At 72.3% G+C, this 57,031-nt stretch carries 54 protein-coding genes (1 of these 54 cut by a window edge); 37 read left to right on the top strand and 17 right to left on the bottom strand.

The genetic code is table 11. The features are described from left to right. A protein-coding gene (locus tag ABT129_RS12100) for a response regulator (protein WP_351899889.1) crosses the window boundary here: on the bottom strand, positions 1-97 show its start. Its footprint begins 581 nt before the window's first position; 97 of the gene's 678 nt are visible here — the first part of the coding sequence; the start codon lies at positions 95-97; the stop codon falls past the left edge of the window. Positions 98-138: 41 nt separating this feature from the next. Further along, a complete protein-coding gene (locus ABT129_RS12095) occupies positions 139-1,041 on the bottom strand; it encodes a RecB family exonuclease (RefSeq protein ID WP_351899887.1) in 903 nt (300 codons plus the stop codon). Positions 1,042-1,221: 180 nt separating this feature from the next. Here ABT129_RS12095 and ABT129_RS12090 point away from each other — a divergent pair, with 180 nt between their 5' ends. From ABT129_RS12090 to ABT129_RS12080, 3 genes are all read left to right on the top strand, one after another. Further along, on the top strand, positions 1,222-2,355 hold the full coding sequence (locus ABT129_RS12090; RefSeq protein ID WP_351900130.1) for a site-2 protease family protein: 1,134 nt from the start codon (positions 1,222-1,224) through the stop codon (positions 2,353-2,355). A gap of 80 nt (positions 2,356-2,435) precedes the next feature. Beyond that, complete coding sequence (locus ABT129_RS12085) at positions 2,436-3,323, top strand: tRNA (adenine-N1)-methyltransferase (protein WP_015032448.1); 888 nt, start codon at positions 2,436-2,438, stop codon at positions 3,321-3,323. A gap of 188 nt (positions 3,324-3,511) precedes the next feature. Beyond that, entirely contained in the window at positions 3,512-4,090 is a 579-nt protein-coding gene (locus ABT129_RS12080; protein WP_351899884.1) for a hypothetical protein, read from the top strand. Between the two features lie 4 nt (positions 4,091-4,094). On the opposite strand, the gene ABT129_RS12075 is transcribed toward ABT129_RS12080, so the two are convergent. Beyond that, positions 4,095-4,406, bottom strand: coding sequence for a ferredoxin (locus ABT129_RS12075; protein WP_351899882.1), 312 nt, complete (start codon positions 4,404-4,406; stop codon positions 4,095-4,097). A gap of 253 nt (positions 4,407-4,659) precedes the next feature. On the opposite strand from ABT129_RS12075, the gene arc reads away from it, so the two are divergent. From arc to prcA, 5 genes are all read left to right on the top strand, one after another. Beyond that, positions 4,660-6,426, top strand: a complete 1,767-nt coding sequence (gene arc, locus ABT129_RS12070; RefSeq protein ID WP_351899880.1) for a proteasome ATPase — start codon at positions 4,660-4,662, stop codon at positions 6,424-6,426. 180 nt (positions 6,427-6,606) lie between these two features. Then, positions 6,607-8,118 (top strand): depupylase/deamidase Dop, encoded by a 1,512-nt coding sequence (gene dop, locus ABT129_RS12065; RefSeq protein ID WP_351899878.1) that lies wholly within the window; start codon positions 6,607-6,609, stop codon positions 8,116-8,118. A gap of 160 nt (positions 8,119-8,278) precedes the next feature. Further along, on the top strand, positions 8,279-8,491 hold the full coding sequence (locus ABT129_RS12060) for a ubiquitin-like protein Pup (RefSeq protein WP_030213091.1): 213 nt from the start codon (positions 8,279-8,281) through the stop codon (positions 8,489-8,491). 161 nt (positions 8,492-8,652) lie between these two features. Beyond that, positions 8,653-9,492, top strand: coding sequence for a proteasome subunit beta (prcB, locus tag ABT129_RS12055; protein ID WP_351899874.1), 840 nt, complete (start codon positions 8,653-8,655; stop codon positions 9,490-9,492). Between the two features lie 46 nt (positions 9,493-9,538). After that, positions 9,539-10,291, top strand: coding sequence for a proteasome subunit alpha (gene prcA / locus ABT129_RS12050; protein WP_351899873.1), 753 nt, complete (start codon positions 9,539-9,541; stop codon positions 10,289-10,291). A 97-nt stretch (positions 10,292-10,388) separates the two neighbouring features. Here prcA and ABT129_RS12045 read toward each other — a convergent pair whose 3' ends face one another. After that, positions 10,389-11,414 (bottom strand): LacI family DNA-binding transcriptional regulator, encoded by a 1,026-nt coding sequence (locus ABT129_RS12045; RefSeq protein WP_351899870.1) that lies wholly within the window; start codon positions 11,412-11,414, stop codon positions 10,389-10,391. Positions 11,415-11,559: 145 nt separating this feature from the next. On the opposite strand from ABT129_RS12045, the gene ABT129_RS12040 reads away from it, so the two are divergent. From ABT129_RS12040 to ABT129_RS11985, 12 genes are all read left to right on the top strand, one after another. Beyond that, positions 11,560-12,840, top strand: coding sequence for an MFS transporter (locus ABT129_RS12040; protein WP_351899868.1), 1,281 nt, complete (start codon positions 11,560-11,562; stop codon positions 12,838-12,840). Between the two features lie 69 nt (positions 12,841-12,909). After that, positions 12,910-14,271, top strand: a complete 1,362-nt coding sequence (pafA, locus tag ABT129_RS12035) for a Pup--protein ligase (protein WP_351899865.1) — start codon at positions 12,910-12,912, stop codon at positions 14,269-14,271. 119 nt (positions 14,272-14,390) lie between these two features. Beyond that, on the top strand, positions 14,391-15,329 hold the full coding sequence (locus ABT129_RS12030) for an FKBP-type peptidyl-prolyl cis-trans isomerase (protein ID WP_351899863.1): 939 nt from the start codon (positions 14,391-14,393) through the stop codon (positions 15,327-15,329). Positions 15,330-15,372: 43 nt separating this feature from the next. Continuing rightward, the gene (locus ABT129_RS12025; protein WP_351899861.1) at positions 15,373-15,753 is read left to right on the top strand and encodes an FKBP-type peptidyl-prolyl cis-trans isomerase; all 381 of its coding nucleotides are present in this window, start codon (positions 15,373-15,375) and stop codon (positions 15,751-15,753) included. Between the two features lie 153 nt (positions 15,754-15,906). Continuing rightward, the gene (locus ABT129_RS12020; RefSeq protein WP_351899858.1) at positions 15,907-16,863 is read left to right on the top strand and encodes a helix-turn-helix transcriptional regulator; all 957 of its coding nucleotides are present in this window, start codon (positions 15,907-15,909) and stop codon (positions 16,861-16,863) included. Positions 16,864-16,879: 16 nt separating this feature from the next. Further along, the gene (locus ABT129_RS12015; protein ID WP_351899856.1) at positions 16,880-17,833 is read left to right on the top strand and encodes a helix-turn-helix transcriptional regulator; all 954 of its coding nucleotides are present in this window, start codon (positions 16,880-16,882) and stop codon (positions 17,831-17,833) included. Between the two features lie 199 nt (positions 17,834-18,032). After that, the gene (locus ABT129_RS12010) at positions 18,033-18,296 is read left to right on the top strand and encodes a CpXC domain-containing protein (protein ID WP_351899853.1); all 264 of its coding nucleotides are present in this window, start codon (positions 18,033-18,035) and stop codon (positions 18,294-18,296) included. 35 nt (positions 18,297-18,331) lie between these two features. Further along, positions 18,332-18,529: a hypothetical protein gene (locus ABT129_RS12005; protein ID WP_351899851.1), complete on the top strand. Its 198-nt coding sequence runs from the start codon at positions 18,332-18,334 to the stop codon at positions 18,527-18,529. Positions 18,530-18,714: 185 nt separating this feature from the next. Further along, entirely contained in the window at positions 18,715-19,017 is a 303-nt protein-coding gene (tatA, locus tag ABT129_RS12000; protein WP_351899849.1) for a Sec-independent protein translocase subunit TatA, read from the top strand. Positions 19,018-19,122: 105 nt separating this feature from the next. Then, positions 19,123-20,025, top strand: coding sequence for a twin-arginine translocase subunit TatC (gene tatC, locus ABT129_RS11995; protein WP_351900129.1), 903 nt, complete (start codon positions 19,123-19,125; stop codon positions 20,023-20,025). A gap of 251 nt (positions 20,026-20,276) precedes the next feature. Then, positions 20,277-23,105, top strand: coding sequence for a DEAD/DEAH box helicase (locus ABT129_RS11990; protein ID WP_351899846.1), 2,829 nt, complete (start codon positions 20,277-20,279; stop codon positions 23,103-23,105). Between the two features lie 298 nt (positions 23,106-23,403). Next, a complete protein-coding gene (locus ABT129_RS11985) occupies positions 23,404-24,822 on the top strand; it encodes a cytochrome P450 (RefSeq protein WP_351899845.1) in 1,419 nt (472 codons plus the stop codon). A 58-nt stretch (positions 24,823-24,880) separates the two neighbouring features. On the opposite strand, the gene ABT129_RS11980 is transcribed toward ABT129_RS11985, so the two are convergent. From ABT129_RS11980 to ABT129_RS11970, 3 genes are read right to left on the bottom strand one after another with little or no spacing between them, the layout of a single operon-like run. Beyond that, positions 24,881-25,840 (bottom strand): ADP-ribosylglycohydrolase family protein, encoded by a 960-nt coding sequence (locus ABT129_RS11980; RefSeq protein WP_351899842.1) that lies wholly within the window; start codon positions 25,838-25,840, stop codon positions 24,881-24,883. A 4-nt stretch (positions 25,841-25,844) separates the two neighbouring features. Beyond that, positions 25,845-26,297 (bottom strand): ABA4-like family protein, encoded by a 453-nt coding sequence (locus ABT129_RS11975; RefSeq protein ID WP_351899840.1) that lies wholly within the window; start codon positions 26,295-26,297, stop codon positions 25,845-25,847. Further along, positions 26,294-27,298 carry a hypothetical protein gene (locus tag ABT129_RS11970; protein WP_351899839.1) on the bottom strand — a complete coding sequence of 335 codons (1,005 nt, stop codon included), beginning with the start codon at positions 27,296-27,298 and terminating at the stop codon, positions 26,294-26,296. The genes ABT129_RS11975 and ABT129_RS11970 overlap by 4 nt, the downstream gene beginning before the upstream one ends. A gap of 118 nt (positions 27,299-27,416) precedes the next feature. On the opposite strand from ABT129_RS11970, the gene ABT129_RS11965 reads away from it, so the two are divergent. Continuing rightward, positions 27,417-28,046 (top strand): MerR family transcriptional regulator, encoded by a 630-nt coding sequence (locus tag ABT129_RS11965; RefSeq protein WP_351899837.1) that lies wholly within the window; start codon positions 27,417-27,419, stop codon positions 28,044-28,046. A 366-nt stretch (positions 28,047-28,412) separates the two neighbouring features. Here the strand turns inward: ABT129_RS11965 and ABT129_RS11960 are convergent, their stop codons facing one another. Both ABT129_RS11960 and ABT129_RS11955 read right to left on the bottom strand, forming a co-directional pair. Then, positions 28,413-29,246: a siderophore-interacting protein gene (locus ABT129_RS11960; RefSeq protein WP_351899834.1), complete on the bottom strand. Its 834-nt coding sequence runs from the start codon at positions 29,244-29,246 to the stop codon at positions 28,413-28,415. Between the two features lie 83 nt (positions 29,247-29,329). Continuing rightward, positions 29,330-30,235, bottom strand: coding sequence for a 5'-3' exonuclease (locus ABT129_RS11955; RefSeq protein ID WP_351900127.1), 906 nt, complete (start codon positions 30,233-30,235; stop codon positions 29,330-29,332). Positions 30,236-30,586: 351 nt separating this feature from the next. On the opposite strand from ABT129_RS11955, the gene ABT129_RS11950 reads away from it, so the two are divergent. The 4 genes from ABT129_RS11950 to ABT129_RS11935 all read left to right on the top strand — a co-directional run bounded on the left by ABT129_RS11950 (position 30,587) and on the right by ABT129_RS11935 (position 35,174). Beyond that, the gene (locus ABT129_RS11950; protein ID WP_351899831.1) at positions 30,587-31,756 is read left to right on the top strand and encodes a quaternary amine ABC transporter ATP-binding protein; all 1,170 of its coding nucleotides are present in this window, start codon (positions 30,587-30,589) and stop codon (positions 31,754-31,756) included. Next, a complete protein-coding gene (locus ABT129_RS11945; protein WP_351899828.1) occupies positions 31,749-33,545 on the top strand; it encodes an ABC transporter permease/substrate binding protein in 1,797 nt (598 codons plus the stop codon). Before ABT129_RS11950 ends, ABT129_RS11945 begins: the two co-directional genes overlap by 8 nt. Positions 33,546-33,720: 175 nt before the next feature. Further along, entirely contained in the window at positions 33,721-34,272 is a 552-nt protein-coding gene (locus tag ABT129_RS11940; RefSeq protein ID WP_351899825.1) for a helix-turn-helix domain-containing protein, read from the top strand. Between the two features lie 140 nt (positions 34,273-34,412). Next, positions 34,413-35,174 carry a helical backbone metal receptor gene (locus tag ABT129_RS11935; RefSeq protein ID WP_351900126.1) on the top strand — a complete coding sequence of 254 codons (762 nt, stop codon included), beginning with the start codon at positions 34,413-34,415 and terminating at the stop codon, positions 35,172-35,174. Here the strand turns inward: ABT129_RS11935 and ABT129_RS11930 are convergent. Then, positions 35,101-36,273, bottom strand: coding sequence for a TDT family transporter (locus ABT129_RS11930; RefSeq protein WP_351899822.1), 1,173 nt, complete (start codon positions 36,271-36,273; stop codon positions 35,101-35,103). The genes ABT129_RS11935 and ABT129_RS11930 overlap by 74 nt on opposite strands. A 70-nt stretch (positions 36,274-36,343) precedes the next feature. Here ABT129_RS11930 and ABT129_RS11925 point away from each other — a divergent pair, with 70 nt between their 5' ends. Further along, a complete protein-coding gene (locus tag ABT129_RS11925) occupies positions 36,344-37,396 on the top strand; it encodes a LysR family transcriptional regulator (RefSeq protein ID WP_351899820.1) in 1,053 nt (350 codons plus the stop codon). Between the two features lie 165 nt (positions 37,397-37,561). Here the strand turns inward: ABT129_RS11925 and ABT129_RS11920 are convergent, their stop codons facing one another. Together ABT129_RS11920 and ABT129_RS11915 are read right to left on the bottom strand one after the other, a co-directional pair. After that, positions 37,562-39,193: an amidohydrolase gene (locus tag ABT129_RS11920; protein ID WP_351899817.1), complete on the bottom strand. Its 1,632-nt coding sequence runs from the start codon at positions 39,191-39,193 to the stop codon at positions 37,562-37,564. A gap of 68 nt (positions 39,194-39,261) precedes the next feature. Further along, on the bottom strand, positions 39,262-40,068 hold the full coding sequence (locus ABT129_RS11915; RefSeq protein WP_351899814.1) for a TetR/AcrR family transcriptional regulator: 807 nt from the start codon (positions 40,066-40,068) through the stop codon (positions 39,262-39,264). A gap of 69 nt (positions 40,069-40,137) precedes the next feature. Here ABT129_RS11915 and ABT129_RS11910 point away from each other — a divergent pair, with 69 nt between their 5' ends. Then, complete coding sequence (locus ABT129_RS11910; protein WP_351899811.1) at positions 40,138-41,592, top strand: purine-cytosine permease family protein; 1,455 nt, start codon at positions 40,138-40,140, stop codon at positions 41,590-41,592. Positions 41,593-41,610: 18 nt separating this feature from the next. On the opposite strand, the gene ABT129_RS11905 is transcribed toward ABT129_RS11910, so the two are convergent. From ABT129_RS11905 to ABT129_RS11895, 3 genes are all read right to left on the bottom strand, one after another. Further along, entirely contained in the window at positions 41,611-42,297 is a 687-nt protein-coding gene (locus tag ABT129_RS11905) for a gamma-glutamyl-gamma-aminobutyrate hydrolase family protein (RefSeq protein ID WP_351899808.1), read from the bottom strand. Positions 42,298-42,335: 38 nt separating this feature from the next. Continuing rightward, complete coding sequence (gene eat, locus ABT129_RS11900) at positions 42,336-43,793, bottom strand: ethanolamine permease (protein WP_351899806.1); 1,458 nt, start codon at positions 43,791-43,793, stop codon at positions 42,336-42,338. 258 nt (positions 43,794-44,051) lie between these two features. After that, positions 44,052-44,780 (bottom strand): FadR/GntR family transcriptional regulator, encoded by a 729-nt coding sequence (locus tag ABT129_RS11895; protein ID WP_351899804.1) that lies wholly within the window; start codon positions 44,778-44,780, stop codon positions 44,052-44,054. Between the two features lie 89 nt (positions 44,781-44,869). Between ABT129_RS11895 and ABT129_RS11890 the strand changes: the two genes are divergently transcribed. From ABT129_RS11890 to ABT129_RS11875, 4 genes are all read left to right on the top strand, one after another. Further along, positions 44,870-46,234, top strand: coding sequence for a glutamine synthetase family protein (locus ABT129_RS11890; protein WP_351899801.1), 1,365 nt, complete (start codon positions 44,870-44,872; stop codon positions 46,232-46,234). A 120-nt stretch (positions 46,235-46,354) separates the two neighbouring features. Next, positions 46,355-47,719 (top strand): aldehyde dehydrogenase family protein, encoded by a 1,365-nt coding sequence (locus ABT129_RS11885; RefSeq protein WP_351899799.1) that lies wholly within the window; start codon positions 46,355-46,357, stop codon positions 47,717-47,719. A 5-nt stretch (positions 47,720-47,724) separates the two neighbouring features. Beyond that, entirely contained in the window at positions 47,725-48,516 is a 792-nt protein-coding gene (locus ABT129_RS11880) for a 3-oxoacyl-ACP reductase (RefSeq protein ID WP_351899796.1), read from the top strand. Between the two features lie 95 nt (positions 48,517-48,611). Continuing rightward, positions 48,612-49,916, top strand: a complete 1,305-nt coding sequence (locus ABT129_RS11875; RefSeq protein WP_351899794.1) for an HAD family hydrolase — start codon at positions 48,612-48,614, stop codon at positions 49,914-49,916. Here ABT129_RS11875 and ABT129_RS11870 read toward each other — a convergent pair. Beyond that, entirely contained in the window at positions 49,913-51,115 is a 1,203-nt protein-coding gene (locus ABT129_RS11870) for an amino acid deaminase/aldolase (RefSeq protein WP_351899792.1), read from the bottom strand. The genes ABT129_RS11875 and ABT129_RS11870 overlap by 4 nt on opposite strands. Positions 51,116-51,718: 603 nt before the next feature. Here ABT129_RS11870 and ABT129_RS11865 point away from each other — a divergent pair. The 3 genes from ABT129_RS11865 to ABT129_RS11855 all read left to right on the top strand — a co-directional run bounded on the left by ABT129_RS11865 (position 51,719) and on the right by ABT129_RS11855 (position 54,721). Further along, positions 51,719-52,753 (top strand): hypothetical protein, encoded by a 1,035-nt coding sequence (locus ABT129_RS11865; protein ID WP_351899789.1) that lies wholly within the window; start codon positions 51,719-51,721, stop codon positions 52,751-52,753. After that, positions 52,750-53,916 carry a type VII secretion-associated serine protease mycosin gene (mycP, locus tag ABT129_RS11860; protein WP_351899788.1) on the top strand — a complete coding sequence of 389 codons (1,167 nt, stop codon included), beginning with the start codon at positions 52,750-52,752 and terminating at the stop codon, positions 53,914-53,916. The genes ABT129_RS11865 and mycP overlap by 4 nt, the downstream gene beginning before the upstream one ends. A gap of 73 nt (positions 53,917-53,989) precedes the next feature. Continuing rightward, positions 53,990-54,721 (top strand): SseB family protein, encoded by a 732-nt coding sequence (locus tag ABT129_RS11855; RefSeq protein WP_351899785.1) that lies wholly within the window; start codon positions 53,990-53,992, stop codon positions 54,719-54,721. A 15-nt stretch (positions 54,722-54,736) separates the two neighbouring features. Here the strand turns inward: ABT129_RS11855 and ABT129_RS11850 are convergent, their stop codons facing one another. Next, positions 54,737-55,114: a DUF1844 domain-containing protein gene (locus ABT129_RS11850; protein WP_351899783.1), complete on the bottom strand. Its 378-nt coding sequence runs from the start codon at positions 55,112-55,114 to the stop codon at positions 54,737-54,739. A gap of 286 nt (positions 55,115-55,400) precedes the next feature. Between ABT129_RS11850 and infC the strand changes: the two genes are divergently transcribed. From infC to rplT, 3 genes are all read left to right on the top strand, one after another. Beyond that, on the top strand, positions 55,401-56,147 hold the full coding sequence (gene infC, locus ABT129_RS11845; RefSeq protein ID WP_351899781.1) for a translation initiation factor IF-3: 747 nt from the start codon (positions 55,401-55,403) through the stop codon (positions 56,145-56,147). Positions 56,148-56,271: 124 nt separating this feature from the next. Further along, positions 56,272-56,466 (top strand): 50S ribosomal protein L35, encoded by a 195-nt coding sequence (rpmI, locus tag ABT129_RS11840; RefSeq protein ID WP_073818494.1) that lies wholly within the window; start codon positions 56,272-56,274, stop codon positions 56,464-56,466. A 106-nt stretch (positions 56,467-56,572) separates the two neighbouring features. Next, a complete protein-coding gene (gene rplT, locus ABT129_RS11835) occupies positions 56,573-56,959 on the top strand; it encodes a 50S ribosomal protein L20 (RefSeq protein WP_024760684.1) in 387 nt (128 codons plus the stop codon). The last annotated feature ends 72 nt before the right edge of the window (positions 56,960-57,031 follow it).

Below are 57,031 nucleotides of genomic sequence, written 5' to 3'. Positions count from 1 at the left end.
CACCCACCACCGCGATGTCCTGCTCCGCCTCCAGAATCATCCGGAAGCCGGTGCGCAACAGCGGCTGATCGTCGACCAAGAGGACGCGGATCGTCACAAGGGCTCCTTCACGGGACCGGACTCACGAGGTCGCCGGCACTACGGTGCCGACGGGGCCGGGTCCATTCTGCCCTGACCCGAATCGTCCGACTCCGGCGGGCGCGCGGAAACGATCTTCAGCGGATAGACCGGGGGAGTCCCCCCGAACTCCGGACAGACCGCCTGATGGTCGCACCAGCCGCACAGCTTCGTCGGCCGCGGCCGCCAGTCCCCCGTCTCCGTCGCCAGCCGGATCGCCTCCCACAGCGCGTGCAGCTTCCGCTCCACCCGCAGCAGATCCGCCTCCACCGGGTCGTACGTCAGCACCTCACCACTGCCCAGGTACACCAGCTGCAGCCGCCGCGGGATCACCTGCCGCAGCCGCCACACCACCAGCGCGTAGAACGTCATCTGGAACAGCGCGCCGTCCCGGTACTCCGGCCGCGGAGCCTTGCCCGTCTTGTAGTCGACGATCCGCACCTCACCCGAGGGCGCCACATCGATCCGGTCGATCACCCCGCGCAGCCGCAGCCCCGAATCCAGCTCCGTCTCCACGAACAGCTCACGCTCCGCCGGCTCCAGCCGCGTCGGATCCTCCAGCGTGAACCACCGCTCGACCAGCCGCTCCGCCTCACCCAGCCAGCCCGCGAGCCGCTCCCCGTCCGGATCCTCCGCGAACAGCTCGCCCAGCTCCGGCTTCGACTCCAGGAGCCGGTCCCACTGGCCGGGAACCATCCCCCGCGCCCGCGGAGCCGTCCGCTCCACCGCCGGATCGTCGAAGAGCCGCTCGAGCACCGCGTGCACCAGAGTGCCCCGCGTCGCCGCCGCACTCGGCTTCTCCGGCAGCCGGTCGATCACCCGGAACCGGTACAGCAGCGGACACTGCATGAAATCGCTCGCCCGCGACGGCGACAACGACATGGGCGCCCGGGGCTCCGCCGGCACCTGCTCGCTCGTACTCATGACGAAGACCCTACGACCCGCCACCGACAGCGAGCGGAATACCATCGACCCGGGACCCCGTCGCACTGCATGATCGAACCGTGACACACCGACGTGGGTCACACCTCGCGACGAAAGGAACCCGTGAACCAGGACGAGCCCAAGCCGCAGCGGACCGAGGATCCCGGCGGCGGGATCCTCATGGGCCGGCCCTTCGGAGTGCCCGTCTACGTCGCCCCCAGCTGGTTCCTCGTCGCCGCCCTCATCACCTGGGTCTTCGGCGACCAGATCGAACGCGTCCTGCCCGAACTCGGCGCCGCCCGCTACCTCGTCTCCCTCTTCTTCGCCGTCGCCTTCTACGCCTCCGTACTCGTCCACGAACTGGCCCACACCATCGCCGCGCTCCGCTTCAAGCTCCCGGTGCGCCGCATCCAGCTCCAGTTCTTCGGCGGCGTCTCCGAGATCGAGAAGGAGACCGAGACCCCCGGCCGCGAATTCGTCCTCGCCTTCGTCGGGCCCCTCCTCTCCCTCGTCCTCGCCGGCGTGTTCTATCTCTCGATGTACGCCGTCGAACCCGGCACCGTCCCCGGCGTCCTCCTCGCCGGCCTGATGATCTCCAACCTCATCGTCGCGATCTTCAACCTGCTGCCCGGGCTCCCCCTCGACGGCGGCCGCATGCTCCGCGCCGTCGTCTGGAAGATCACCGGCAAGCCCATGAGCGGCACCATCGCCGCCGCCTGGGTCGGCCGCGCCCTCGCCGTCCTCGTCCTCATCGGCCTGCCCCTGCTCACCCGCACCGGGCTCCTCGGCAACTCCACCGACGACATCAGCGGCCTCAACACCGTCACCGACGCCCTGCTCGCCGCGATCCTCGCCGCCATCATCTGGACCGGCGCCGGCAACAGCCTCCGCATGGCCCGGCTGCGCGAACACCTGCCCGAGCTCCGCGCCCGCAGCCTCACCCGCCGCGCCATCCCCGTCGAACCCACCACCCCCCTCTCCGAGGCCCTCCGCCGCGCCAACGACGCGGGCGCCCGCGCCCTCGTCGTCGTCGACGGCCTCGGCGACCCCACCGGCATCGTCCGCGAGGCCGCCATCGCCGCCGTCCCCCAGCACCGCCGCCCCTGGGTCGCCGTCAGCACCCTCACCCAGGACCTCGCCGACGGCATGCGCGTCCCCGCCGAGCTCACCGGCCAGCCCCTCCTCGACCACCTCCGCGCCAGCCCCGCCACCGAGTACCTGGTCGTCGAGGAGACCGGCGAGATCTACGGAGTCCTCGCCACCACCGACGTCGAGCGCGCCTTCGTGAAGGCCATGGCACGACCCGGCACGTGACCCCGGCACACCGCGCCCCGGCCGCCCGCCCGCCGACGCGGGCGGGCCGGAGGCGAGGAAGCCCTTGATAAGGTGCTCACATGTCCGAACCGACCGGTGCCGCCCGCCGACGCGGGCCCTTCAAGGTCGGGGACCAGGTTCAGCTGACCGACCCCAAGGGCCGTCACTACACGTTCACGCTCGAAGAGGGAAAGAACTTCCACACCCACAAGGGTTCTTTCCCGCACGACGAACTGATCGGCGCCCCCGAGGGCAGCGTTGTCCGCACCACCGGAAACGTCGCCTACCTCGCGCTGCGCCCCCTGCTCCCCGACTACGTCCTGTCCATGCCCCGCGGCGCCGCCGTGGTCTACCCCAAGGACGCGGGGCAGATCCTGGCCTTCGCCGACATCTTCCCCGGCGCACGCGTCGTGGAGGCCGGGGTGGGCTCGGGCTCGCTGAGCAGCTTCCTCCTCCGCGCCATCGGGGACAGCGGCATGCTGCACTCCTACGAGCGCCGCGAGGACTTCGCCGAGATCGCGAAGGGCAACGTCGAACGCTACTTCGGCGGCCCGCACCCCGCGTGGCAGCTGACCGTCGGCGACCTCCAGGACAACCTGTCCGACACCGACGTCGACCGCGTCATCCTGGACATGCTCGCCCCCTGGGAGTGCCTGGAGGCCGTCTCCAAGGCGCTCGTCCCCGGCGGCATCCTCTGCTGCTACGTGGCGACCACCACCCAGCTCGCCCGCACCGTGGAGTCCATCCGCGAGTTCGGCTGCTACGCCGAGCCGCAGCCCTGGGAATCCATGATCCGCAACTGGCACGTCGAGGGCCTCGCCGTCCGCCCCGATCACCGCATGATCGGCCACACCGGCTTCCTCGTCACCGCCCGTCGCCTCGCGGACGGGGTCGAGCCCCCGATGCGCCGCCGCCGCCCCGCCAAGGGTGCCTACGGCGAGGACTACGAAGGCCCCAACAAGGGCTGACGTCCCGACATCCACGGCACGCCGCCGTCGAGTTCCCGCCCCCGGGAGGGAACTCGACGGCGGCGTCCTCATGTTCGAAGGACGCCCGCACCCGCCCACGAGGCCGACCCAGCGGTTCCGTCCCCCTGTGACGTGTGGCACGATGCCCCGAAACCCCCGCCGCACCACCCCCACAGGAGACGTCTCGCGTGCAGCCCTCCGCCGCCCCGGACCTCGCGGACCTCGCACACACCCTGGCCCGGCCGTCCCACTGGCTGGCCACCGCCACCGCGACCGCCGCGGTCGTCGCCCTCGCGGGCCTGCTCCAGCCCGGCCCCGCCGGAGCCACCGCCACCCCGGCCGCCGCGCCGCGCCCCGCACCCGCCCCCGAGGCCGCCGGAGCCGACTACCCCCTGGACTGCGGGGGAGGGCCCCGTACGGTCGCCAAGCGGGTCACCGGGGACCTCGACGGGGACAAGAACCCCGAGACCGTTGCGGTCGTGCACTGCGAAGCCGGCTCCGGAACCCCGCCGAGCGGCGTCTACGTCCTCACCCGGAGCAAGGCGGAGGGAGCACCCGCGCGCGTGGTCGCCACCCTCGTCGCGCCCGAGCTGCACCGGAGCGTCGCCGAACTCGCCGTACGCGACGGAGCCGTCCTCGCGACCCTGCTCGGCTACTCGTCCCCCGACGTGCCCCGCTGCTGCCCGGACGAGAAGGAGCAGGTCGCCTGGCGCTGGCAGGGCGGCGCCTTCGTCCGCTCCGCACAGGCCGAGGCGCGCGGCGCCTGACCCGTCAGTCGGCGTCGGGGCCGTACACCTCGACCTTGTCCGTGACCCGACGCACATGGATGCAGTCGCCCGGGCACTCCTTCGCGGAGTCCACCACGTCCTGGAGCAGCGTCAGCGGGACCGGGGTCGTCGCACCGGTGTCCTGAAGGAGCTCGTCGTCGGCGCTCTTCACATAAGCGAGCCCGTCGATGTCCAGCTCGAAGACCTCGGGAGCGTACTGCGCGCAGATACCGTCCCCGGTGCACAGGTCCTGGTCGATCCAGACCTCCAGCGCCTCTTCGGCGCCCGTGGACGGAGCCTCGTGCTGCACGGTCATATCTCCTGCCGTTCCTGCGTCTCGTTCTGCTTCTCGCGGGTAAGTCGGGCCGCCTCCGACGGGTGTTGGCCCAAGACGACGATACAACCGCCCGCATTCAAGCCGTGAAGGGTGGGTATTCCCCTGGCGAGGGAACAAGCGCAAGGGTGAAGATCGGACACACCTCGGAGTCTTTTTGATCTAGGGGTTTCAATCACCACCCACGCAGGTAGGGTCAGGAAGCGTCCAGCTCCCCTTGGAGGAGGTGAGGACCGTGGCAGCCCACGACGACGACATCAACCGCGGCATCCGGCCGGGGCGAGGGTCTGAGGACCCCGCCGGTCAGGTTGCCTATCTCGAGCAGGAAATCGCCGTCCTGCGCCGCAAGCTCGCCGACTCTCCGCGACACACGAGGATTCTCGAAGAGCGGATCGTCGAGCTGCAGACCAGCCTGGCCGGCGTGTCCGCGCAGAACGAACGACTGGCGAACACGCTCCGTGAGGCCCGCGACCAGATCGTGGCCCTCAAGGAGGAGGTCGACCGGCTCGCACAGCCGCCGGCCGGCTTCGGTGTCTTCCTGCAGGCCAACGAGGACGGCACGTGCGACATCTTCACCGGGGGCCGCAAGCTCCGGGTGAACGTCAGCCCGAGCATCGAGCTCGACGAGCTCAAGCGCGGCCAGGAAGTCATGCTCAACGAGGCGCTCAACGTGGTCGAGGCCATGGAGTACGAGCGCGCCGGGGACATCGTCACCCTCAAGGAGATCCTCGAGGACGGCGAGCGCGCCCTGGTGGTCGGGCACACCGACGAGGAGCGGGTGGTGAGGCTCGCCGAGCCTCTGCTGGACGTCACCATCCGCCCCGGCGACGCCCTGCTGCTCGACTCCAGGTCCGGCTACGTCTACGAAGTGGTCCCCAAGAGCGAGGTCGAAGAGCTCGTTCTGGAAGAGGTCCCGGACGTCGACTACGAGAAGATCGGCGGTCTGGGCAACCAGATCGAGCTGATCCGCGACGCGGTCGAGCTCCCGTACCTCCACCCGGACCTCTTCAAGGAGCACGAACTGCGGCCGCCCAAGGGCATCCTGCTCTACGGCCCGCCCGGCTGCGGCAAGACGCTGATCGCCAAGGCCGTGGCCAACTCCCTGGCCAAGAAGGTCGCCGAGGTCACCGGCCAGCCCGCGGGGAAGTCCTACTTCCTCAACATCAAGGGCCCCGAGCTCCTCAACAAGTACGTCGGTGAGACCGAGCGGCACATCCGCCTCGTCTTCCAGCGTGCCCGGGAGAAGGCGAGCGAGGGCACCCCCGTCATCGTCTTCTTCGACGAGATGGAATCCCTCTTCCGCACCCGCGGCTCCGGTGTCAGCTCGGACGTGGAGAACACCATCGTCCCCCAGCTGCTCGCCGAGATCGACGGTGTGGAGGGCCTGGAGAACGTCATCGTCATCGGCGCCTCCAACCGCGAGGACATGATCGACCCCGCGATCCTGCGCCCCGGCCGGCTCGACGTCAAGATCAAGATCGAGCGTCCGGACGCGGAGGCCGCCAAGGACATCTTCGCGAAGTACCTCACCGCCACCCTGCCGCTGCACTCCGACGACATCTCCGAGCACAGCGGCTCCAAGGCCGCCGCCGCCCACGGAATGATCCAGTCCGTCGTCGAGCAGATGTACGCCGAATCCGAGGAGAACCGCTTCCTCGAAGTCACGTACGCCAACGGCGACAAGGAAGTCCTCTACTTCAAGGACTTCAACTCCGGCGCGATGATCCAGAACATCGTCGACCGGGCCAAGAAGATGGCCATCAAGGCCTTCCTCGACCACAACCAGAAGGGCATCCGGGTCTCCCACCTCCTCCAGGCCTGCGTGGACGAGTTCAAGGAGAACGAGGACCTGCCCAACACCACCAACCCCGACGACTGGGCCCGGATCTCCGGAAAGAAGGGCGAGCGGATCGTGTTCATCCGCACGCTCGTCACCGGAAAGCAGGGCGCGGACACCGGACGCTCCATCGACACGGTGGCCAATACCGGTCAGTACCTGTAAAACGCCCCCGGCTGCGGATGTCCGGAAACCGGGCATCCGCAGCCGACGCATTCCATCCAGCATTTCCCCCGGCACCGCAGGGAAATACGCAACCGATCTCCCCACCAGCGCGGAGCCGCTCTAGGCTCTTCGGTAACGCCGAGTCGCGCACTGTGAGCGACGCCGGGCAAGGAGGGCCGCATGACCGTACGGCGAGTAATGGGCATCGAGACGGAGTACGGGATCTCCGTCCCGGGACACCCGAACGCCAATGCCATGCTCACCTCGTCCCAGATCGTCAACGCCTACGCGGCGGCGATGCACCGGGCGCGCCGCGCCCGCTGGGACTTCGAGGAGGAGAACCCGCTGCGGGACGCCCGCGGCTTCGACCTCGCCCGCGAGGTCGCCGACTCCAGCCAGCTCACCGACGAGGACATCGGCCTCGCCAACGTGATCCTCACCAACGGGGCCCGCCTCTACGTGGACCACGCCCACCCCGAGTACAGCTCGCCCGAGGTCACCAACCCGCGCGACGCCGTCCTCTGGGACAAGGCCGGCGAACGGATCATGGCGGAGGCGGCCGTGCGCGCCGCCCAGCTCCCCGGGGCCCAGCCCATCCACCTCTACAAGAACAACACCGACAACAAGGGCGCCTCCTACGGCACGCACGAGAACTACCTGATGAAGCGGGAGACCCCCTTCTCGGACATCGTGCGCCACCTGACCCCCTTCTTCGTCTCCCGCCAGGTCGTGACCGGCGCGGGACGGGTCGGCATCGGCCAGGACGGCCGGGAGCACGGCTTCCAGATCAGCCAGCGCGCCGACTACTTCGAGGTCGAGGTGGGCCTGGAGACCACCCTCAAGCGGCCCATCATCAACACCCGGGACGAGCCCCACGCGGACGCCGAGAGGTACCGCCGCCTGCACGTGATCATCGGCGACGCCAACCTCTCGGAGATCTCGACCTACCTCAAGCTGGGCACCACCGCGCTGGTGCTCTCGATGATCGAGGACGGGTTCATCACCGTGGACCTCGCCGTCGACCAGCCCGTACGCACCCTCCACCAGGTCTCGCACGACCCGACCCTCCAGTACCTGGTCACGCTCCGCAGCGGCCGCACGCTGACCGCGGTGCAGCTCCAGATGGAGTACTTCGAGCTGGCCAGGAAGTACGTGGAAGAGCGGTACGGCGCGGACGCGGACGAGCAGACCAAGGACGTCCTGCTCCGCTGGGAGGACACCCTCAACCGGCTCGAGAACAACCCCATGAGCCTCGCCGGCGAGCTGGACTGGATCGCCAAGCGGGAACTCATGGAGGGCTACCGGCGCCGGGACGGCCTGGAGTGGGACGCCGCCCGACTGCACCTCGTGGACCTCCAGTACGCGGACGTACGCCCCGAGAAGGGCCTCTACAACCGTCTGGTGGCCCGTGGGCGCATGAAGCGGCTCCTGGACGAGCCGGCGGTGGAGCGGGCCGAGACGGCGCCTCCCGAGGACACCAGGGCCTATTTCCGGGGCCGGTGCCTGGAGCAGTACGCCGACGACGTCGCCGCGGCCTCCTGGGACTCGGTGATCTTCGACCTGCCCGGCCGGGACTCGCTCCAGCGCGTCCCCACCCTGGAGCCGCTGCGCGGCACCAAGGCCCACGTGAAGTCGCTCCTGGACCGCTGCCGGACCGCGGAGGAACTGGTCCGCGTGCTCTCCGGCGGATGATCGGGGGCCCGACACGGGCCTGAAATACCCCGGCACTGGGAATCATGGAAACAGTGCCCGGGCGTTGTGGAAACTGCGGGGCCGAAGTCAGACCCGACCTATAAGGTCTGATCTTGTACGGACTCAACCGAGCGGGCCGATTTCGAGCGGGGTGAGGGATATGGCGACCAAGGACACCGGCGGCGGACAGCAGAAGGCGACGCGTTCCACGGAGGAGGTCGAGGAGACCACCACGGAGGCGAGCTCCGACCTCCAGGAACGCCAGGAGAAGCTGAGCGAGGACGTGGACTCCGTCCTCGACGAGATCGACGACGTCCTCGAGGAGAACGCCGAGGACTTCGTGCGTTCCTTCGTGCAGAAGGGCGGCGAGTAGCCGCTTCACGCGCCTGTCGTCCTCCGTCCCCGGAGCCCCGGCGAAAGCCGTGGGTCCGGGGACGGATGACAAGCGGTGGCACGGGTAAGGTCCGTGCACAGCAACCAAGATCGGCCGGCGCTTCCCACGGCGGGCCGACTCTCCCACCCGGAAGGAATCGCGTGGAAGCCAACCCTCGTAGCACCGGGCGTCTGCCGGCGGCCTTCCTGACGCCGGGCTCGTCCTCGTTCATCGACTTTCTGGCGGACCACTCGCCGGGGCAGCTGCCGGGCGGCAGGGAGCTTCCCGAGGGGATCGTCCAGGCCCCCCACGGGACGACCATCGTGGCGGCCACGTTCCCCGGCGGGGTCGTGCTCGCCGGTGACCGGCGGGCCACCATGGGCAACATGATCGCGCAGCGGGACATCGAGAAGGTCTTCCCCGCCGACGAGTTCTCCGCCGTGGGCATCGCCGGCACCGCCGGTCTCGCCGTGGAGATGGTCAAGCTGTTCCAGCTGGAGCTGGAGCACTTCGAGAAGGTGGAGGGCGTCACGCTCTCCCTGGAGGGCAAGGCGAACCGCCTCTCCACCATGATCCGCGGCAACCTCGGCATGGCCATGCAGGGACTGGCCGTCGTGCCGCTCTTCGCGGGCTGGGACGAGGCCAAGGAGAAGGGCCGCATCTTCTCCTACGACGTGACCGGCGGCCGCTCCGAGGAGCACGGGTACGCCGCCACCGGCTCCGGCTCGATCTTCGCGCGCGGGTCGATGAAGAAGCTCTACCGAGCCGACCTGAGCGAGCAGGAGGCCACCACGCTGGTCGTGCAGGCGCTCTACGACGCGGCCGACGACGACTCGGCGACCGGCGGCCCGGACATGGCCCGCCGGATCTTCCCGATCGTCACCGTCATCACGGAGGAGGGCTACCGCAGGCTCACCGAGGCCGAGTCCTCGGGGCTGGCCCGATCGGTCACCGAGCGGCGTCTCGAGCAGCCCGACGGGCCGCGCGCCGCCCTGCTCTGACCACTCGTCGCCCTGTAGAAGCCCAGAAGAAAGGGACGGACCGCCGGTGTCCACTCCGTTCTACGTCTCACCCCAGCAGGCCATGGCCGACCGGGCGGAGTACGCCCGCAAGGGCATCGCCCGAGGCCGCAGCCTTGTCGTCCTCCAGTACACCGACGGAATCGTCTTCGTCGGCGAGAACCCCTCGCGCGCACTGCACAAGTTCAGCGAGATCTACGACCGGATCGGCTTCGCGGCCGCCGGCAAGTACAACGAGTACGAGAACCTCCGCATCGGCGGCGTGCGCTACGCCGACCTGCGCGGCTACACCTACGACCGGGACGACGTCACCGCGCGCGGCCTGGCCAACGTCTACGCCCAGACCCTGGGCACGATCTTCTCCAGCGCGGGGGAGAAGCCGTACGAGGTGGAGCTGGTCGTCGCCGAGGTCGGCACCGAGTCCGCGGGCGACCAGATCTACCGGCTGCCCCACGACGGCTCGATCGTCGACGAGCACGGCTCGGTCGCGGTCGGCGGCAACGCGGAGCAGATCAGCACCTTCCTGGACCAGCGGCACCGGGACGGCATGTCCCTCGCCGAGGCCCTGAAGCTGGCCGTACAGGCCCTGTCGCGGGACACCAACGGCAGCGAGCGGGAGATCCCCGCGGAGCGCCTGGAGGTCGCGGTCCTGGACCGTACGCGCCCGCAGCAGCGCAAGTTCAAGCGGATCGTCGGCCGTCAGCTCTCCCGCCTCCTCCAGGCGGACAACGCGGCGGTGACGAAGACGGACGAGCCCTCGGACGAGGCTCCCGAGGAGTAGGCCCCGGTTCGCCCGCAGGGCCCCGGTGCGCACCAGCGCACCGGGGCCCTGCGCCGTTCAGGAGCGCCCGCCGGTCTCCGTGCCGTCTCCGGAGGGCTCAGGGGCTCGTGACCGGCGCGGGGCCCGAGGAGCCGCGCGGGACCAGGCTGACGGGGAGTTCGTCCGGCTGGGCGGGTTCGCCCGCCAGAACGGCGAGGAGGGCCGCCATGCCCCGCTCCCCGATGCGCTCGGCGGGCAGCGCGACGGTGGTCAGCTCGGGTTCGACGGCGGTGGCGAGCGCCAGGTCGTCGAAGCCGGTGACCGAGACGTCCTCGGGGACGCGCAGCCCCAGCCGCCGCAGGGCCTTGCAGGCGCCGGCGGCGAGGATGTCGTCGTCGCACACCACGGCGGTGGGCCGCGGGCCGGGGGCGGCGAGGGCGAGCTCGGTGGCGGCCATGGCGCCGTGCACGTCCAGGGGCGCCCGGACGGTCCGTACCGACACCCCGGCGAGGGCCCCGGCGAGCGCGGCGGCCCGGACGTCGAAGGTCCAGGAGGGCACGGCGGAGGCGAGGTGGACGAACCGCCGGTGGCCGAGGGCGAGCAGGTGCCCGGTGACCTGGCGCATGCCGTCCGCGATGTCCAGGTTGACGTGGGCGGCCGCGGCGCTGTCGGCGGGGTCGCTGTCGAGCATCACCAGGGGCAGGTCGGTGCCCCGGAAGGCCTTGAGGGCGTCCGAGGCCATCGAGGAGGCGATGACGCCGTCGAGGGCGGCCCGGGCGGAGGCGAAGGGGTCCCTGGCGGGACCGACGCCGTCGGGGGAGGGGTAGAGCACCACGCCGAAGCCGTGCCGGGCGGCGACCGTGGCGGCACCGGTGTAGACCCGGGCGAAGAACTCGTTGGTGAGGGCCGGCACGACGAGGAGCGCGGTCCTGGTGCGGCCGAGCCGGAGGTTGCGGGCGGCGAGGTTGGGCCGGTAGCCGAGCCCCCGGGCTGCCTCCCGCACCGCCCCGGCGGTGCGTTCCGACACACGGCCGCGCCACTTGTCGCCGAGCACGAGGGAGACGGTGGCCTGGGAGACGCCCGCGACCCGGGCGACGTCCCGGCTGGTGGGGCGGGTGCCGCCGAGCGGCTCCGGGGTCTGCACACAAGCCTCCGCGTCGTACGGTCCCGGGCCGGCGGGACGGCCCCGGCCCGGTCGCGGGGTGGACCCGCGTACAGCCGACATGGTACGTATGACGGCAGACGTTATACGTAAAACCTCGGCGGGTCCGGGGCGAGGGGAGACCACCATGGCCACCGAGGCCCCGGCACGAGGCGGCTATCTCGACATACTCCGGGCGCCGCACGCCGCCCGGCTGCTCGCCGGAACGCTCGTGGGGCGCCTGCCCAACGGCGTCGGCCCCATCGCCATCACCCTCTTCGTCCGCGACCAGGGCGGCAGCTACACCCTGGCCGGCGGCCTCATCGCCGCCTACGGCGTCGCCACCGCCCTCGGCCAGCCCCTCCTCGGGCGCGCCGTCGACCTCAAGGGCCAGCCCCGGGTCCAACTGCCCGCGGCGGTCCTCTCCGCCCTCGGCATGGCCCTGCTCGCCCTCACCGGCACCGGCCACCTCGCCCTCGCCTACGCGGCCGTCGTCGTCGCCGGACTCTTCACCCCGCCCCTGGAGGGCGGACTCCGCGCCCTGTGGCCGAGCGTCCTCGGCCGCGAGGACCGGGTCCACCGGGCGTACGCCATGGACGCGGTCGCCCAGGAGGTCATGTTCACCGTCGGCCCCCTGCTGCTGACCCTCCTCGTCTCCCTCTGGTCACCCGCCGCCGCGCTCCTCGTCATCAACCTCCTCGGCGTCCTCGGCGCCCTCGCCGTCGTTCTCTCCGAGCCGTCCCGCGCCTGGCGCTCCGCGCCCCGGGAAGCCCACTGGCTGGGCGCCCTGCGCTCCCCGGGCCTCCTCGCCCTCCTCGGCTCCTTCTTCTTCGTCGGCCTCGCCCTCGGCTCCATCACCGTCGCCGCCGTCGCCTATGCCGACGACCGGGGCACCCCCTCCGTCTACGGCTGGCTGATGGCCGCGCTCGGCCTCGGCGCACTCGTCGGCGGCGTCGCCTACGGCGCCCGGCAGTGGTCCGGAGCCCCCGAACGACGGCTCCGCGTCCTCGTGCTCCTCCTCGCCGTCTGCTACCTGCCGCTCGTGCTCACGCCCGGCCCCGTCGCCATGTCCGGCCTCGCGGCCCTGGCCGGCCTCTTCCTGGCGCCCGTCCTCGCCTGCGCCTTCATCGTGGTGGACCGGCACGCGCCGCGCGGCACCGTGACCGAGGCCTTCTCCTGGCTCGTCACCACCTTCGGCGTCGGGTCGGCCCTCGGCTCCGCCGTCGCCGGACCCGCCGTCGAACTCGCCGGGACCGTCACCGGGTTCGCCGTCGCCGGGGTCGGCGGCCTGATCGCCTTCCTCGTCCTCCTGGCCACCGGCCGCGTCCTCGGCGCGCCCACCGCCCCCGAAACCCCCGCGCCCGAGGCGCGACACGCCGTCGTCGCGGCCTCTCCCACTGCCGTACACAGCGAAAAGAACACGCACTGATCGGAAAATGATCGAAACGGGAACGTCCAACCCGGTTTCAGCACAGGCCGTCAGGCGTAATGTTCAGACATGGACCGCCGCATTTTCGGGCTGGAGAACGAGTACGGCGTCACGTGCACGTTCAGGGGACAGCGCCGACTGTCTCCTGACGAAGTGGCGCGCTACCTCTTCCGCCGTGTCGTGTCATGGGGCCGCAGCAGCAATGTCTTCCTGCGGAACGGCGCCCGCCTGTACCTGGACGTGGGATCGCATCCGGAATACGCCACACCGGAATGCGACAACGTGACCGAACTGGTCACCCACGACAAGGCCGGCGAGCGCATTCTCGAGGGCCTGCTCGTCGACGCCGAACGCCGCCTGCACGAGGAGGGAATCGCGGGCGACGTCTACCTCTTCAAGAACAACACCGACTCGGCCGGAAACTCCTACGGCTGCCACGAGAACTATCTCGTCGCCCGCCACGGAGAGTTCTCCCGGCTCGCGGACATCCTCATTCCGTTCCTCGTCACCCGGCAGCTCATCTGCGGCGCGGGCAAGGTCCTCCAGACCCCGCGGGGCGCGGTCTTCTGCGTCTCCCAGCGCGCCGAGCACATCTGGGAGGGCGTCAGCTCCGCGACCACCCGCTCCCGCCCCATCATCAACACCAGGGACGAGCCGCACGCCGACGCGGAGCGCTACCGCCGGCTGCACGTCATCGTCGGCGACTCGAACATGTCCGAGACGACCATGCTGCTCAAGGTCGGCGCCACCGACCTGGTGCTCCGCATGATCGAGGCCGGCACGGTGATGCGCGACCTGACCCTGGAGAACCCCATCCGGGCCATCCGCGAGGTCAGCCACGACATCACCGGCCAGCGCAAGGTCCGGCTCGCCAGCGGCCGCGAGGCCTCCGCCCTGGAGGTCCAGCGCGAGTACTACGACAAGGCCGTCGACTTCGTCGACCGCCGCGGCATCCGCACCGGGACCGTCGCCCAGGTCCTGGAGCTGTGGGGCCGTACCCTCGACGCGATCGAGAGCGAGCGGCTCGACCGGATCGAGACCGAGATCGACTGGGTCATGAAGCACCGGCTCATCGAGCGCTACCGGGCCAAGCACAACATGACCATGTCGAACCCGCGGGTCGCCCAGATAGACCTCGCCTACCACGACATCCACCGCCGTCGTGGCCTCTACTACCTGCTGCAGAAGAACGGCCAGGCGGCCCGGATCTGCAACGACATGAAGATCTTCGAGGGCAAGTCCGTGCCCCCGCAGACCACTCGGGCCCGGCTCCGCGGCGACTTCATCCGCCGCGCCCAGGAGCAGCGACGGGACTTCACCGTCGACTGGGTCCACCTCAAGCTGAACGACCAGGCGCAGCGCACGGTGTTGTGCAAGGACCCGTTCCGCTCCGTCGACGACCGGGTCGAAAAGCTGATCGCCGGAATGTAGGCAGGTCGTACCGGCCAGGTGGGGCCCCGCACGGTTTGGCGTGCGGGGCCCTCGACGTGACAGGAGGAGCGCCTAGAGTGTCGGCACAACTACTGTGCCGTCTGAGATCTGAGGAACACGTGCGCCGACTTGCCGGCCTTCTCGTCGTCCCGCTGCTGCTGCTCTCGACAGCGGCGTGCGGCAGCGACGACAAGGGCTCCGATTCCGCTTCGATGACGAACGGGCTGCCCGCCATCACCGCGGGGGCCAAGTTCGGCGAGAAGCCGACCCTCGCCAAGGGCGAGGGCGCCCCGCCCAAGGAACTCAAGGTCAACGTCATCAGCGAGGGCAAGGGCCCGGTGACGAAGAAGGGCGACGCGCTCCAGGTGAACTACCTGGGTCAGGCCTGGGACTCCACCACCCCCTTCGACAACAGCTTCGACCGCGGTCAGCCCTTCGACCTGACGCTGGGCGCCGGCCAGGTCATCAAGGGCTGGGACCAGGGTCTCGAAGGGCAGAAGGTCGGCAGCCGCGTCGAGATCGGCATCCCGCCGGAGCTCGGCTACGGCGCCGCGGGCCAGGGCGACATCAAGCCGAACGCCACCCTCGTCTTCGTCGTGGACATCCTGAAGTCCGTCACCATCCCCAAGTCCGCCACCGGCACCCCGGTCGCCCAGGACAACAAGGACCTGCCGAAGGTCGGGACGAACACCGACGGCAAGGCGCCCACGCTGACGGTCCCCAAGGTCGCCCCGCCGACCAAGCTCGTCTCGAACTACGTGCTCGAGTCCAAGGGCGAGGCCGTCAAGGCCACCGACACGGTCGTCGTGAACTACGTCGCCGCCCTCTGGAAGGACGGCAAGGTCTTCGACTCGACGTACACCACCGGCAAGCCCGCGAACTTCCCGCTCGCGCAGCTCACGCTGAAGGGCCTGAAGGACGGCCTCGTCGGCAAGAAGATCGGCAGCCGCGTCCTCATCGTCGCCCCGCCGTCGGAGGCGTTCGGCAACGAGGAGAAGCAGGGGATTCCGAAGAACTCCACGCTGGTGTTCGCCGTGGACATCCTCACGAAGATGTAAGACTGTCCCGATCACGCAGTTCATCAGTATGAGGAGCAGTTCAGTGAGCATCGAGAAGCCCGAGATCGACTTCCCGGGTGGCGAGCCGCCGAAGGACCTGGAGATCAAGGACATCTGGGAGGGCGACGGCGAGCTCGCCGAAGCCGGTGACTTCGTGAAGGTCCACTACGTCGGTGTGTCCTTCGACTCCGGCGAGGAGTTCGACGCCTCCTGGAACCGCGGCGCCCCGCTCGACTTCAACCTCGGCGCCGGCCAGGTCATCCAGGGCTGGGACAAGGGCGTCCAGGGCATGAAGGTCGGCGGCCGCCGCCAGCTGGTCATCCCCGCGCACCTCGCCTACGGCGACCGCGGCGCCGGCGGCAAGATCGCCCCGGGCGAGACGCTGATCTTCGTCTGCGACCTCGTCGGCGTCACCAAGCGCTGACCCGGTGACCGGCCGGGACCCGTCCCGGCCACCGACGGTCCTCCGAGGGCCCCCGCCATCCGTGGCGGGGGCCCTCGGCTTTGGCCCAAACACTCCGGGGCGGTACGGTCGGACGTCCGACAAGTGGATCCGGCGGAAGGGTGCAGGGCGTCGATGGCGATTGCCAAGTCCGAGCGGCTGATGAATCTCGCGCTGTGCCTGCTCGGGACACGCCGTCCGCTGAGCAAGCGTGAACTCCGCGGCTCCATCGAGGCCTACCTCGAAGCGAGCGGCGACGATGCCTTCAACCGCATGTTCGAGCGCGACAAGGACGACCTGCGCGAGCTCGGCCTCGTCATCGAGACCGTGGAGAACCTGGAGGGCGAGACCGGCTACCTCGCCCGCCGCGACTCCAACCGCCTGCCGCCCATCACCCTCGACGCCGAAGAGGCCGCCGCACTCGGCCTCGCCGCCAAGGTCTGGCAGCAGGCCCGCCTCGCCGGCGCCGCCAGCGGCGCCCTCCAGAAGCTCCGCGCCGCCGGGATGCCGGAGGCGGAGGACTCGTACGACACCCAGCCCAGCGCCCTCGAACCCCGCATCCCGGTCCACGAGGCCGCCTTCGAGCCGCTCATGCTGGCCTGCCGCGACCGCCGGCCTGTCGTCTTCGACTACCGCAAGGCCAACGCCGCCCGCCCCGAGACCCGCCAGGTCGAGCCCTGGACCCTCGAATGCTGGCGCGGCCACTGGTACCTGGCCGGCTGGGACCGCGACCGCGGCGCCGAGCGCGTCTTCCGCCTCTCCCGGATCACCGGCAAGGTCCGCTCCCGGGCCGGCGCCTTCACCGCGCCCGTCCCCGACGTCGTCACCGTCCGCGAGACCGTGGAGAGCTGGGCGGGCGAGACCGCCACCCGCTCGGCCCGGATCCGGCTCCGCACCGGCTGCGGCTACCCGCTGCGGGCCCGCGCCCAGTCCCTGCGCGAGGGCACCGACGGCTGGGACGAGCTGGAGATCCCGTACGGGCACGGCCTCGACGCCTGGCTCGTCGAGTTCGGCCCCGACGTCGTCGTACTGGAACCGGCCGACCTGCGGGCCGACGTGGTGGACCGGCTGCGCGCCGTGGCCAAGGGCTGAGGGGGAGACGTACCGCATGGCTGCCAACGCGATCGACCAGACGAGGCGGATGCTCTCGCTCGTCACCTATCTCCGTGAGCGCCCCGGCGCCCACGTCGCCGACGTCGCACGCGCCTTCGGGATCACCGAGGACGAGCTGATCTCCGACCTCGACGTGCTGCCCATGTGCGGCACCAGCTTCCGCGGCGGAGACCTCCTCGACATCGACACCGACGGCGACCGGATCTGGTGGCACAACCCGGACGACGTCGCCGCGCCGCTCCGGCTCGCCGCCGACGAGGCGACCGCCCTCCTCGTCGCCGCCCGCGCCGTCGCCACCCTGCCGGGACTCCGGGAGAGCGACCGGGAGGCGCTGCTCCGCGCCACCGCCAAGCTGGAGGCCGCGGCCGGCGAGGCCGCCGGGGCCAGCTCCCGGCTCTCGGTGACCTTCGAGTCCGAGGGCGGGGTCTTCGCCGAGGTCGACCGCGCGATCTCCGAGCGCCGCCGCCTGTGGGTGCGCTACTACTCGCCCGCCCGCGACGAGCTCACCGAGCGCGAGGTCGACCCGATCCGGCTCTTCGCCGTCGGCCACACCTACATGGAGGCGTGGTGCCGGCTCTCCGAGGCGCGCCGCACCTTCCGCCTCGACCGCGTGGTCGAGATCCGCATCCTCGACGAGCACGCGGCCCCGCCCGAGCTGGAGCTGCGCGACCTCTCCGAGGGACTCGTCCAGCCCTCCGCCGACGACCCCGAGGTGGTGGTCGAGGTCGGCCCCGGCGGCCGCTGGGTCGCCGAGTACTACCCGCACGACCGGGCCGAGGAGCTGCCCGACGGCGGACTGCGGATCACCCTGCGCACGCCCGACCCCGCCTCGCTGCGCCGTCTCGGGCTGCGACTGGGCAGCGACGGCCGGATCGTCGCTCCGCAGGAGCTCGCCGACAACGCCAGGACCGCGGCGGCCGCCGCACTCGCCGCGTACGACGGCGGGTGACGTTCCCCGACACGGGGACGCTGTGGTGACGTAGAACCAGTGGTGCACCGGAGGCACGTGGTGCGGCCGGGGGACTGGAAGCACGTGGTGCGACCCCGGCGGACCGGGGCGCGTGGTGCGGCCGGGAGACCGGAGGCGCACGGTGCGGCCGGTCGTGGGAGTGGGCGCAGGTGGCGCGAAGGCGCGGGAGACTGGAGAGATGAGGGAAATGTCCGTGATGCACGGTTTGACGGCGACGATCGCCCCGGTCCTCTTCAAGGCCGCCTGCCCCGACTGCCGCTCCCGCTTCGAACTCTCCGCGAGCGCCCTGCGCCTCGCCATCGGGGCGAGCCGCCGCACCACCTTCTACTCCTTCACCTGCCCCGAGTGCGGCAGCTCCGTCCGCAAGCCCGCCGGAGAGCGCATCGTCGAACTCCTCACCGGCGGCGGCGTCCGCACCCTGCGCCTCCACACCACCGTCTGAGCGCCCTGACCCCGGCCAACGTCTAGGCTCGGCACATGTTCTGGCCCATGCTCGCCATCGCCCTCGGCTTCCTCGGCATCGCCGTCCTCGGCGTCCTCGCCGTCAAGGTCTTCATCGAGGTCCAGCGCCTCGGACGTCAAGTGGCCCACACCACACAGCGGATCAACCAGGCCGCCGAAGACCTCGAATCCGCCGCCGTGGGACTGGCCCGAACCGGCGAGTCCCTGCGCTGATCCCGTGCCGTACCCTGCGTGAAGCGGCCCTGAACCGGGCGCGCGGGACGCAATCGGGAGTATGCACGGGCATTGCCCTGCGTTTACTCCTGCGGGTTACGATCGCAGACAGCGCGGTGGCCGGACACCTGTCCGACCCGCCGGGCACGCACTCCATGTCGCCTCGGTGAAGAAGGTATACAGCTATGGGTAGGCTCGGCCCCACCGAGATCATTCTCATCCTCGTCGTCATCATCCTGCTGTTCGGCGCCAAGAAGCTCCCGGACATGGCACGCTCGCTCGGCAAGTCGGCCCGCATCCTCAAGAGCGAGGCCAAGGCGATGAAGTCGGACGACCAGCAGAGCGCGCCCGCCGACCCGCCGCACGCCGGAACCGGCACGCCCACCACCGCCCAGGACCAGCCCGCCCCGCGCACCATCCAGGCCGCTCCCGGCGACGTGACCAGCGCACGTCCCGTGACCGAGCCGTCGGACACCACCAAGCGCTGACCCGGTCCGCCGCGGCCGCCGCACCGGGCGGCGGCCTGCCGCACGAGATGAGGACGTGGGTTGCCCAAGTCTGCCCGCAAGCAGGAGAAGGATCCCGAGGGCCGGATGCCCCTCGTGGAGCACCTGCGTGAACTCCGCAACCGACTGGCGAAGGGTCTCCTCGCCGTCGCCGCGGTGACGATCGTGGCCCTCGTGTACAGCGAGGAGCTGATGCAGTTCCTGACGAAATCGGTGCCCACCTGCGCACCGGGCGTCACCAGTGACGGCGGCAACTGCGCGATCGTCTCCTTCAACACGCTGATGGCCCCGTTCAGCACGACGATCCAGCTGTCGCTGACCGCCGGCCTCGTCGTCGCCAGCCCCGTCTGGCTCTACCAGCTGTGGGCCTTCGTCGCGCCCGGGCTGCACAAGAGCGAGAAGAAATACACGTACGCCTTCGTCGGCGCGGCCGTGCCGCTCTTCTCCGCCGGCGCCTACCTCGCGTACCTCATTCTCCCCATCAGCGTGAAGGTCCTCATCAGCCTCACGCCCAGCGGCTCCGCGAACATCCTCTCGCTCGGCGACGTCCTCGACTTCACCCTGCGCATGGTGCTCGTCTTCGGCCTCGCCTTCGAGCTGCCGCTCGTCCTGGTGATGCTCAACCTGACCGGTGTCCTCACCGGCCGCCGCATGGCCGGCTGGTGGCGCGGCGTGATCATGGGCGTCTTCGTCTTCGGCGCCGTCATCACCCCCACCACCGACCCCGTCGGCATGATCGCCCTCGCCGGGCCCATCACCGTCCTGTACTTCGGGGCCGTCGGCTTCTCCCTCCTCAACGACCGGCGACGCAAGCGCAACAACCCGGACGCCGAGCTCGACGACGACGAGGCCTCCTCGCTCGACCTCGTCCCCGGCGCCGTCGGCGCCGTCGAACCGGTCGGCGCCCCCCGCGCCCTGCCCGAGCAGGCCACCGGCGAGCCCGGCGGAACCCCCGCGCACCGCGTGAACGGCTACGACGACATCACCTGACCTCGCCGGTCCCCGCACGACACCTCGCCGGTCCCCCGGACGCCGTCCGGGGGACCGGTTCTGCTTCCAGGAGGCCCTCGCCGTGCCCGGGGGCCCCTTCCGCGTGCGACCCGGGACCCGACCGGGTTCGGGGCGGAGCCGTGACGGAGTGCCTCCCGGAGCTCCGATCAGACCCCCGGAGGGGGCTCCTCCACATCCCCTCGATAAAGATCGCGTCACTGTCACACGTCGCGGGTAGGCTCGACAACAAGATGACAGAGGACCTCACACCAGCCCAGGCGTACGCGGCCGCCCTCGCTCGCAACGCCGAGCAGGCCACCGCCCTGGCCCCCTTCCGCGAGATGTACGAGTTCGGTCTGGACCCCTTCCAGATCGAGGCCTGCAAGGCCCTCGAAGCGGGCAAGGGCGTGCTCGTCGCCGCACCCACGGGCTCCGGCAAGACCATCGTCGGCGAGTTCGCCGTCCACCTCGCCCTCACCCAGGGGCGCAAGTGCTTCTACACGACACCCATCAAGGCGCTGTCGAACCAGAAGTACGCCGACCTCGTCAAGCGGTACGGCGCCGACAAGGTCGGCCTGCTCACCGGTGACAACAGCGTCAACGGCGACGCGCCGATCGTGGTCATGACCACCGAAGTCCTCCGCAACATGCTGTACGCGGGCTCCCAGGCCCTCTCCGGCCTCGGCTACGTCGTCATGGACGAGGTCCACTACCTCTCGGACCGCTTCCGCGGCGCCGTCTGGGAGGAAGTGATCATCCACCTCCCCGAATCGGTCACCCTCGTCTCACTCTCCGCGACCGTGTCCAACGCCGAGGAGTTCGGCGACTGGCTCGACACCGTCCGCGGCGACACCGAGGTCATCGTCTCCGAGAGCCGCCCCGTCCCGCTCTGGCAGCACGTCCTCGCCGGGCGCCGGATGTACGACCTCTTCGAGGAGGAGACCGACCACGGCGGCCGCGGCGCCTCCCGCCGCGAGGTCAACCCCGACCTCCTCCGCCTCGCCCGCACCGAGAACACGCGCACGTACAACCCGCGCGACCGGCGACGCGGCAAGATGATCCGCGAGGCCGACCGCGAGCGCGAGCGCCGCCAGCGCTCCCGCATCTGGACCCCCGGCCGCCCCGAGGTCATCGAGCGCCTCGACGCCGAGGGACTCCTGCCCGCGATCACCTTCATCTTCAGCCGCGCCGCCTGCGAGGCCGCCGTCCAGCAGTGCCTCTACGCCGGACTCCGCCTCAACGACGACGAGGGACGCCTGCGCGTCCGCGAGATCGTCGAGGCCCGCACCGCCGCCATCCCCACCGAGGACCTCCACGTCCTCGGCTACTACGAGTGGCTCGAAGCCCTGGAGCGGGGCATCGCCGCCCACCACGCCGGCATGCTCCCGACCTTCAAGGAAGTCGTCGAGGACCTCTTCGTCCGCGGCCTGGTCAAGGCCGTCTTCGCCACCGAGACGCTCGCCCTCGGCATCAACATGCCCGCGCGCACCGTCATCCTCGAAAAGCTCGTCAAGTGGAACGGCGAGCAGCACGCCGACATCACCCCCGGCGAGTACACCCAGCTCACCGGCCGTGCCGGACGCCGCGGCATCGACGTCGAGGGCCACGCCGTCGTCCTCTGGCAGCGCGGCCTCGACCCCGAGCACCTCGCCGGCCTCGCCGGCACCCGCACGTACCCGCTGCGCTCCAGCTTCAAGCCCTCGTACAACATGGCGGTCAACCTCGTCGACCAGTTCGGCCGGCACCGCTCCCGCGAGCTCCTCGAAACCTCCTTCGCCCAGTTCCAGGCCGACCGCTCCGTCGTCGGCATCTCCCGGCAGGTGCAGAAGAACGAAGAGGGACTCGACGGCTACCGCGAGGGCATGACCTGCCACCTCGGCGACTTCGAGGAGTACGCGCGGCTCCGCCGCGACCTCAAGGACCGCGAGACCGAACTGGCCCGACAGGGCGCCGCCCAGCGCCGCGCCCAGGCGGCCGGCTCCCTGGAGAAGCTCAAGCCCGGCGACATCATCCACGTCCCCACCGGCAAGTTCGCCGGACTGGCCCTCGTCCTCGACCCGGGCATCCCGGCGGGCCGCACCAACGGCCACCGCGGCTTCGAGCACCACGACGGGCCCCGCCCCCTCGTCCTCACCGCCGAACGGCAGGTCAAGAGACTCGCCTCCATCGACTTCCCCGTCCCGGTCGAGGCCCTGGAGCGGATGAGGATCCCCAAGTCCTTCAACCCGCGCTCCCCCCAGTCCCGCCGCGACCTCGCCTCCGCCCTGCGGAGCAAGGCCGGGCACATCAACCCCGAGCGCCACCACAAGCAGCGCTCCGCCGCCGCCGACGACCGCGAGATCGCCCGGCTGCGCACCGAGATCCGCGCCCATCCCTGCCACGGCTGCGACGAGCGCGAGGACCACGCACGCTGGGCCGAGCGCTACCACCGTCTGCAGCGCGACACCCAGCAGCTGGAGCGGCGCATCGAGGGCCGCACCAACACCATCGCCCGGACCTTCGACCGCATCGTCGCGCTCCTCACCGAGCTCGACTACCTGCGCGGCAGCGACGTCACCGAGAACGGCAAGCGGCTCGCCCGGCTCTACGGCGAACTCGACCTGCTGGCCAGCGAATGCCTCCGCGACCGCGTCTGGGAAGGCCTCACCCCGGCCGAACTCGCCGCCTGCGTCTCCGCCTTGGTGTTCGAGGCGCGTCAGTCCGACGACGCCGTCGCGCCCAAGCTGCCCGCGGGCAACGCCAAGGCCGCGCTCGGCGAGATGGTCAGGATCTGGGGCCGCCTGGACGCCCTCGAAGAGGAGTTCAAGATCAACCAGGCGGAGGGGGTCGGCCAGCGCGAACCCGACCTCGGATTCGCCTGGGCCGCCTACCAGTGGGCCTCCGACAAGAGCCTCGACGAGGTGCTGCGCGAGGCCGAGATGCCCGCCGGTGACTTCGTCCGCTGGTGCAAGCAGGTCATCGACGTCCTCGGACAGATCGCGGCGGCGGCGCCCAAGGAGAACAGCACCGTCGGCAAGAACGCCCGCAAGGCCGTGGACGCGCTGCTGAGGGGCGTCGTGGCGTACAGCTCGGTGGGCTGACGGGGCTGACTACGGTCCTCGTCCTCCCTCTTTTCACGGCAGGTGCCCGTGGCGATCACGCCACGGGCGCTTCTGTTTTCCCGGGACGTCCGGGGCGTCGTCCGGGACGTCTGGGGCGTCGGCCGGGGCGCGTCCGGGCCGGTGCTCGGATCGTCGTCCAAGCCGTCGCCCATGCCGTCTTCCGAGCTGGAGTCCAGACGGTTGTCCACAGGTCGTTGTCCACAGGGGTGGCGCGGGCAGGGGGCTTCCGCTTGCATGGACTCACAAGCAGGGAAGGCCAGTTGGGGAGGGGACGTCCATGACCACGCAAGCCGGTCATCCGCACGCCGGAACAGACGAGGGGCCGTCGACAGGGGCAGGGGTGCCGGTCGGGGCTGCGGCTCCGGTTGTCGTCGACGGGCCCCGAGGGGTGCCGCTTCTCGGCAGCCTGCCCGCCTTCGGCAAGAACCCGCTCGCCTTCTTCGAACAGCTGCGGGACCGCGGCGACTTCGTCCGCTGGCGCTTCGGCCGCAAACCGTCCCTCTTCATCGCCCATCCCGACACCGTCGGCGAACTCCTCACCGAGGTCGAGCACAGCTTCGACCAGCCGGACCTCGGCATCGCCTTCCGTACCCTCCTCGGCAACGGCGTTATCGTCTCCAAGGGAGCGGACTGGCGACGCAAGCGCTCCCTGGTGCAACCCTCCGTCCGCCCCAAGCAGGTCCGCTCCTACGCGGCGACCATGACGGAGTGCGCCGTCGACCTCGCCGACCGGTGGACCGACGGACAGCACATCGACATCAAGAAGGAGATGGCCGCCCTCACCCAACTCGTCGCCGTCCGCACCATCTTCGGCGTCGACACCGCCGCCGACGCCGACGCCATCGGGCAGGCGATGGACGTCGCGCAGAAGGAGATCGGCGCCGAGTTCAGCGGCATCGGAGCGATACTGCCCGACTGGGTCCCCACCCCCGGCCGCGCCCGCATCAAACGGGCCACCGCCGTCATCGACGCGGAGGTGTCCCGTGTCGTCTCCCGCCACCGCGACGGAGAGACCGACCGACCCGACCTCCTCAGCCGGCTGCTCGCCGCCCGGGACGAGACCGGCGCCCCCCTCTCCGACCAGGAGATCCGCGACGAGACCGTCACCCTCTACATCGGCGGCCACGAGACCACGAGTTCGACTCTCGTCTGGGCCTGGTACCTCCTCTCCCGCAACCCCCGGGTGCGGGACGCCCTGACCGAGGAACTCGACCGGGTCCTCGCCGACCACGAACCCGGCTACGACGACTACGCCTCCCTCACCTACACGCAGGCCGTCATCAAGGAGACCCTCCGCCTCTACCCGACGATCTGGCTCCTCACCGGCCTCGCCAAGGAAGGCGCCACGCTCGGCGGTATGCCCGTGCCCGTCGGCACCCGCGTCTGGTCGAGCCAGTGGGCCACCCACCGCGACCCCCGCTGGTACGGCGACGCCGACGCCTTCCGGCCGGAGCGCTGGATCGGCCAGGAGGGCGAACCCGCGGAGGAGATACCCGAGTACGCGTGGTTCCCCTTCGGCGGAGGACCCCGCGTCTGCCTCGGCACCCGGTTCGCCCTCGTGGAGGCCGTCCTGGTCCTCGCCGTTCTGGCCCGCCGCTACCACCTGGACCTCACCGCCGACGAGATCCTCCCGGTCCCGAGCCTCACCCTGCAGCCGGACCGCGACGTCCTGGCGACGGTCCACGCGCGGGGCTGACGCGGAGCGGGGAGGAGAAGGGAGAGGAGGACAGGGGAGCGATGGGGGAGGGCGAGGCTCAGGCGGGGCCGTTGGTCAGGGCGATCGCCAGCCGCCGGAGGTCGTCCGCGTGCAGGACCCGTTCGCCGCATCCCGGTAGCGGGACATGCAGGGTGGCCGTCCGGCGGCCGGGGATCGCGGCGGCTCCGTACACGGCGCCCGCGAGCATGCCGGTCACGGCCGCCACCGTGTCGGTGTCCCCGCCCAGGTCGACGGCCGCGACCAGGGCCTCCTCGAAGGAGCCGGTGGTACGCAGCGCCCACACCGCCGAGCCGAGGCAGGGCCAGACCGCGCCGTTGAACTCGGTGGCGTCGTCCGGGTGCCAGTCGGGTGCCAGGGCCGCCGCCCATCGCTCCCGGTGCGCAGGGTCAACCTCCGCGAGGGTCGCGGGGACGGCGGTGACGGGGTCCTCGCCGAGGAGGGCGACGCGGACCAGCTCGTGCAGGATCGCCGTACCCTCCCAGGCCGCACCGTCCCCGTGGGTCAGTGCGCTGATGCGGCGGGCGGCGTCCATCGTCGCGGTCCGGCCCCGTGCCGCGAAGTGCACGGCGGAGGTCGAGGCGCGCATCAGCGAACCGTTGCCGGCGGCCCGTGCGTTGATCTGGAAGTGCATGGAGGCGGCGAGGTCCCAGGGGTCTTGGCCGAGCAGGACCTGTTCGGTCTGGAGGCCGATGTCCTTGGGGTCGGCCGCCGCCCAGCGGCGGAACCGGTCGAAGACGTCCGGCAGATCGAGCCCACCTCGTTCGAGGAGCGACTCCCCGACGAGGACGGCCATCTGCGTGTCGTCGGTGGCCTCACCCGGATCCCAGCCGCCGCCCCCGCACAACTCCCCGACACCGTCGGGGAAACGCTCCCGGAAGACACCCGGGAGCCCGAACTCGAAGGGAGCGCCGAGGGCGTCGCCCGCGGCTGAGCCGAGGACGGCGCCGACGGATCGATCATGTCGAACGTTTCGGCCGGAGCGATCGGTGTCTCGCATCCGGTCAGCGTAGAGCGGGCTCCTGGGGTCGTGTCGGCGCCCTGGACGTCCACACCGCGCGGACCACCAGGAACAGCGGGAGCCCGATGGGGGAGAGGAGGATCGTCAGAAGGAGCAGCGGGGCCATCAGGAGGGGTGGCACGGAGAGGCGGCGGGCCTCGCGGTACATCCACTGGCCGAGCAGCAGGTCCCAGGCGATGATCTGCGCCCAGATCGCCCCGGCCCCGTTGCCCAGTGCCACCAGGTCGCGGAAGGTGTCGATGTCGGGGTTGCTGACCGCCGTCCACAGCTCTGGTGCGACGGGGGCGGCCAGGACCGCCCAGACGGTCAGGAGCGGGAGGACGGTCAGGGGCGAGGCAGCGACGCGCTCGGTGATCCGCCAGGCCGGCGCGCAGATCATCAGCAGCCAGACGGGCGCTGCCAGGAAGAACGTCAGCTCGAAGAGAAAGCCCGTCATGGCGTGAACTCCTGGGAGGGGTGAGGGGCGGGGGTGGGGGCCGAGGGGGAGGCGGGGGTGGGGGAGGGGGAGGGGGAGGCCCCCCGGGCCCCCCGGAGGGAGAGTGCGGTGGCCGCGGCGCCGAGCAGCGCGATCGCCCCCGCGCCCGCCAGCGTCACTCCGTCCGGTGCCAGCAGTGCCTGGCCGCGCAGCGCCTGCCAGGTCAGCAGGACGAAGGTCGCCGCGTACGCCGCCGCGGCCGTGAGCGTGAGCCGGAGCCGTACCCGCTCGTCCGCGAGGCGGGCGAAGCGCGGTGCGAGTGCGGCCAGGACGATCAGCAGCAGCGGGAGCAGCTGGAGCGCGTGCATGCCGAAGAAGTGGGCGATGCGCAGGTCGCCGCCGTTGCTCGCCCAGCCGGTCAGCGGCATCGACGGGCCGCCGTCCGGGACGCCGACGGCGTGGGCGCCGGAGATGGGCGCGTTGTCGTCCGCCAGCTGTTCCGGGGTCGGACGCACCATCAGGAAGCCCACGGCGGCGCCCGCCAGGGCGATCAGCGAGGAGAGCCGGACGGCCCAGGCCATGGCCCGGTCGAGGATCCGGGCGCGCAGCAGGAGGGCCGCGATGACCAGGGCGCCCAGCCACAGGATGACGACCGTGGCGCCCATGATCTGGAAGACGGCGTCGTCGAAGGGGGTCGCGTGGTTGAAGTGGCTCTGTTTGCCGCGGATCACCTGGAGGGTGATGAGCACCATCTCGGCGGCGCTGGCGACGACGACCACCGTTCCGGCCCACCAGCCGACCCGGCGTCCTCGGGGCAGCAGCGAGAGCATCCAGGCGAGCGAGAGCGCGTACGCGACGAACGAGACGGAGAACTTGAACGGCTTGGTCCAGATCGGTACGCCGACCAGGATGCGGTCGTCGACGAGGATGCCGACCGCGGAGATCAGGGCGAGGGCGCCCATGGAGGCGGCGAACCAGACCAGTGGTCGGTGGAGCCGGGTGAGCGAGGGCAGTGAAGACATACCTATCCCCCCGTGGGATGTATGGATAGCGGCACTAGCCACTATCTGATAGCGCCACTATCTATGATGGGGGTGTCGGTCGGCAAGGCCGAAGCAAGGCCAGGAAGGTGAACACGCGGTGCGCATTGGAGAGTTGAGTCGCAGGGCCGGGGTTTCCGTGCCGACGATCAAGTACTACGTACGAGAAGGGCTGTTGCCGGCCGGTGAACTGACGAGCCCGAACCAGGCTTCGTACGGGGAGACGCACGTTCAGCGCCTCCGCCTGATCCGGGCACTCCTCGATGTGGGCGGCCTGTCGGTCGCCAGCATTCGCGAGGTGATCAGGGAGATCGACGACCCCGGGCGGCAGGTGCACAAGGTGCTGGGCACGGTGGCCGGCCGACTGGTGCCCCGCTACGAGGAGCCGGGCACCGGAGTCGAGGAGGCGCGGGAGCGGGTCGCCGCGCTGATCGAGGCGCGCGGCTGGCGCACCCAGCCCACCGGCCCGGCCTCGGAGGCGCTGGCGGTGGCGCTCGCGACCCTCGAAGAGGTCGGCCATGGGGGGTTCGCCGAGGTCCTGGACGTCTACGCGGACGCGGCGGAGGGGGTGGCGCGGGCGGACCTGGAGTACGTGTCGCGCAACGTGGCGCGTGAGGAACTCGTCGAGAGCGTCGTCGTCGGCACGGTCGTCGGCGACGCGATCTTCTCGGCCCTGCGGCGCATGGCCCAGACGGACGCCTCGGACCGCACCTTCGGGCAGACGACCTAGCCCGGACGGCTCGGGTCGGGCGGCTCGGGTCGGACGGTTTGGCTCGGACGGCTCGGTCCGGAAGGCTCAGTCAGGCCCGGCTCGGTCAGGCCCGGCTCGGTCAGGCCCGGCTCAGTCAGGGCGGCTCGGTCCGGACGGCTCGCTCAGGACGGCTCGCTCAGGACTGCTCGGTCCGGAAGGCTCGGCCGGGACGACTCGGTCGGCCCGGACGGCTCGGTCGGGCGGGACCTCTCCGCGTGGGCGGAGGTCGCACCCCTGCGGAAAGGCCTGGGGCCCGGGGGGTCGACCCCCCGGGCCCCAGGCCTCGGTTCCTCCGCTGTCGCGTCGGGTCCGGGGGAGCGTTCTCCGCCCGGCCCGCCGCGAGGCTCAGCTCTCCTGCTCGCGTTCCACCTGGTCGTTCCACTCGCGCTTGATCGCGCGCCACGCCTCGTCCGACTTCCCCAGGCGCCAGTAGCCCGAGATCGACAGGCGCTCGCGCGAGACCTCGCGGTCGAGGCGCAGATGCCGGCGGAGCTCCTTCACGAAGCCCGCCTCGCCGTGGACGAAGGCGTGCACGTCGCCCGCAGGGAACTCCAGCGCCTTGACGGCCTCGGCGAGGGCCTCGCCCGGCGCCCGGTCGCCCCGGTGCAGCCACGTGACCTCGATGCCGTCCTCCGTCGCGAACTTCTGCTCCTCGGCGGCGTCGGAGATCTCCACGAAGGCGTGCACGCGCGCCCCGGCGGGCAGCCGCTCCAGAGCCACCGCGATGGCCGGGAGCGCGCTCTCGTCACCCGCGAGCAGGTGCCAGTCCGCCTCCGGGGCCGGGGCGTAGCCGCCGCCGGGGCCGAGGAAGCGCATCGTCTCGCCCTCCGTGGCGCGCGCCGCCCACGGGCCCGCGAGGCCCTCGTCGCCGTGGACCACGAAGTCGATGGTCAGCTCGCGGTGGACCGGGTCCCAGGCCCGAACGGTGTACGTCCGGGTCGTCGGCCACTGCTCGCGGGGGAACTCCTCCCGGATCCGGTCCATGTCGAACGGCTCCGGGTACGCGACCCCCTCGGGGGCGAAGAGCAGTTTCACGTAGTGGTCGGTGTACTCGCCGACCTCGAAGGAGTCGAGCCCGGGACCGCCCAGGACGACCCGCACCATGTGCGGGGTGATCCGCTCGGTGCGCACCACGTGCGCTTCGGTGGCCTTCGGTGCCTTGCGGGGCTGCTCTGCCACGAGGGGCCTCTCCTGATTTCGACGTACTTAGGTATGCCTAAGCTAGCACCCCGGGGTGTGGTCGCCCCAGTGAATTCTTCTCGTCAGCGCTCCAGGACCGGCAGCAGACGGCCCACCGCGCCGCCGAGACCCCAGCGCTTCACCAGCGCGTCCAGTGCCGCCGGGTCCCGGGGGGCCGTCGGCAGGGTCGCGTCGAACTCCGGCAGGGGTACGTCCCCGGCCACCCGCACCACCGTCGGCGCGACGTCCAGGTACGCGGCCGCCTCCACGATCCCGCGCCGCTTCGCCGGCGTCAGCTTCGACGTCCGGTCCTCGGCCGCGGCCCGCACGCCGGCCAGGTCCCCGTACTCGGTGATCAGCTGCGCCGCCGTCTTCTCGCCGATGCCCTTCACCCCGGGCAGGCCGTCGCTGGCGTCCCCGCGCAGGGCCGCGAAGTCCGCGTACTGGTCGGGGCGCACCCCGTACTTCGTGCGGATCAGTTCGTCGTCCACCAGGTCGCAGTCGCCGACGCCCTTGCGCGGGTACAGCACCCGTACGCCCCGTGCGTCGTCCACCAACTGGAACAGGTCCCGGTCGCCCGTGACGATGTCCACGGCTCCCGCCGCGCGCCCCGTGAGCGTCCCGATCACGTCGTCCGCCTCGTAGCCGGCCGCTCCGATCCTGGCGATGCCGAGCGCCGCCAGGACCTCCTCGATCACCGGCACCTGCGGGGAGAGGGTGTCGGGGATCTCCTCCTCGTCCGGGCCGGTCTCCGTCTCCGCGGCGACCCGGTGCGCCTTGTACGAGGGGATCAGATCCACCCGCCACTGCGGCCGCCAGTCGTCGTCCCAGCAGGCCACCAGGTCGTCCGGCTGGTGGTCCTGGACGAGCCGGGTGATGAAGTCGAGCAGCCCGCGCACGGCGTTGACCGGCGAGCCGTCGGGGGCGCGGACCGAGTCCGGCACGCCGAAGTAGGCGCGGAAGTAGAGGCTGGCGGTGTCGAGGAGCATCAGGCGTCGCGTCACCCCTCGTACTTTAGGGCTCGCTCCGCCTCCCGGGCGTTGGCGCCGGGCTCACGGGGCCGACCTGCGCAGGCCCCCCGCACATCCCCACCCCACCTCCCGCCCCCGCCCCCCTCGCGCACCCCGCTCACACCCCACCCCACACCCCCACGTGACCCCCGTCACCTTTGCGTTTGCACCCTGTGAAGAGGGGCAGGCGCGAGCCCGGAGCGGAGCCCGGTACGGGATTCAACGAATGGATCCCCGTGCACGACGGGTCCGCGGGCCGATCCCGCCCGCTCCACGGCCCGGCCGCGCGGGGGTGGTGGGGCTGTTCTCGTTGCTACCCGTGAGGTTTATGTGTCCAGGCTGCAGGCAGATCACCTGTTCAAGGTGTTCGGCAGACGACCCGACGAAGCCGTCCGCAGGCTCGCCGCCGGTGCCGACCGCGAGGAGCTGCGCGCCGAGGGGACGACAGCAGCCGTCGTGGACGCCGGTTTCGTCGTCGAACCCGGTCAGATCTTCGTCGTGATGGGGCTCTCCGGGTCCGGCAAGTCCACCCTGCTGCGCATGCTCAACGGCCTGCTCGAACCCACCGCGGGCCGGGTCCTCTACGACGGCCGTGACCTGACCGCGCTCTCCCCCCGCGAGCTGCGCGCCGTCCGGTCGACCAAGATCAGCATGGTCTTCCAGCACTTCGCGCTGTTCCCGCACCGGAACGTTCTGGAGAACGCCGCCTACGGCCTGGAGGTCCAGGGAGTCCCGCGCGCCGAGCGCGAGACCCGGGCCACCGAGGCCCTCGAACTGTGCGGCCTCGCCGGCTGGGAGAAGTCCTGGCCCGACGAGCTCTCCGGCGGTATGCAGCAGCGCGTCGGCCTGGCCCGCGCGCTCGCCACCGATGCCGACCTGCTCCTCATGGACGAGTCCTTCAGCGCGCTCGACCCGCTCATCCGCCGCGACATGCAGGACCAGCTCCTCGTGCTCCAGCAGCGGCTGAAGAAGACCATCGTCTTCATCACCCACGACCTGAACGAGGCCATGCGCCTCGGCGACCGCATCGCCGTGATGCGTGACGGCCGGATCGTGCAGCTCGGCACCGCCGAGGACATCCTGGTCCGCCCCGCCGACGACTACGTCGCCTCCTTCATCCAGGACGTCGACCGCTCCCGGGTGCTGACCGCCTCCGCCGTCATGACGGCCGGAGCGACCCCGGCCGACTGCCCCGCCGACTGCCCGTGCGAGGCCGTCGGGCCGGACACGCTCGTCGCCGATCTGTGCGCCGTCGCCGCCCGTACCCCGCACCCCGTGACCGTCGAGGACGCCGAGGGCACCCCCCTCGGAGTCGTCGCCACGGAGCGCCTGCTCGGCGTGATGGGCGGGCTCGGTGCCACGGCCGTACCGGGGAAACCGGACGCCCCGAACGCCCCGGACGCCCGGAAGACCCCTGCCGCCCCGGACACCCCGGAGGTGCCGGCCGGCCCGCGGGGCTCGGTCGCCAAGGACCTCCAGGAGGTGACCGCCCGTGCCTAGGCTTCCCCTCGGCGAGTGGGTCGACAGCTCCGTCGACTGGCTCCAGGCCCAGTTCTCCTGGCTCTTCGACGCCGTCAGCACCGGCGTCACCGGTCTCTACGACGGCATCGACGCGGTCCTGTCCGCGCCGCATCCGCTGCTCTTCGCCGGCATCCTCGCCGTCATCGCCTGGTGGCTGCGCGGACTCGCCACCGGTGTCCTCGCCTTCGCCGGATTCGCGCTCGTCGACTCGGTCCAGCTGTGGGACGAGGCGATGGCGACGCTCTCCCTCGTCCTCGTCGCCACCCTGGTGACGCTGGTGATCGCGGTACCGCTCGGCATCTGGGCGGCCCGCTCGAAGACCGTCAGCGCCGTCCTGCGGCCGGTCCTCGACTTCATGCAGACCATGCCCGCCATGGTCTACCTGATCCCCGGCATCATCTTCTTCGGCGTCGGTGTGGTCCCCGGCATCATCGCCACCATCGTCTTCGCGCTGCCCCCCGGCGTGCGCATGACCGAGCTGGGCATCCGTCAGGTCGACGGCGAACTCGTCGAGGCCGCCGAGGCCTTCGGCACCACCCCGCGCAACACGCTCCTGCGCGTCCAGCTCCCGCTCGCCCTCCCGACGATCATGGCCGGCGTCAACCAGGTCATCATGCTCGGCCTCTCCATGGTCGTCATCGCCGGCATGGTCGGCGGCGGCGGGCTCGGTGGCGCGGTCTACCGCGCCATCGGCAACGTCGACATCGGTCTCGGCTTCGAGGCCGGCGTCTCGATCGTCGTCCTCGCCATGTACCTGGACCGGATGACCGGCGCCCTCGGCCAGCAGGTCTCCCCGCTGGGCCGCCGTGCCGCGGCCAAGGCCCGCGCCGCGCTGAGCGCGAAGCGGCCCGGGGCGAAGATCTGGGCCCACCGCCCGCAGCCCGTCACCGCGCTCGTCGGTGTCGTGGTCCTCGCCCTGGTCGCCGGCGGAACCGGCTTCCTCGGCACCGGCGGGACCGGCACCGCGACCGCCGGCAACGGCAAGAAGGTCAGCATCGGCTACATCCCCTGGGACGAGGGCATCGCCTCCACGTACCTGTGGAAGGAACTGCTCGAACGCCGGGGTTACGAGGTCGACACCAAGCAGCTGGAGGCAGGCGCCCTCTACACGGGCCTCGCCGGCGGCCAGCTCGACTTCCAGACCGACTCCTGGCTCCCCGTCACCCACGCCCAGTACTGGGAGAAGTACAAGAACAAGCTGGAGGACCTCGGCTCCTGGTACGGCCCCACCTCCCTGGAGCTCTCCGTCCCCTCGTACGTGAAGGGCGTCGACTCCCTCGCCGACCTCAAGGGCAAGTCGGGTCAGTTCAAGGGCCGGATCGTCGGCATCGAGCCCAGCGCCGGAATGATGGGCATCCTCAAGGACAAGGTCCTGAAGGAGTACGGCCTCGAAGGCGAGTACAAGGTCGTCGACGGCTCCACGCCCGGCATGCTCGCCGAGCTGAAGCGCGCGTACGAGCGCAAGGAACCGGTCGTCGTCACGCTCTGGTCGCCGCACTGGGCCTACTCCGCCCACGACCTCAAGAAGCTCGACGACCCGAAGGGCTCCTGGGGCAAGGGCGACGGCGTCCACACCCTCGCCCGAAAGGGTTTCTCCGCCGAGAACCCCGAGGTCGGCACCTGGCTGAAGAACTTCGAGCTCACCGAGAAGCAGCTCACGGACCTCGAAGCCGTCATCCAGGAGACCGGCAAGGGCAAGGAGCAGCAGGCCGTCCGCACCTGGCTCGACCGCAGCCCGGGGCTCGCGGAGAAGCTCACCCCGCAGTAGCCGCCCGGTGTCCGACGGCGACCGGTGAACGGTTCCTGTCCGAAAAGGGGTGGTCGCCGAACGTGTTCGGCGACCACCCCTTTTCGTCACGACGCGAAACCCCGCCCCAAAGCTGCGTAAGGTTCAGGTAACCGCCCGGTACGGATACGCACGAGGCACGAGGGAGGGAGCCGACATGGACGAGAAGGAATCACCCCGCGTGGGCGCGGCCGTCAAGAGGCGACGCAGAGCGCTCCAGCTCACCCTGGCCGTGGTCTCCTCCCGCAGCGGTCTCTCGGTGCCCTTCCTCAGCCAGGTCGAGAACGACCGCGCCCGCCCCAGCCACCGCTCCCTCGGCCTCGTCGCCGAGGCCCTGGAGACCACGGCCGACGAGCTCCTCGCCGCCGCCGAGGCCTCCCGCACCGTCGACGTCGTACGGGCGGAGGAGCGCTCCCCGGCCCTGCCTCCGGGGGTCCGGGCGATCGTCCGCGGCCGTCACCAGCTGCACGCCCTGGAGTTCACCGGCGAGCAGGACGCGGGGCGCGAGTTCCAGCACCGCAACGACGAGCTGCTGTACGTGGCCGACGGCGCCGCCGAGGTCGAGGCCGAGGGACGGGCGTACCGGCTCGGCCGCGGCGACACCCTGTACCTCTCCGGCGGGGTACGCCACCGCTGGCGCGCCACCGAACACGGCACCCGGCTGCTCGTCGTCGCCGTCGCGGAGCACGTCGAGGCCGAGGAGCAGTGACGGCGGCGCGGCGGAGGCCGGTGCCGACGGCCCCCTCCCTCGCCGCACCGGGCGCCGACCCCGTAGCGGTGCCGACAACCGACCCCCTCGCCGTGCCGGGAGCCGACTTCCCCGGCGTGCCGACGACCGACCCCCTCCTGGTGCCGAGGAGCGGGGCTCGCGTCGGGCCGAGAGTCGTCTCGCTCGTGCCGTCCCTGACCGAGGCCGTCGCCGTCACCGCGCCCGGCCTCCTCGTCGGGGCCACGGAGTGGTGCAGCCACCCCGCCGGCCTCGACGTCGTCAGGATCGGCGGCACCAAGAACCCGGACGTCCCCGCGATCACCGCCCTCCGCCCCGACCTCGTCCTCGCCAACGAGGAGGAGAACCGCGCCCCCGACATCGCCGCGCTGCGCGCCGCCGGGCTGGACGTCCTCGTCACCGAGATCCGCACCCTCGACCAGGGTCTGCGCGAGCTGGAGCGGGTCCTGGCCGCCTGCGGGGCGTCCCGCCGGCCGCGCTGGCTCGACGAGGCCGAGGCCGCGTGGGAGGCGGTGACCCCGGCGGTGGCCTCCTCCGACGGCGGGCCGCTCACCGCCGTCGTGCCGATCTGGCGGCGCCCCTGGATGGTCCTGGGCCGTGACACCTTCGCCGGTGACCTGCTCGCCCGCCTCGGTGTCCGCAACCTGTACGCCGACCACCCGGACCGCTATCCGCGCCTGCCGCTCGACGAGCTCCGGGCCGCCGCCCCCGACCTCGTCGTCCTGCCCGACGAGCCGTACCGCTTCACGCGCGACGACGGCCCCGAAGCCTTCCCCCGGACCGCCGCCGCGCTCGTCGACGGACGGCACCTCACCTGGTACGGGCCGTCACTGGCACGGGCGCCGCGGGCGCTCGCGCGGGCCCTGCGGGCAGCGCACCGCTGAGGAGGCCGCGCAGGGTGTGGGCGCCGGCCACCAGCCAGGCCGCGACGAGGAACACGTACAGGCCGATCGCGAGCCACCGGAAGGCGGCGAGTCCGGTGTGCTGGGCGAGCCCCTCGGCACCGGTCACGCAGGTCCCGACCGGGAAGGTGAACGCCCAGAAGGTCATCGCGAAGCCCATGCCCCGGCGGCGCGCCCGCAGCACCAGCGCCCCTGCGAGCGCCAGCCAGAGGAGCGCGAAGCCCATGACGGGCACGCCGTAGAGGACGGCGAAGGAGGCGAAGCCGTGGGCGTACGGGGCGGGCAGCACGCCCGGCGCCACGTCGGCGAACTTGTTCGCGGCGGTCGTCGACTGGCCGAGGGGGCCGAGGACGAGGAAGAGGGTGGGGGTGAGCGCGAGCGGCAGCGGCCCACCGGTCACGAGCCGGCCGAAGACGAGCGGCAGCATGACCAGGGTGGCGAGCAGGCTCAGGCCGAACATCGCCCAGCAGGCGAGCAGCAGCGTCTCCTGCGCCGCTCCGGCGGGCAGGTGCGGCACGAGCAGGGGGCCGAGGGCGGCCGAGACCATGGGGGCGACGACCGGCAGCAGCCACACGGGGGACGCGCTCTCGATCCGGTGGTGCACGACCATGAGGTACGGGATGCCCACCGCGGCCGCCAGACCGACGACCGTACCGACGGTGAACAGGACGGTGTCGAGCGCCAGGGCCGCCGGGAGCCCGATCCAGTCCCTGCCCACGATCATCGCGCCGCCGCCGACGGCGAGCAGCGCCATCGACAGACAGCCGTAGAACGGTGCCACGGCGGGGTCCAGGAGGTGGGCGCGGGCCTGGTCGCGGTGGTGGATCCAGTGCGCCGCGCGGGCGGTGAGCAGGACGAGCAGCATCGCGAGGGAGAGCGCCCAGACGGCGGCGCAGGCGGTACGGAGTCCGGGGAGGTCCAGCGGCAGGACGGCGCCGGCGTTGGCCACGATGGCCGTGCCCATCACGGAGGCGTACCAGTTCGGTCCGAGGTGACGGACGGAGCGGGCCGGGGAGACGGCCGGACGGGCGCCGGGGGTGGTGGCGCCGAGGGCCGGACGGGGAGGTGCGAGGCTTGCCATGGCTCCACCGTCGCCCGATTCCCGGGCCCCCACCAGGGATCATCCGGCTATGACGTCATAAGCTGGCCTTATGAGCCGGGAAGCGCGGGACAGCGGGGCGTACGGGGGCGAGCCGGGCGGCGCCGAGTCGGGCGGCGGCGGCCCGTCACGCGGCGGTGCGCCGAGCGGCGGCCCGTCGCGCGGCGGTGGGGCGTACGGGGGCGAGGTCAGGGGCCAGCTCCACCACCGGGTCCCGGACCTCGGCGCGCTCGAACTGCTCCTCGCCGTCGCCCGCCACGGGAGCCTCGGCGCCGCGGCCCGCGAGGTCGGCATCACCCAGCCCGCCGCCAGCAGCCGCGTCCGCTCGATGGAACGGCAGCTCGGCGTGGCCCTCGTCGACCGCTCGCCGCGCGGCTCCCGGCTCACCGACGCGGGCGCGCTCGTCACCGACTGGGCGCGGCGGATCGTCGAGGCGGCCGAGGCCTTCGACGCGGGCGCCCAGGCCCTGCGCGGGCGGCGGGACTCACGGCTGCGGGTGGCCGCGTCGATGACGATCGCCGAGTACCTGCTGCCGGGGTGGCTCATCGCGCTGCGCGCCGACCGCCCCGACACGGCCGTGTCGCTCCAGGCCGGGAACTCGGCGGTGGTCGCGGAACGGCTCCTCGCGAGCGAGGCGGACATCGGCTTCGTGGAAGGGCTCGCCGTGCCGGACGGCCTGGACGGCGTGGTCGTCGCGCACGACCGGCTCGCGGTCGTCGCCGCGCCCTCGCACCCGTGGGCCCGCCGCCGGGGCCCGCTGGACCCGGCGGAGCTGGCCGCGACCCCGCTGGTCCTGCGGGAGCGCGGCTCGGGCACCCGGCAGGTCCTGGACGCGGCGCTCTCCGGCCACGGCGGTCTCGCGCAGCCGCTCCTCGAACTCGCCTCCACGACGGCGGTGAAGGCCGCCGCCGTCAGCGGGGCGGGACCGGCCGTCCTCAGTGAACTCGCGATCGCCGAGGAGCTGGCCTCCCGCCGTCTGGTCGCCATCCCCGTCGAGGGCGTCCAGCTGCGCCGCGACCTCCGGGCGGTGTGGCCCACCGGCCACCGCCCCACGGGCCCGGCCCGCGACCTGCTGTCCCTGACCCGGGCCCGCCCGGCGGGCTGAACCGCAGTCCACCGGGCGGGGTGAACCGTGGGCCACCGGCGGGCCGACAGGCAGCCGACCGGCAGCCGACCGGCCGCCTGAACCGTCGTCGCCCGCCCCCGGGAAGCCGCCCGCCCCCGGGAAGCCGACCGCCCGAGGGAAGCCGACCGCCCGAGGGCAGAGGGATCAGACCCCCGCCGCCCGGTGTGTGATCCGCCCGTCCAGGACGGTCAGCAGGACCGGCAGGTCCGGCAGGTCCGTCGGCGGCGTGGTGAGCGGGTTCTCCGCGAAGGCCGTCAGGTCGGCGCGGAAGCCGGGTGCGAGCCGGCCCGCCTCGTGTTCCTCGCCCGCCGCGTAGGCCGGTGCCGTCGTCATGCCCCGCAGCGCCTCAAGGGCCGTCAGCGCCTGCTCGGGGCCGTGCGGCGCCTGTCCGAGGTCGCGGCTCGGGCGCCGGTGCCGGGCCCCGGCCATCACGCCCAGCGGCGGGAACGGCGCGATCGGCCAGTCGGAGCCCAGGACCACCGTGGCCCCCGAGTCGACCAGGTCCCGGCAGCGCCACGCGCGCGACGCGCGCTCCTCGCCGAGCCGGCGCGACCAGTTGTCGGTGTGGTCGGCGCGCGTGAAGTCGCAGCAGTGGGTGGGCTGCATCGAGGCGAGGACGCCCAGGTCCGCGAAGCGGCGCAGGGTGTCGTCCGGCACGGTCTCGATGTGCTCGACCCGGTGCCGCACCCCGCCGCCGGCCCCGGCCCGCGCCTTCTCGACGGCGTCGAGGACGTGCCGGACGGCCGCGTCGCCGATGGCGTGGGTGGCGGTCGGGACGCCCGCCCGGTGCAGCTCGCCGACGATGTGGGTGTAGGCGGCCGGGTCCGGCCAGAACGCGTGCGTCGACTCGCCGTGGCAGTCGGGGTGTTCCAGCCACGCGGTGCCGTTGTCGATGGTCCCGTCCATGAAGAGCTTCACGCCCGCGACCCGCCACAGCGCCCCGCCCGTGCCCTGCCGCTCGATCAGGGCCCGTACGCCGTCCGCGTCGGTGCCGGGCTGGCACCAGGGCGCCACGCGGAGCCGCAGCGCCAGCTCACCGGCCGCGTCGAGCTCTCCGTACAGCGCGAGGCTCTCGCCGTTGGCGTCCATGGCGTGACCGCCGGTGAGTCCGGCCGCCGCCATGGCCCGCAGCGCCGCCGCGAGCCGGTCCCGGCTCTCCTCCGGTGTCGGACGCGGGGCGACCCGTTCCACCAGCTCGCACGCCGCGTCCTCCTGGAGCAGGCCGGTCGGGCGTCCCTCGGAGTCGCAGACGACCTCGGCGGAGGCCTGGTCGAAGGTGCGGGGGCCGTCGACCCCGGCGAGTTCGAGCGCCCGGCGGCTGGCGAGCGCCGAGTGGGCGTCGAAGAGCAGCAGGAAGGCCGGGATCCCGTCGAGTACGGCGTCGAAGGGGGCGATGCCGACGGGCCGGTCGCCGAAGACGTTGGGGTCGAGGCCCCAGGCGAAGAGCCAGGCGCCGCGGTCGAGGGTCCGCGCCTCGCGGGCGAGCGCCTCCCGCACGTCGTCGAGGTCGGCGCAGTACGACAGGTCGAGGCCGTGGGTCAGCTCGGCGCCGGACACCGGGTGGAGGTGGCCGTCGACGAGACCGGGAGTGAGGACGGCCCCGTGGAGGTCGACGACGGTGGTGGCGGGGCCCGCGAGCGCGCGGATCTCACGGTCGTCGCCCAGTGCGGCGATCCGGCCGTCGTCGGAGACGGCGAGCGCGGTCTCCGGCAGGAACGCCCCCGAGCCGGGGTCGAGCAGACGGGCGGAGAGCAGGACGAGTCGGGCGGTGCGCACGGTGGGGCTCCAGGGGGAGGACGGGAGGCGGTACGGGGAGGGTGCGGGCCCTCGGCGGGCGAGGCGGGTCAGGAACCCTCGGCCGGCGGCGGCGCGTCGGCGGGGGCTGCGGGCTCGGTGGGCTCCGCGAGCAGCGGCCCGGCGTCCGGTTCGGCGGCCGGCGCCGTGTCGTCGGCTCCGGCCGGGTGCCGCGCGTCGGCGGGCCCGGCGGCCCGCGCCGCCGCCCCGGCGGGCTCGGGCAGCCGCTCCGCGTCGGTGAGGGCGCCGTGTCGCAGGCCCAGTTCGCGTTCCGCCGTCGTGAGGGCCATCCGGGTCACGGCCTCCGGCCGGTCGGTCCGGTCGGAGTTGGCGTGGGCGCCGAGGCCGTCGAGCACCACCAGGATCTGGATGGCCGCGGCACGCGGGTCGTCCGTGCGGAACTCGCCGTCCCGGACGCCCTCGCGGATGAGCTGTTCGAGTCGGTCGTCGGAGGCGAGTTCCTGTTCGGTGACCCGGTCGCGCAGGACGGGCCGGTAGCGGCTGAGGTGCCGGGCGTTGATCCAGAGGCGGCTGATGTCGTCGTACGCCTCGCCCGCCGAGAGGGCGAAGTAGCGCGCGAGCCACTGCGCGGGGGTCCCGTGGGGGCGGTCGGCCGGGAGCAGCGCGTCGAGTTCGCCGGTGGCGGCCACGCTGAACGCCTCACCCACCAGGTCGTCCGCCGACGGGAAGTAGTGGCTGATCAGGCCGGGGCGTACGGCGAGCTCGTCGGCGATCCGCCGCAGGGTGACGCACTCGAGCCCCTCGGTCAGGGCGATCCGGGCGGCGGTCTCCACGATCTCCGCCCGCCGGGCTTCCGGGGTTTTCCGAACTCGCTTGCGCTGGACGCTTGACGACATACCCGGGATGCTATTGAGTGTGCGACCAATAAGCAACCAGGTGGGCACCACACGCATCCGGAGGGCCGCATGGCTTCCACGATCCCCGACCCGATCCCCGGCCCCCAGGGCGCGCAGGTCACCCCGCGGGACACCGATCGGCCGGGCCGCGTCGAGGCCCACGGCATCGACCACATCCCCGATTCCGAGCGGCGCGGCCATCCCCGTGAGCTCTTCTCCGTGTGGGCGGCGGCGAACGTCAACTACCTCAGCCTCGTCATCGGCGGCGCCCTCGTCCTGATGGGCCTGAGCCTCTGGCAGGCCCTCGCGGCGATCGTCGTGGGCAACCTCTTCTGGGTGCTCACCGGCGTCCTCGCGACCTCGGGACCGGCCGCCGGCGCGCCCAGCGAGGTGATCACCCGGGCCCTCTACGGCGTCCTCGGCAACCGCGTGAACAACGCCGTCGGCGGCTGGCTGGTCTCCGTCTGCTACTTCGCCCTCAACCTCGCCGCCGCGGCCGCCGCCGCCTTCGCGCTCGTCGAGAGGGCCGGCCTCACGCCCACCACCCCCGTCAAAGCGGCCGTCGTGGTGGTCATCGCCGCGCTCACGCTGATCATCAGCGTCTACGGACACGGCCTGATCATCAAGCTGTACCTGCCGATCACGCTGGTCCTCGCCGGGGTCTTCGCCGTCGTCGCGTTCGCCGTCTTGCGGCACGCCGACCTCTCGTACGCCCCCGCCGCGCCGCTCACCGGCATCGACCTCTGGGCCCTGCTGCTCGCGGGCACCACGATGATCGCCTCCGGCCCTCTCTCGTACACCACGAGCGCCGACTTCTCCCGCTACCTGCCCCGTACGGCCTCGAAGAGGGCGATCGTCGGCTGGACCGCGTTCGGCGCGTTCCTGCCCAGCGTCGTCGTCTGTTCGCTCGGCGCCCTCGCGGCCACCGCCGTGGACATGACCGACCCCCAGACCGCGCTCCAGGAGATCCTGCCCGGCTGGTTCGTGCCGGTCTTCCTGCTCGCGCTGGTGCTCGGCACCATCGCCATCAACGCCCTGACCGCGTACAGCGCCGGGCTCGCGCTCCAGGCCGTCGGCCTCCGCGTCCGCCGCGCCGTCAGCGTCCTCGTCGACGGGGCCGTCGCCGTCGCCCTCACCCTCTACGGGCTGCTCGTCTCCAACTTCCTGGACACCGTCAGCAACGCGCTCCAGGTGATCGTCGTCCTGAGCGGCCCCCTGGCGGCGGTCTACGTCACCGACGTCCTGCTGCGCCGCGGCCGCTACGACGGTCCCGCGCTCTCGGACGAGACCCCCGGCAGCCCCTTCTGGTACCGGGCGGGCGTCAATCCGGCGGGTGCGCTGGCCCTCGTCGGGGGCATCGTCTCCGCGTCGCTCTGCGTCAACACCCTCTACACGGGCCCGGTCGCCGCCGCCCTCGACGGCGTCGACCTCTCCCTCCCCGTCGGCATGGCCGTCTCGGCCGCCCTGTACGCGCTCCTCATGCGGGACGATCCCGCGCTCCGCGCCGCCCGCGCCACGGTCTGAGCGGGAGCGCGCACCCGGTCAGGGCCGCCCGAGGGCGGCCCGCACCAGCCCCCGCATCACGCGCGTGTCCTCGCCCATCTCCGGATGCCACTGGACGCCGAGGACCCAGGCCGGGGCGTCCAGCTCGACCGCCTCCACCGTGCCGTCCTCCGCGTGGGCCGAGGGCGTCAGCCCCTTACCCAGCCGGTCCACGGCCTGATGGTGGTAGGTCGGGACCTCGGTGAGTTCCGGCACCAGGGACGCGTAGCGGCTGCCCGGCACGGGCTTCACCGCGTGCCGGCCGATCACCCCGACCGCCTCCACGTGTCCGTCCAGGTGCTGGACCAGCGTCCCGCCGAGCGCCACGTTCAGGAGCTGCATGCCCCGGCAGATCCCGAGCAGCGGGGTCCCGGAGGCGAGGGCGGCGTCGATCAGGGCGAGCTCCCAGGTGTCCCGCTCCCGGGCCGGCGGGCCGGTACGGGGGTCGGGCTCGGCCCCGTACCGTACGGGCTCGACGTCCGCCCCGCCCGCGACGACCAGCCCGTCGAGCCGGGCCACCACCGCCGCCGCGGTCTCCGGTCCGTCCGGCGGCAGCATCACCGCCATCCCCCCGCTCTCCTGGACGAGCCGCGGATAGGGGGCGGGGAGCAGCGCGGCCCGCATGTCCCACACCCCCCAACGGGCCTGGTCCAGGTAGGTGGTCACGCCGATGAGCGGCTTGGACACGGAACGTCCTCCAGAGGTGTGGTGCGGGGTACGGGGGGTCAGTCGCGTTCGAGTTCGGCCTCGGCCGCCGCGAGCGCCGCGAACTCCTCCTCGGGCGCCCTGGCCACCAGATGGTGCCGACTGTAGAACGCGAAGTAGGCGAGGGCGATCACGTACACCCCGAGCGCCATGAACGCCGCCGTCCGGTCCACCAGGAAGGTCGCGACCAGGGCCGACAGGGCGAGGACGAAGGCCACCGACGAGGTCGCGATCCCGCCGGGCGTGCGGTACGGCCGGTGCAGGCCCGGTTCGCGGCGCCGCAGCACGATGTGGGAGAGCGCCATCAGGGCGTACGAGATGGTGGCGCCGAACACGGCGATGTTGAGCATCCGTGCCCCGTCGCCGGTGCCGGCGGCCAGCGCGAAGCCGATCGCGCCCGGGATGAGGAGTCCCAGGTAGGGCGACTTCCGGCGGCTGGTGAGGGAGAGGAAGCGGGGCAGGTAGCCGGCGCGGGAGAGGGCGAAGAGCTGCCGGGAGCCGGCGTAGATGAGGGAGAAGAAGGAGGCCACCAGACCGGCGAGGCCCGCGTAGTTCACGAAACGGCTCAGCGCCGTCGGGTCCCCGTCGCCCTGGAGCGCCACGACCAGTGGGTTGCCCGCCTCGGCGACGGCGGCCGAGCCGCGCGCCCCGGTGGCGGCGAAGAAGGTCATGACGGCGAGCAGCACCAGGACGCCCATGGAGATCGCGAGCGCCTTCGGCATCGACCGCACCGGGTCCTTCGCCTCCTCGGCGGCGAGCGGCACGCCCTCGACGCCCAGGAAGAACCACATGCCGAAGGGGAACGCGGCCCAGATCCCGAGCAGGCCGTACGGCAGCCAGGAGTTGGAGCCGAAGGCCTCGCCGTCGACCGGGATGTCGTTCAGGCCGTCGACGTGGAAGTCGGTGAGGGCGCCGAGCGCGAAGACGACCAGGGCCGCGACCGCGATGGCCGTCACGACGAGGCTGAAACGCAGCGCCTCGCCCACGCCCCACAGGTGGATCCCGATGAAGAGCGCGAAGCAGACCAGGTAGACCGGCCAGCCGGACTCCAGGCCGAAGAGGCCGAGGGACTCGACGTAGTCGCCGATGAAGATCGAGATCGCGGCGGGCGCCAGGATGTACTCGATGAGGATGGCGGTGCCGGTGAGGAACCCGCCCCAGGTGCCGAGCGCCCGGCGGGCGAAGCCGTAACCGCCGCCCGCGGTGGGCAGGATGGCGGAGAGTTCGGCGAGCGCGAAGACCAGACAGGCGTACATCGCGCCCATCAGGACGGTGGCGATGGCGAGCCCGCCGAAGCCGCCCTTCGACAGACCGATGTTCCAGCCGGAGAAGTCCCCGGAGACGACGTAGGCGACGCCGAGTCCGGTGAGCAGCAGCCAGCCGGCGCTGCCGCGGCGCAGCGCCCGGCGTTCGAGGTAGTCGTCCTTCGGTGGGGTCGTGCCCCCGGGTGTGCTCCCGGTCGTGTCTTCGAGCGTCATGGCAGCGTCAGCTCCCCGCAACGGGCCCAATGGATTGAGGCCATACCTTTGCGTCGGCCCGGCCGGAACGCAACCCCCGTGCGTTACTTTCGGGTTACGGGGGCGCTTTCGGGCCGGACGGGCCCGCTCCTCACGCCGAGGCCGCCCGCTCCTCGCGTCGAGGCCGCCCATCCCTCGCGCCGAGGCCGTCCACCCCCTCGCGCCGAGGCCGTCCACCCCCTCGCGCCGAAGGATCCGCCCCTCCGGCGCGCCTCCTCCTCAGGTCAGGAAGCCCCGCAGCAGCGCCGCCGTGCCCGAGCAGTGCTCCCGCATGACCTCGCGGGCCGCGTCCGCGTCCCCGTCGAGGACCGCCTCCACCAGGGCCGTGTGCTGGTGCTGGGAGTGCTCCAGGTTGCGTACGAGCAGCGGGATGCAGTCGAGCAGGTCGTTCACGGTCGCCCGGACGGCGGCGTACTGGGCCGTGAGCGTCGGCGAGCCCGAGAGCTCGGCGAGGGTGAGGTGGAGCAGGGTGTCCTGGCGGCGGTAATCGGCCAGCGGGGCGTCATGGGTCGCCGCCACGGCGGTCCGCAGCCGCTCGGCGCCCGCCGCGTCGAGGCCGTGGGCCGCGCAGAGCCCGGCGGCCCCCACCTCCAGGACCTCACGGAAGCGCAGGGTGTCCTCCACGTCGACCGAGGCGATCCGGCGGCGCAGTTCGTCCTCGTCGGCCGTCTGGACGCGGGGGAGCACGAACGTTCCGCCGTAGCGGCCGCGCCGGCTCTCCACGAGCCCCTGCTCCTGGAGGACCTTGAGGACCTCGCGCAGGGTCACCCGGCTGATCCCCATCCGGTCGGCCAGCTCCCGCTCGGCGGGCAGCCGCTCCCCGCCGGGCACGAGCCCGAGCCGTACCACCTGGAGGATCTGCTCCAGGGCCTCCTCGAAGCCGTTGCCCGCCCGGACGGGCCGCAGCACGGGCGTCAGCCGGTCCGCCGGTTCACTCGTACGGGACACGTTCTCGATTCCCCTTCGTCAGCACTTCCCAAGCAATGGTCTTCCGCAATACCTTATGGCTTCCGGCAGGCCGAAGGAGGAGCAATCCCGTGGCAGACCGCAAACCCCCGCTCACCGTCGAGGAGCTCCGTGCCCTCGTCGCGAGCGGCGAGATCGACACCGTCGTCCTGGCCTTCCCCGACATGCAGGGGCGGCTCCAGGGCAAGCGGTTCGCCGCCCCGTTCTTCCTGGACGAGGTACTCGGCCACGGCACCGAGGGCTGCAACTATCTTCTGGCCGTCGACACCGAGATGAACACCGTCGAGGGCTACGAGATGTCCTCCTGGGACCGCGGCTACGGCGACTTCGCGATGCACCCCGACCTCGCCACCCTCCGCCGCCTCCCCTGGAACGAGGCCACCGCCATGGTGACGGCGGACCTCGCCTGGGCCGACGGCACCCCCGTGGTCGCCGCACCCCGGCAGATCCTCCGCCGCCAGCTGGAGCGCCTCGCGGAGCACGGCTTCACCGCCCACGTCGGCACCGAACTCGAGTTCATCGTCTTCAAGGACAGCTACGAGCAGGCCTGGGACGCCAACTACCGCGGCCTCACCCCCGCCAACCAGTACAACATCGACTACTCCGTCCTGGGCACCGGACGCATCGAACCCCTCCTGCGCCGCATCCGCAACGAGATGACCGCGGCCGGACTCACCGTCGAGTCCGCCAAGGGCGAGTGCAACCCCGGCCAGCACGAGATCGCCTTCAAGTACGACGAGGCCCTCGTCACCTGCGACCGGCACGCCGTCTACAAGACGGGCGCCAAGGAGATCGCCGCCCAGGAGGGCTACTCGCTCACCTTCATGGCGAAGTACAACGAGCGCGAGGGCAACTCCTGTCACATCCACCTCTCCCTCCAGGACGCCGAGGGCAAGAACGTGATGGCCGGGGACGACGCGCACGGCATGTCCGCGACCATGCGGCACTTCCTCGCCGGACAGCTCGCCGCCCTCCGCGACTTCTCCCTCCTCTACGCCCCCAACATCAACTCGTACAAGCGGTTCCAGCCCGGCTCCTTCGCGCCCACCGCCGTCGCCTGGGGCCACGACAACCGCACCTGCTCGCTCCGGGTCGTCGGCCACGGCCGCTCCACCCGCTTCGAGAACCGCCTCCCCGGCGGTGACGTCAACCCGTACCTCGCCGTCGCGGGCCTGGTCGCCGCCGGTCTGTACGGCATCGAGCAGCGGCTCGAACTCCCCGAACCGTGCACCGGGAACGCCTACACCGCCGAGTACGCGCACGTCCCCACCACCCTGCGCGAGGCCGCCGAACTCTGGGAGACCAGCGAGATCGCCAAGGCCGCCTTCGGGAGCGAGGTCGTCGCCCACTACCGCAACATGGCCCGCGTCGAACTCGACGCCTTCGACGCCGCCGTGACCGACTGGGAGCTGCGCCGCTCCTTCGAACGCCTCTGAGTCCCGTACGGCTCCGGCCCGCCCCGGCTTCCGGGCACGGGTCCCGGCCCGTCCCAAGCCTCCGAGTCCCGTACGGCTCCGGCCCGCGCAGGTCTCCGAAACGCCTCTGAGAGGAAAGAGTTGCTCCAGGTACTGAACCCGGCGACCGAGGAGCTGGTCGCCACCGTCCCCGCCGCCACCCCGGCCGACGTCGACGCCGCCGTCGCACGGGCCGCCGCCGCCCAGCGCGGCTGGGCCGCCGCCGCGCCCGCCGACCGGGCCCGGCTGCTCCGCCGCTTCGCCGCCGTCGTCGACGACCACGTCGAGGAACTGGCCCGGCTGGAGGTCACCGAGGCCGGACACACCATCGGCAACGCCCGCTGGGAGGCCGGCAACGTCCGCGACCTGCTCGACTTCGCCGCCGGGGGAGTGGAGCGCCTCAACGGGCGCCAGATCCCGGTGGCCGGCGGCCTGGACATCACGATCCTCGAACCGCTCGGTGTCGTCGGCGTCATCGCCCCCTGGAACTTCCCCATGCCGATCGCCGCCTGGGCCACCGCACCCGCCCTCGCCGCCGGCAACGCCGTCCTCCTCAAGCCCGCCGAGACCACCCCGCTCACCGCGCTCCGGCTCGCCGGGCTCGCCCTGGAGGCGGGCCTGCCCGAAGGCCTCTTCCAGGTCCTCCCCGGCACCGGCCCGGTCGCCGGGAACGCCCTCGTCGAACACCCCGGAATCGCCAAGATCGTCTTCACCGGCTCCACCGCCGTCGGCAAGTCGATCATGGCCAAGTGCGCCGGCCAGGTGAAGCGGGTCACCCTCGAACTCGGCGGCAAGAGCCCCAACATCGTCTTCGCCGACGCGGACCTGGAGGCCGCGGCGGCGGCCACGCCGATGTCCTTCCTCGACAACAGCGGCCAGGACTGCTGTGCCCGCACCCGCGTCCTGGTCCAGCGGAGCGTGTACGACCGCTTCCTGGAGCTGCTCGCCCCCGCCATCGAGGAGATCGTCGTCGGCGACCCCGCCGACGAGCGCACCCAGATGGGCCCGCTCATCTCCCGCGCCCAGCTCGACCGCGTCCGCTCCTACGTGGACGGCGCCGCCGAGAGCGCCTCCGGTATCCGGGGCAAGGCACCCGAAGGCCCCGGCTTCTGGTTCCCGCCGACCGTCCTCACCGGTGTGGCCGAGGACGCCCCCTGCGCCGTCGAGGAGATCTTCGGACCCGTCGCCGTCGTCCTCCCCTTCGAGGACGAGGCCGACGCGATCCGCCTCGCCAACGCCACCGAGTACGGCCTGTCCGGCTCCCTGTGGACCCGGGACGTCGGCCGCGCCCTGCGCGCCTCCCGCGCCGTCCGGGCCGGCAACCTCTCCGTCAACTCCCACTCCAGCGTCCGCTACGCGACCCCGTTCGGCGGCTACCGGCAGTCCGGCCTCGGCCGTGAACTGGGCCCCGACGCCCTGACCGCCTTCACCGAAACCAAGAACGTCTTCATCAGCACGGAGGCCTGACCCGCATGAGCACCAGCACCGAAGAGAACGTCTGCCGCCGCCTGGTCGGCCGTACCGCCGTCATCACCGGAGCCGGCAGCGGCATCGGCCTCGCCACCGCCCGCCGCTTCGCCTCCGAGGGCGCCAACGTCGTCTGCGGAGACATCGACGAGACGGCGGGCAAGGCCGCCGCCGAGGAGGTCGGCGGGACCTTCGTCCAGGTCGACGTCACCGACCCCGAGCAGGTCGAGGCGCTGTTCAGGACCGCCTTCGAGACGTACGGCTCCGTCGACATCGCCTTCAACAACGCCGGCATCTCGCCCCCCGAGGACGACTCCATCCTGGAGACCGGCCTGGAGGCCTGGAAGCGCGTCCAGGACGTCAACCTCACCTCGGTCTACCTGTGCTGCAAGGCCGCGCTGCCCTACATGCGCCGCCAGGGCAGGGGCTCCATCATCAACACCGCCTCCTTCGTCGCGATCATGGGCGCGGCCACCAGCCAGATCTCGTACACCGCCTCCAAGGGCGGCGTGCTCGCGATGTCCCGCGAGCTGGGCGTCCAGTTCGCCCGCGAGGGCATCCGGGTCAACGCCCTCTGCCCCGGGCCCGTCAACACCCCGCTCCTCCAGGAACTGTTCGCCAAGGACCCCGAGCGGGCCGCCCGCCGCCTCGTCCACATCCCCGTCGGCCGCTTCGCCGAGCCCGAGGAGATCGCCGCCGCCGTCGCCTTCCTGGCGAGCGACGACTCCTCCTTCGTCAACGCCAGCGACTTCCTCGTCGACGGAGGCATCGCGGGCGCGTACGTGACCCCGCTCTAGACCGCCGCCACACCCCCACACCCCCACCCGGCAGCCGGGCGTCGCAAGGCGCCCGGCTGTTCCGTGTCCGGAGCAGCCCCGACAGGAGAGTGATCATGAACCGACGCCCCCGACTCCGTACGTCCGCGGCCGCCGCGGCCGCCCTCGCCCTCGCCGTGACGAACCTCGGCTCCGCCACCACCGCCGAGGCGAAGCCCGGGGAACACCGAGCGCCCCGGCCGTGCCCCACCCTCACGGTCTCCGAGGGCTGGTACGGCGACACCAGGGCACGCCTCGACGCCCTCGTCGCCGACCACTGCCGCGACAAGGGGCGCAAGCCCGTCGCGGTCTTCGACTGGGACAACACCGTCATCAAGAACGACGTCGGCGACGCCACCCTCTACTGGCTGCTCCGCAACGACCGCGTCCGGCCCCCGAGGAACGGCGACTGGTCCACCACCAGCCGGTACCTGACCCCCGGGGCCGCGGCCGCCCTCGGCGACGCCTGCCCCTCCCGCGGACGCACCCTCCCCACCGCCACCGACACCCGCTGCGCCGACGAGATCCTCGCCGTCTACGGAACAGGTGCCACCAGCGGCGGCGCGGACGCGTTCGCCGGCTTCGACCACCGCCGCATGGAACCCCAGTACGCCTGGCTCGCCCAGCTCCTGCGCGGCTGGACCACCCGCGAGGTCGAGTCCTTCGCCGCCGCGGCCCGCGCCGAGAACCTCGCCGCCCCGCAGGGCGCCACCCAGCGCGTCGGCACCGCCCGGGTCACCGGCTGGGTCCGCCACTACCCCCAGCAGCGCGACCTGATCCGTACGCTCCGGGCCGCCGGTTTCGACGTCTGGATCGTCTCGGCCTCACCCGAACCCGTCGTCGACGTCTGGGCGAAGGGCGTCGGAGTCGCGCCCTCCCACGCCCTCGGCATCCGCAACACCACCGACCGCGGCCGGCTCACCGCCCACCTCAGGGGCTGCGGGACGGTACGGGACGGCGAGGACGCGATGATCACCTACATCGACGGCAAACGCTGCTGGATCAACCAGGAGATCTTCGGCGTCCGCGGCCCCGCCGCCGAGCGCGTCCAGCCCGCCTCCCGGCGCCAGGTCTTCGCCGCCGGCGACTCCGACACCGACATCTCGTTCCTGCGGGACGCCACGGGACTGCGCCTCGTCATCAACCGCAACAAGAACGAACTCATGTGCCGGGCGTACGAGAACGGCGACGGCCGCTGGATCGTCAACCCCATGTTCATCGAGCCCAAGCAGCGGAAGACCACCCCGTACCCCTGCGCCACCACCGGGTACACGGCGCCCGACGGCACGGCGGCACCGGTCCGCCGGCCCGACGGCAGCGTGATCCCGGACCAGTGGGACACCGTGCACCAGGACCCGCGTACCAGGACCGGCGTGGCCTAGAGGAAGGTCCGCCCCTCGCCCCGGTACGTCGGCACGGTCGCCGTGACCCGGTCGCCCTCGACCAGCCGCAGGCTCTCGAACCGCTCGCACAGCTCGCCGGCCTTCGCGTGCCGGAACCACACCTTGTCGCCGATCCGCAGATCGTCGGCCGGCGAGCCGAGCAGCGGGGTCTGCACCTCGCCCGGACCCTCCTGCGGGTCGTACCGCAGGCCCTCCGGCAGGTACGGCACGGGCAGCCGGTCCGGGCCCGCCGCACCGGACGCGGGATAGCCGCCGCCGAGCACGGTGACCACGCCGACCCCCGGACGGCGGACGACGGGCTGCGCGAAGAGAGCGGCGGGGCGGCCGCTGAACGAGGTGTAGTTGTCGAAGAGGCGCGGCACGAAGAGCCCCGAACCCGCGGCGATCTCCGTCACCGCGTCCTCGGCGGCCGTGTGCTGCACACTGCCGGTACCGCCGCCGTTCACGAACTCCAGGTCCGGCGCGACCGCCCGGACGGCGCGCACCACGGCCGCCCGACGCTCCGCCAGCTCCCTGCGGGCCGCCGCCTGCATCAGCCGGATCGCGCGCGAGCGCAGCGGCCGGCCCGCGAGCGCGTCCCCCACCCCCGCGACATGCCCCTCGTACGCCATGATCCCGACCAGCCGGAACCCGGGACGCCGCACCACGGAACGGGCCAGCTCCGCCAGTTCCGCGGGCTCCCGCAGCGGGGAGCGGCGGGCACCGACCCGGATCCGGCCGCCCAGCAGGCTGAGCGCCGTGTCCAGCTCCAGGCAGACCCGGACCTCCTCCGTGCCGCCCGCGCGGGCGGCGTCGATCAGGTCCAGCTGCGCCACGTCGTCGACCATCACGGTCACGGCGGCGGCGAGCTTCGGGTCCCGCGCGAGCTCGCCGAACCCGGAACGGTCCGCCGAGGGGTAGGCGAGCAGCACGTCCTCGAACCCGGCGCGCGCCAGCCACAGCGACTCGTCGAGCGTGAACGACATGATCCCGGCGAAGCCCTCCCGCGCCAGCACCCGCTCCAGGAGCGCCCGGCACCGCACGGACTTGCTCGCCACCCGGATCGGCTTGCCCGCTGCCCTGCGGACGAGGTCCGCCGCGTTGGCGTCGAAGGCCTCCAGATCGACGATCGCCACGGGCGCGTCGAGATGAGCGGTGGCCCGGTCGTAACGGGCCCGGTCGGCGGCACGGGGAGTCATGGCCCGAGCTTGCCAGACAGGTTTACGGGTGGGTAGCCCCTGGGTTCCCGTGCCAGGGGGAACAGCCCGTAGAGTGACGGGCATTGTCGACACGAGTGGGGGACGGGGATGACCGGCGAGCAGCGTCCCCGCACGACCTCGCGCATCACCGACGCCCTCCTGCCGACCCGCCCTCCGGAGCCCGAACCGGAGCCGCTCGCGGTCGAGACGACGACGAGGCTCCGGGCGATCCGCCCGTCCGAGGAGCCCCCGCCCCGCCCGGCGACGCCTTCCGCGCCCCAGCGGCACCCGGCGACGGGATCCACGACACCGCCCCGCCCGGCGACGCCTTCCACGCCCCAGCGGCACCCGGCGACGGGGTCCACGGCCCCGCCCCGCCCGGCGACAGCTCCGGCGGCTCCGGCGCGTCCTGTCGCGGGCCCCCCGCGTCCGGCCCCGACGCGCCCGGCGTCCGGCCGTCCCGCCTCCGACCCCGGCGCCCAGGCACCCACGATCCCGCCCCGGCCCACGACCCTCCCGGCGGCCCCGCCGCGTCCGGCGACGGGCGGACCGACGCCCCCGGCCCCGCCGCGTACGGCGACCCGCCCGGCCCCCGCGGCCCCCGTGGCCCCGTCCGGCGCGGCCACCCCGCCGACCGCCGCCCCTCGGTCGACGCCCGCTCCCGCCGCCTCCGCTCCCGCCCGCCCGGGGCCGGACCCGCAGGCCCCGGGCGCCGGCTCCGCACCCGCCCGCCCCGCTCCGGCCCCGTGGACGCCGGCCGCCGCTCCCGCGCGGCCCGTCCCGCCCCACGGCACCCCGGGCGGGCTCGGTACCCCCGGTGTCCTGCCCCCCGAAGTGCCCGTCGAGATCACCACGCGGCTGCGCCCCGTGCGGGAGCGGCGCACCGGGCGGACCGTCGCCGTCGCCGTCTGCGCCGTGCTCGGGGCCGGGCTCATCGGCGGCGCCCTCGCCGGGGTGTGGATGGCCGCCGCCGAACCCGGGAAGCCCGCCGAACCCGCCGGGTACACCGAGACGATGGACCTCTGGCACAACGCCCCCGTCGACACCCTCTTCCCCCGCACCCTCGCGGGCCCCGGCGCGGGCCCCGGCGGCGCCGCGCGCACCTGGACCCGGATCGTCGTCGCCCCGGACGCCGCCTGCACGCCCGCCGTCCTCGCCGAGGGGCTGCTCGCCACCCTCCGGCCGCTCGGCTGCGAGCGCGTCCTGCGCGCCACGTACACCGACGCCACCGCCAGCGGAGTGATCACGGTCGGCCTCGTGTTCACCCGCGCCGACGTCGCCTCGCAGCGCACCCTCGCCCAGGGTGCGGGAGGGCTCACCGCCCGCCTGGGCGAGGACGTCCCCCCGGCGCTCCCCGGCCCCGGCACCGTCGCCGCCGGCTTCGGCGCGAAGCAGCGGGCCGGCTGGTGGCTGAACGCCCCCGCCGACCTCCCCGTCGTCGTCACCGCCGTCTCCGGCTTCGCCGACGGCCGGGCCGTCGACCGCCCGCAGCCCGCCGACCGGGCGATGGCCAAGGGCCGTACGGACGCCACCGCGCAGTCCGGCCTGGGCCACGAGGCCAAGAACATCACCGTCCGCCTCGAGCGACTGCTCCGTACGACCGCCGCCGCGGCGGCGAAGGAGAAGAACGCCCGGTGACCCGCCTCCGTACCCCCGCGGCCGTCCTCCTCGCCGCCGCGTTCACCGCCCTGCCCGCCACCACGACGCCCGCGCACGCCGACACCATCCGGGCCCGCCAGTGGGGCCTCGAAGCGCTCCACACCGCGGAGGCCTGGCGTACCACCAAGGGCGAGGGCGTCACGGTCGCCGTCCTCGACACCGGCGTCGACGCCCGGCACCCGGACCTGGAGGGTTCGGTCCTCCCGGGCCGGGACCTCGTCGGCTTCGGCGCGTCCAGGGGCGACCGCGCCTGGGCCCGGCACGGCACCGCGATGGCCGGGATCATCGCCGGGCACGGCCACGGCCCCGAGGGCGGGGACGGCGTCCTCGGCATCGCCCCCGACGCCGAGATCCTCCCCGTACGGGTCATCCTCGAAAGCGCCGACAAGTCCCGGGACAAGGCCCGCAAGACCCGCGGCACGGCCCTCGCCGAGGGCATCCGCTGGGCCGCCGACCACGGCGCCGACGTCATCAACCTCTCCCTCGGCGACGACTCCAAGTCCGCCCATCCCGACGCGGGCGAGGACGCCGCCGTCCAGTACGCGCTCGCCAAGGGCGTCTCCGTCGTCGCCTCCGCCGGCAACGGCGGCGAGAAGGGCGACCACATCTCCTACCCCGCCGCCTACCCCGGGGTCATCGCCGTGACCGCCGTCGACCGCTACGGCACCCACGCCTCCTTCTCCACCAGCCGCTGGTACGCCACCGTCAGCGCCCCCGGCGTGGACATCGCCATCGCCGACCCCGACCGCCGCTACTACGAGGGCTGGGGCACCAGCGCCGCCGCCGCGTTCGCCTCCGGAGCCGTCGCCCTGGTCCGCGCCGCGCACCCCGACCTCACCCCGGCCCAGGTCAAGCGGCTGCTCATCGACACCGCCCGCAGCCGGCCCAAGGGCGGCCGAAGCGACGCCAAGGGGTACGGGACGGTGGACCCGGCCGCCGCGATCGAGGCGGGCGCCCGGATCAGGGGCGGCGACCCGAAGAACACCGTCACCGGCTACCAGGGCCGGTACTTCGGGCCCGGCCCGGTGCCCGCGGCCGAGGAGAGCCGCCCCGTCGGGCTGCTCGCCCCCCTCGCGGGCGGACTCGGCGCCCTGCTGCTGCTCACCGCCGTCGTCCTGCGCCGCGCCCCCCGCACCCGCTGACCGCCAGGAACCCCCGCCGACCCTCCGGACCCCGGCGGGCCCGGCGCCCCCGGGTCCCGGTTAGGCTCGGTGCGTGGCGCTCAAGAACATCCCGGACCCCGGTTTCTCCGACGACGACGGCACCGCCGACCCACGGCTCGCGGCGGCCCTCGCGGCCTGGGCGGAGGACAGAACCGCCCACGGCCCGGTCCTGGACGCGCTGCGGGAGGCCCGGCTCCTCGTCCCCGTGGTCGCGGTCCTCGGCGAGGTCGAGACCGACGAGAACGGCCTGCGCCGGGAGAAGACCAGCGACATGGCGGTCCCCACGCTCACGGCCGGCGACCGGCGCGCCCTGCCCGCCTTCACCTCGATCGCCTCGCTCGCCCTGTGGGACCCGGAGGCCCGGCCCGTCGCCGTCCCCCTCCACCAGGCGCTCCAGGCGGCCGCGCACGAGAAGGCGGACACGGTCGTCCTGGACCTCGCGGGCCCGGTGCCGTACCAGCTGACGGGCCCGGCTCTGCTCGCCCTGGCCGAGGGCCGGACCAGCGCCGAACCGCTCGACGATCCCGCCGTACGGGAGGCGGTGCGGGCCGCCGTCGCCGCCGAGCCCGCGGTGCTCCGCGCCCACCTGGGCCCCGGCGCCGCCGACGGCACGCTCGCCCTGGTCCTCGCCGGGGACGGCTCGCCCGCGGAGGCCGCGCGGCGCGTGGCCTCCGCCCTGGCCGCCGACGAGACACTGAGGGCCCGCCTGGTGCGGGGCCTCGACCTGGCACTCCTGCCGGCCTCGGCCACCCCTCCGGGCGAGCCCTTCTACGTGAAGCGGTGAAAAGGTGACGCGGTCCTAGCCGTACACGGGGCCCGTGTACTTCTCGCCCGGTCCCTGGCCCGGCTCGTCCGGGACCAGGGAGGCCTCGCGGAAGGCGAGCTGGAGGGACTTCAGACCGTCCCGCAGGGGAGCGGCGTGGAAGGAGGAGACCTCCGTCGCGCCGGCGTCCAGCAGGCCCGCGAGCGCGTGCACCAGCTTGCGGGCCTCGTCGAGGTCCTTGTACTTGTCACCCTCCTCGGTGAGCCCGAGCTTCACCGCGGCGGCGCTCATCAGGTTGACGGCGACGGTCACGATCACCTCGACCGCGGGGACCTCCGCGATGTCGCGGGTCATGGCGTCGAAGTCGGGGGCGTCGGGGGAGTCCGGGGACTCGTTCTGGGGCGTCTCGCTCATGCCTCATACGATATGCCGGTCCTCGGTTAGCGGAGACCGCCGGGTCCTGCTAACCTTGTGTAACGACCGGCCGGACACCTGTGTGCCCGGCCCACAAGTGGAGGCTCCGTACTCCCACCTGACCACCCTCGCGGGTGGCGGGTCACCGGTCAGGTGGCGCCCATCGTTCCGTACGGACGATGGAGCCGCCCGATGTGCGCCCCGCGGTTGACCGCGGCGGTGCTCCGGTATTTCCGTGGAGCCCCGCCTGTGTCCCGTCCGGGGCGTTTTTCATGCGCCGGCTCGGGTGGCCAGAAACAGACAGTGCGCGTCCGTCCGCCAGGCGGTCGCGTGGTGCTACCTAGGAGGATCCATCAGCGCCGAGCCCCGCATCAACGACAGGATTCGCGTTCCCGAGGTGCGACTTGTCGGACCCAGCGGCGAGCAGGTCGGGATTGTTCCGCTTGCCAAGGCCCTGGAGCTCGCACAGGAGTACGACCTCGACCTGGTCGAGGTAGCGGCGACCGCCCGTCCGCCCGTGTGCAAGCTCATGGACTACGGGAAGTTCAAGTACGAGTCGGCCATGAAGGCCCGTGAGGCGCGCAAGAACCAGGCGCACACGGTCATCAAGGAGATGAAGCTCCGGCCGAAGATCGACCCGCACGACTATGACACCAAGAAGGGTCACGTCGTCCGGTTCCTCAAGCAGGGTGACAAGGTCAAGATCACGATCATGTTCCGTGGTCGTGAGCAGTCCCGTCCCGAGCTTGGTTTCCGGCTGCTTCAGCGGCTGGCGTCGGACGTCGAGGAGCTTGGCTTCATCGAGTCCAACCCGAAGCAGGACGGCCGGAACATGATCATGGTTCTCGGCCCGCACAAGAAGAAGACCGAGGCCATGGCCGAGGCGCGTGAGGCCCAGGCCGCACGCAAGGCCGAGCGCCAGGGCGTCACCTCCGAGGAGACGTCCGAGGCTCCGGCCGCCGAGGCCGACGCCCCGGTCGCCGAGGCTGAGGCTCCGGTCGTCGAGGCTCCGGCCGAGACCCCCGAGGCGTGACCCGACGGGCTGCCACCCAGGCAGCCCTGGGCCCCGCCCGGACCCACCGAACAAAGAATTGACGCTCCCGGAGCACCGGTGCCCGCACCGGTGGGGAGCGCCACTGACGAGGAGATACGGCGCGATGCCGAAGAACAAGACGCACTCCGGTGCCAAGAAGCGCTTCAAGGTCACCGGCTCCGGCAAGATCCTGCGCGAGCGCGCCGGCAAGCGCCACCTGCTCGAGCACAAGTCGTCCAAGCTGACGCGTCGCCTCACCGGCACCGCGGAGATGGCCCCGGGCGACGCGGCCAAGATCAAGAAGATGCTGGGCATCTGATCTGATCACCCGCCCTCGGCGACGAGGGCGTCCGGCCAAGTCCGGGACCCATTCGTTTTTCGGGTCGTGTGAGTCCAACCACGACCCCGCTACAAGGAGTTAACAAGTGGCACGCGTCAAGCGGGCAGTCAACGCCCACAAGAAGCGCCGGGCGATTCTCGAGGCGGCCTCCGGCTACCGCGGTCAGCGTTCGCGCCTGTACCGCAAGGCCAAGGAGCAGGTCACCCACTCGCTGGTCTACAACTACAACGACCGCAAGAAGCGCAAGGGCGACTTCCGCCGTCTCTGGATCCAGCGCATCAACGCCGCTGCCCGCCAGAACGGCATGACGTACAACCGCCTCATCCAGGGTCTGAACGCCGCCAACATCGAGGTGGACCGCAAGATCCTCGCCGAGCTGGCCGTCAACGACATCAACGCGTTCGCCGCGCTGGTCGAGGTCGCGCAGAAGGCCCTTCCGGCCGACGTCAACGCCCCGAAGGCCGCCGCCTGATCTTCCAGGCCGCAGTACCTCCGCCCGGACCCGCAGGCGCGCACGCCCCGGCGGGTCCGGGTGCGTCCGCCC

Origin of the sequence: Streptomyces sp. NPDC002057 (assembly GCF_040296665.1) — a bacterium.
Taxonomy (GTDB): Bacteria; Actinomycetota; Actinomycetes; order Streptomycetales; family Streptomycetaceae; genus Streptomyces.
This window is presented reverse-complemented; position numbering and strand designations above follow the sequence as displayed.

What these genes read in the sequence shown, in the direction of transcription:
- ABT129_RS11980 (WP_351899842.1), bottom strand. Translation starts at nt 25,840, where the DNA reads ATGCGAGACACCGATCGCTCCGGCCGAAACGTTCGACATGATCGATCC.
- tatA (WP_351899849.1), top strand. Translation starts at nt 18,715, where the DNA reads ATGGGTAGGCTCGGCCCCACCGAGATCATTCTCATCCTCGTCGTCATC.
- ABT129_RS12090 (WP_351900130.1), top strand. Translation starts at nt 1,222, where the DNA reads ATGGGCCGGCCCTTCGGAGTGCCCGTCTACGTCGCCCCCAGCTGGTTC.
- ABT129_RS12085 (WP_015032448.1), top strand. Translation starts at nt 2,436, where the DNA reads ATGTCCGAACCGACCGGTGCCGCCCGCCGACGCGGGCCCTTCAAGGTC.
- rpmI (WP_073818494.1), top strand. Translation starts at nt 56,272, where the DNA reads ATGCCGAAGAACAAGACGCACTCCGGTGCCAAGAAGCGCTTCAAGGTC.
- dop (WP_351899878.1), top strand. Translation starts at nt 6,607, where the DNA reads ATGACCGTACGGCGAGTAATGGGCATCGAGACGGAGTACGGGATCTCC.
- ABT129_RS12015 (WP_351899856.1), top strand. Translation starts at nt 16,880, where the DNA reads ATGGCTGCCAACGCGATCGACCAGACGAGGCGGATGCTCTCGCTCGTC.
- ABT129_RS11915 (WP_351899814.1), bottom strand. Translation starts at nt 40,068, where the DNA reads ATGTCGTCAAGCGTCCAGCGCAAGCGAGTTCGGAAAACCCCGGAAGCC.
- ABT129_RS11940 (WP_351899825.1), top strand. Translation starts at nt 33,721, where the DNA reads ATGGACGAGAAGGAATCACCCCGCGTGGGCGCGGCCGTCAAGAGGCGA.
- ABT129_RS11975 (WP_351899840.1), bottom strand. Translation starts at nt 26,297, where the DNA reads ATGACGGGCTTTCTCTTCGAGCTGACGTTCTTCCTGGCAGCGCCCGTC.
- ABT129_RS11910 (WP_351899811.1), top strand. Translation starts at nt 40,138, where the DNA reads ATGGCTTCCACGATCCCCGACCCGATCCCCGGCCCCCAGGGCGCGCAG.
- ABT129_RS11970 (WP_351899839.1), bottom strand. Translation starts at nt 27,298, where the DNA reads ATGTCTTCACTGCCCTCGCTCACCCGGCTCCACCGACCACTGGTCTGG.
- ABT129_RS11930 (WP_351899822.1), bottom strand. Translation starts at nt 36,273, where the DNA reads ATGGCAAGCCTCGCACCTCCCCGTCCGGCCCTCGGCGCCACCACCCCC.
- ABT129_RS11925 (WP_351899820.1), top strand. Translation starts at nt 36,344, where the DNA reads ATGAGCCGGGAAGCGCGGGACAGCGGGGCGTACGGGGGCGAGCCGGGC.
- ABT129_RS11985 (WP_351899845.1), top strand. Translation starts at nt 23,404, where the DNA reads ATGACCACGCAAGCCGGTCATCCGCACGCCGGAACAGACGAGGGGCCG.
- ABT129_RS11990 (WP_351899846.1), top strand. Translation starts at nt 20,277, where the DNA reads ATGACAGAGGACCTCACACCAGCCCAGGCGTACGCGGCCGCCCTCGCT.
- ABT129_RS11880 (WP_351899796.1), top strand. Translation starts at nt 47,725, where the DNA reads ATGAGCACCAGCACCGAAGAGAACGTCTGCCGCCGCCTGGTCGGCCGT.
- pafA (WP_351899865.1), top strand. Translation starts at nt 12,910, where the DNA reads ATGGACCGCCGCATTTTCGGGCTGGAGAACGAGTACGGCGTCACGTGC.
- ABT129_RS12060 (WP_030213091.1), top strand. Translation starts at nt 8,279, where the DNA reads ATGGCGACCAAGGACACCGGCGGCGGACAGCAGAAGGCGACGCGTTCC.
- ABT129_RS12010 (WP_351899853.1), top strand. Translation starts at nt 18,033, where the DNA reads ATGAGGGAAATGTCCGTGATGCACGGTTTGACGGCGACGATCGCCCCG.
- ABT129_RS12040 (WP_351899868.1), top strand. Translation starts at nt 11,560, where the DNA reads ATGGCCACCGAGGCCCCGGCACGAGGCGGCTATCTCGACATACTCCGG.
- eat (WP_351899806.1), bottom strand. Translation starts at nt 43,793, where the DNA reads ATGACGCTCGAAGACACGACCGGGAGCACACCCGGGGGCACGACCCCA.
- ABT129_RS12020 (WP_351899858.1), top strand. Translation starts at nt 15,907, where the DNA reads ATGGCGATTGCCAAGTCCGAGCGGCTGATGAATCTCGCGCTGTGCCTG.
- ABT129_RS11955 (WP_351900127.1), bottom strand. Translation starts at nt 30,235, where the DNA reads ATGCTCCTCGACACCGCCAGCCTCTACTTCCGCGCCTACTTCGGCGTG.
- tatC (WP_351900129.1), top strand. Translation starts at nt 19,123, where the DNA reads ATGCCCCTCGTGGAGCACCTGCGTGAACTCCGCAACCGACTGGCGAAG.
- ABT129_RS11870 (WP_351899792.1), bottom strand. Translation starts at nt 51,115, where the DNA reads ATGACTCCCCGTGCCGCCGACCGGGCCCGTTACGACCGGGCCACCGCT.
- ABT129_RS12095 (WP_351899887.1), bottom strand. Translation starts at nt 1,041, where the DNA reads ATGAGTACGAGCGAGCAGGTGCCGGCGGAGCCCCGGGCGCCCATGTCG.
- ABT129_RS12075 (WP_351899882.1), bottom strand. Translation starts at nt 4,406, where the DNA reads ATGACCGTGCAGCACGAGGCTCCGTCCACGGGCGCCGAAGAGGCGCTG.
- ABT129_RS12005 (WP_351899851.1), top strand. Translation starts at nt 18,332, where the DNA reads ATGTTCTGGCCCATGCTCGCCATCGCCCTCGGCTTCCTCGGCATCGCC.
- ABT129_RS11875 (WP_351899794.1), top strand. Translation starts at nt 48,612, where the DNA reads ATGAACCGACGCCCCCGACTCCGTACGTCCGCGGCCGCCGCGGCCGCC.
- ABT129_RS11850 (WP_351899783.1), bottom strand. Translation starts at nt 55,114, where the DNA reads ATGAGCGAGACGCCCCAGAACGAGTCCCCGGACTCCCCCGACGCCCCC.